We start from the raw sequence: 54899 nt of genomic DNA on the forward strand, positions 1-54899 counted from the left end.
GTGACCTGCTGGTCGGTGTCCATCAGCAGCTGGCAGGCGCGGCTGATGCGCACACGGTTGACGAAGTCGGTGAAGGTGTTGCCGGTGGCCTTGCGGAAGAAGCGGCTGAAGCGGCTCTCGCTCATGCCCAGCTCGGCCGCCAGCGCACCGGCCGAGTGGTCGTCGGCCAGGTGGTCGGTGATGCGGCTGACCACGGCGTGGATCTGGTCGATCGAGGCGTCGTCGTCGTCGCTCTGCAGCTGCACGCTGGAGAGCAGCCGGTAGTCGGTGCAGGCCGTGAGGTCGGCCATGTAGTCGCAGAAGGCGGTGAGCCGGCGCAGGCCGCGCGCGTTCTTGACGCGGTGCCAGTGCCGTTCGGCCGCTTCGGACAGACCGAAGAACTCGATGCCGTGTTTGGCGCGCTCCAGCAGCGGCAGCACCTCGCGCAGCTCGGGGATGGTTTCGGCGGCGCGGGTCAGCGGCTCGTGGGTGAACTGGATCACCAGGTCGCGCTGGGCGACGCCGCCCTCGGGCATGTCCATCGTGACCCAGTTGTGCGGCAGGCGCGGGCCAGTGAGCACCAGCTGGCCGGCCTGGAAGGGGCCGATCCAGTCGCCCACGAACACCTTGCCGCTGGTACTGGTGATCAGGTGCAGCTCGTACTCGTCGTGGTAGTGCCAGCGCGCCAGCGGCGTCGGGAAGCCGTGGGACAGGCAGCGCACAAAGCCCACGTCGGACGACAGCTCGTAGCCCAGGTCGGGCGAACGCACGAACTCGTGCTCCAGCTCGGGCTTGAGCTGGCGCGGGGCGGTGGGCGTCTTCACTGTCATGGCGGGCTCCGGCGTCAGGGCGCCTAAGTTACACCGGTTCAGGCCCCGGCGCGCTCTGCCACGAACGCCTGCACGCGGGCAAAGGCCTTGCGAAGGGCCTCGACCAGCTGCGGGTGGCCGGCCATCTCGCCCCAGAGCGTGGTGTCGGCCGCGTAGGCGACCACCGGGTCGGCCGCGTCGCAAATGGCGTGGGCCACAGCCGGGTCCATGGCCTGGTCCTGGTAGGTGTAGGGGATCTGGCCGGCGTGCCAGCGCTGCAGGTAGGCCAGGAACAGCGCGGGCAGCATCGCCACGCTGTTGAAGGAGCCGCCGCGCGCCAGCTGGTCGCGGATGGTGGGCGCGATCATGCCGGGGATCTTGGAGAAGGCGTCCATGGCCACGCGCTGGTTCGTGTCCTGGATGGCGGGGTTGCCGAAGCGGTCGAGCACCACGTCGCGGTAGCGCTCCAGGTTGATGGGGCATGGCAGCAACACCGGGATGGTGTCGTCGGTCACGTAGTCGTAGGCCATCTTCCGGATGGCGGCGTCGTGTGTGCCTTCGTGGATGTAGAGGTAGCCCGCCAGCGTGCCAGCCCAGGCGATGCAGCTGTGCGTGGCGTTGAGCAGACGGATCTTGGCTTCTTCGTGGGCCTGCACCGAGTCCACCATCTCGACGCCGACCTTCTCCCACTCGGGCCGGCCGGCGATGAAGTTCTCTTCGATCACCCACTGGATGAAGCTCTCGCCCATGATCGCGGCGCGGTCGTCCCAGCCGGTGGCGGCCTTGACGCGTTCGGCCACGTCGGGCGTGGGGCGCGGCGTGATGCGGTCGACCATGGCGTTGGGGCTGCTGGTGTTCGCTTCCACCCAGGCCTTGAGCGTGGTGTCGCCCAGCGCGTCGATGAACTGCAGCAGGCCGCCGCGCGAGCGCTCGCCGTTGTGGCGCAGGTTGTCGCAGTTCATCAGCGTCACCGAGCCGGCACTGGCCTTCATGCGCGCGCGCAGGATGCTGACGAGGCCGCCGTAGATCGTGTGGCCGGCCAGGCCCAGCTTGACCGCTTCGAGGTCGGCGCGCAGGTCGGGGAAGGTGGCCCAGTCGAGCTGGTTGTTGGCGTCGAGGTAGTAACCGGCTTCGGTGACGGTGAAGCTGATGATGCGCGTGGCCGGGTCGGCGCCGGTGGCGATCAGCGGCGCCAGGTCGTCCTGGTAGGGGATCACGCGCTGGATCGACTCGATGCGGGTGTAGCTGCGCTCGCCCTGGGGCGTGACGGTCTCCAGCGTGTAGCGGCCGCCCTGGGCCTGCAGGGCAGCGATGGTCTCGGCCATGTCGGGGCGCAGGTTGCCACCGGCGATGGCCCAGCGCAGGTCGCCCAACTGGCGCAGCTGCTGGATGTAGACGGCCTGGTGGGCGCGGTGGAACGAGCCCAGGCCCAGGTGCAGGATGAAGTTCATGGTGCGTCGGTGAAAAGTGGGCGGGTCAGAGGTCGAAATTCGTGGGCATGAGCACGACGTCGCGGATGGTCATGCCGCGCGGGCGGGTGAGCATGAACAGCAGCACCTCGGCCACCTCGGCCGCTTCGATCAGGCTGCCGCTGGCCTTGGCCTCGGCGAGTTTTTCGGCCGGCCAGTCGGACAGCAGCGAGGTGATGACCGGCCCCGGCGAGACCGAGCCGACGCGGATGCCGTGCTTGAACACCTGGCGGCGCACGGTCTGCACGAAACAGTTCACCGCCCACTTGGACGAGGCGTAGACCGGCTCCCAGGGCGTGGGGAAGTGCGCCGCGAGCGAGCTGGTGACGAGGATGTCGCCCGTGCCGCGCCCGATCATGTGCGGCAGCACGTTGTGCACGTTCTTCATCACCACGTTCACGTTCAGGTTCAACATGCGGTCGATTGCCTCGGGCGTGGCGTCGACCAGGTCGCCGCCGACGTAGAGGCCGGCGTTGGCGTGGAAGATGTCCAGCTGGCCCAGCAGCGCCAGCGTGTGTTGCAGCAGGCTGTTGCACTGGGCCGGGTCCAGCAGGTCCAGCACCAGGGGCAGGGCCGTTGCGCCGTTCTCGCCGATGGCGGCGCAGGCCTTGTCCAGCGCGGCGGCGTCGCGGTCGATGAGCACCACGCGGGCGCCGGCACCGGCCAGGGCCTGGGCGCTGGCGAAACCGATGCCTGAGGCCGCGCCGGTGACGGCGGCGCTCTTGCCTTGCAGGGGTTGTGAAGCGCTCATGGCGTCAGGCGGCGCGTGCGGCGACCACACGGCCGGCGGTGTCGAACCAGTGGGCCTGCGAGGCGTCGATGTCCAGGCTCACCGTGTCGCCCGCGTGCAGGCCGGTGCGTTCGTTCTGGCGCGCCACGAACTGCGCGCCGTTGGGCGTGCTCACGTAGATCAGGGTCTCGGCGCCCAGGGCCTCCACCAGGTCCACCTGGCCGCTCACCGGCGTGCTGCCGGTGCTGCGCACGCTCACGTTCTCCGGCCGCAGGCCGATGGCGCCGCCCACGGCGCCGGCGGGGGCCTGCTGGGCCACCACGGCGGGCACCTGCTGCAGCGGCACCACGTTCATCTGCGGCGTGCCGATGAACTGCGCCACGAACTGGTTGGCGGGCCGGTCGTACAGCTCCAGCGGCGTGCCCACCTGCTCGATGACGCCGTCGCGCAGCACGACCACCTTGTCGGCCAGCGTCATGGCTTCGACCTGGTCGTGCGTCACGTAGATGGTGGTGGCGCCCAGGTCGCGGTGCAGCTTGGCGATCTCCACCCGGGTCTGGCCGCGCAGGGCCGCGTCCAGGTTGGACAGCGGCTCGTCGAACAGGAACACCTTGGGCGAGCGCACGATGGCGCGGCCGATGGCCACGCGCTGGCGCTGGCCGCCCGAGAGTTCCTTGGGCGTGCGCTGCAGGTACTGCGTGAGGTTGAGGATGCGCGCGGCGTTCTGCACCTTCTCGTCGATCACCTTGGGGTCGACCTTGGCCAGCTTGAGCGCGAAGCACATGTTCTCGTACACGCTCATGTGCGGGTACAGCGCGTAGCTCTGGAACACCATGGCCAGGTCGCGCTTGGACGAGGGCGCGTGCGTGATGTCCTTGCCGTCGAGCACGAGACTGCCGCCGTCGATGTGTTCGAGCCCGGCGATCAGGCGCAGCAGCGTGGACTTGCCGCAGCCCGACGGCCCGACGAAGACGATGAACTCGCCTTTCTCGATGGACAGGTCGATGCCCTTGATGGCGCGGTTCTCGCCGAAGAACTTTTCAATGCCTTGGAGTTGCAGGTAGGCCATGGTGGTCTCTTGTCTCTCTTGAATGGGGTTACTTCACAGCCCCGAACGTGAGGCCCTGGACGAGCTGCTTCTGGCTGAACCAGCCGAAGACCACGATGGGGGCAATCGCCATGAGCGAGGCGGCGGACAGCTTGGCCCAGAACAGGCCTTCGGGGCTGGAGTAGCTGGCGATCAGCGTGGCCAGCGTGCCGGCCTTGGCGGAGCTGAGGTTGAGCGACCAGAAGGCCTCGTTCCAGCTCAGCACCAAGCACAGCAGACCGGTCGAAGCCAGGCCGCCCATGCCCAGCGGCAGCAGCACCTTGGTGGCCTCCTGCCAGAGGGTGGCGCCGTCCATGCGCGCGGCTTCCAGGATCTCGTGCGGGATCTCCTTGAAGGACGAATACAGCATCCAGACCATGATGGGCAGGTTGGACAGCGTGAACACGATGATCAGGCCCAGCTGCGTGTCCAGCAGCTGGCTCTTTTGCGCCATCACGTAGATGGGCACCAGGGCGCCCACGGCCGGCATCATCTTGGTGGAGAGCATCCACATCAGGATGTCCTTGTCGCGCTTGCCCTTGTGGAAGGCCATCGCGTAGGCGGCGGGGGCGGCGATGGCCAGTCCCAGCAAGGTGGACACCACGCTGGTGACCACCGAGTTCCAGGCGTAGTGCAGGTAGTCGCTGCGCTCCTGCACCTCGTGGAAGTTCTCCAGCGTGGGCGAGAAGAACAGTTCGGGCGGCACCGCGATGGCCTGCAGCTCGGTCTTGAACGCGGTCAGCAGCAGCCAGCCCAGCGGGAAGAACAGCAGCAGGGCCACCGCCCATGCGGCCACGGTGCGCACAAGATAGGCCGGTGTGTAGATGGAGGCTCTCATGCGAAGCAACCTTTGCGCGAAGTGTCTGGTCGAGGGGCGCCGCGGAACCGGCTTTGCCGGGCCGCAGGCGCCGCCCCCTTGAGGGGGACGAGCGGAGCGAGGCAGGGGTGGGCCATGTTCATTTGTCCAGGTTCTTGCCGACCATGCGGATCAGGAAGATCGCGGCGATGTTCGCCAGCAGCACGGCGAACAGGGCACCGGCCGAGGCCACGCCGGCATCGAAGTTCAGCAGCGCCTGCTTGAAGATCAGGAAGGCCACGTTGGTGCTGGCGTCGCCCGGGCCACCGCCGGTGGTGGTGTAGATCTCGGCGAAGACGCTGAGCAAAAAGATCAGTTCGATCATCACCACCACGGCCACCGAACGGCCCAGGTGCGGGATGTAGAGGTAACGCAGCTGTTGCCCGTAGGTGGCGCCGTCCATGCGCGCGGCTTCCAGCTGCTCGCGGTCCATGCTCTGCAGCGCGGTCATGAAGATCAGCGTGGCAAAGGGCAGCCACTGCCAGCTCACCATGACGATCACCGAGAACAGCGGGTGGTCGGTGAGCCAGTCCACCGGCGCGGCGCCGAAGAAGGCCCAGACCTGGGCCAGCACGCCGTAGATGGGGTTCATCATCATGTTCTTCCACATCAGCGCGTTGACCGTGGGCATGACGAAGAAGGGCGAGATCAGCAGCACGCGCACCAGGCCGCGGCCGGCGAAGGGCTCGTTGATCAGCAGGGCGATGGCCACGCCCAGGATCACGGTGATCAGGATCACGCTGCCCAGCAGCAGGATGGTGTTGATCACCGAGGTCGTGAACGACGGATCGGTCACGAAGTATTCGAAGTTCTCCAGCCCGACGAAGCCGCTCTGGTCGGGTTGCATCAGGTTGTAGCGGATGACGGAGAAATAGATCGTCATCACCAGCGGCACGATCATCCACAGGAAGAGCGTGGCCACCGCGGGCGTCAGCAGAAGACGCGGCAGGGTGCGCGATGTGGGGCGGTTCATGGCCATGGACGTGAGAGGGGAAAGCCCCTCCCCGCGGGCGGGAGAGGGGGCGGTCAGACCGTGTGGGGTCTGCAGTGGCTTACTTGTAGTAGCCGGCCTTCTTCATCTCGCGTTCGGCGGCGACCTGCGAGGCCTTCAGCGCGTCGTCCACGCTGGTCTTGCCGGCGAGCGCGGCGCTCATCTGCTGGCCCACGGCGATGCCGATGGACTGGAACTCCGGAATGGCGGCGAACTGCACGCCCACATACGGGCTCTTGGGCAGGGTCGAGTCGGTCGGGTTGGCCGATTCGATGGCCTTGAGCTCGGCGGCGGCGAAGCGGGCCGCCTTCTGGAATTCCGGCGAGGCGTAGGTGCTCTTGCGGGTGCCGGTGGGCACGTTGGCCCAGCCGTTGGTCTTGGCAACCAGCTGGATGTATTCCTTGCTGGTGGCCCAGGTCACGAACTTCTGGGCCGCGTCGACTTTCTTCGAGCCGGCGGGGATGGCCAGGTTCCAGGACCACAGCCAGTTCGCGCCCTTCGGGGTCACGGCGGTGGGCGCCTGGGCAAAAGCCATCTGGTCGGCCACCTTGGACTGCTTGGGGTCGCTCACGAACGAGGCGGCGATGGTGGCGTCGATCCACATGCCGCACTTGCCCGAGTTGGTCAGCGCCAGGATTTCGTTGAAGCTGTTGTTCGACGAGCCGGGCGGGCCGTAGTTCTTCAGCAGGTCGACGTAGAAGGTGATCGCGTCCTTCCAGGGCTTGCTCTCCAGCTGGGGCTTCCAGCTCATGTCGAACCACTGGCCGCCGTGGGTGTTGACCAGGGTGGACAGGAAGGCCATGTTGTCGCCCCAGCCCGGCTTGCCGCGCAGGCAGATGCCGTAGGTGTTGGGCGGGTTGTGGATCTTGGCGGCCAGGGCCTTGATGTCGGTCCAGGTCGGGTTGTCGGCGACCTTGATGCCGGCTTTGTCGGCCAGGTCCTTGCGGTACATCAGCATGGACGATTCGCCGTAGAACGGGGCGGCGAACAGCTTGCCGTCCACCGTCAGGCCACCGCGCACGGCGGGCAGCAGGTCGTTCACGTCGTAGGCGGCATCGGTCTTGAGCTCGGTGAGCCAGCCCTTCTTGCCCCAGATCGGCGCTTCGTACATGCCGATGGTCATGATGTCGAACTGGCCGCCCCTGGTGGCGATGTCGGTCGTCACGCGCTGGCGCAGCACGCCTTCTTCCAGCGTGACCCACTTGAGCTTGATGTCGGGGTTGGCGGCCTCGAAGTTCTTCGAGAGCTTCTGCATCTCGATCATGTGGCCGTTGTTCACGGTCGCGATCACGAGTTCGGTGGCGGCGTGGGCGCCCGCGGCGGCCAGCAGGCCAGCGGCGAACACAGTGGCAAGGCGGAATTTCACAGGTTGTCTCCTGAGGTGGGTGGTGGCGTTCGTCTGGGTTCAACGGTGTCTGAAACCGTGAGGCGGATTCTGGGCACCTTCTGGCCCGCGGTTTGTACAAAAACCGGCCAAATATGTACTTGCTTGCGCTATTGGGCTGGGATTAACCCTAGGTGCCGGCAAAAAGTATGTGCCACCCGCAAAAGGGTACTTCGCGGGTGCAGCAAGGTATCGAAAAGGCTCAGGTGGAGGCGCGCAGCTGCAACTCGAAACCCAGGTCCACCGAGTGCCGGGCGGGTGTGTCGCCGCGCATCAGGCTCAGCAGCATCTGCGCGCTGGCCTCGCCGATGGCGCCGCGCGGCGTCGCCACGGTGGTCAGCGGCGGCAGCATCTGGTCGCTGCCCGAGAGGTCGTTGAAGCCCGCCACCGCCAGCCGCTGCGGCACGGCCACGCCCAGGCGCAGCGCAGCCAGCAGCCCGCCCTGGGCCAGGTCGTCGTTGCAGAAGAAGACGGCGTCGCAGCCGGGCTGCTCTTGCAGCAGCCGTTCCAGCAGTTCGCCGCCCAGCGCCATCGACGAGGGCCGCGGGTCCAGCCGTTCCAGCGCCGGGTCGTACAGGCCCTCGGCCTGCAGTGCGCGGCGGTAGCCCTCGGCGCGCTGCAGGGTGCGCGGGTCCAGCTGGGCGGCCACGAAGGCGATGCGCCGGCGGCCGCGCGCCAGCAGGTGGCGGGTGATGGCCTCGCCCGCGTCGCGCTGCGAGAAACCCACGCAGTACTGCGCCGGGTCGGTGGACAGTTCCATCAGGTGCACGCAGGGCACGCCGCTGTGCGCCATCAGTTCGCGCGTGGCTGCGTTCTGGTCGATGCCGGTCACCAGCAGGCCGGCGGGCCGGTGCTGCAGCTGCTCGCGCAGCAGCTGTTCTTCTTCGTCGGGGCTGTAGTGGGTGATGCCGATCAGCGTCTGGTAGCCGGCGGGGCGCAGCGTGCGCTGCACCGCCTCCAGCAGGTCGACGAACAGGGCGTTGGAGAGCATCGGAATCAGCACCGCCACGTGCGAGCCGTGGCGCGAGGCGAGGGCGCGCGCCGCGGGGTCGGGCACGTAGCGCAGCTGCTGCGCCGCCTCCCGGACGCGCCCGGCCAGCACCGGGTCCACGGTGCGCTCGCCGCGCAGGGCGCGCGAGACGGTGATCGGGCTCACACCCGCCAGCGCCGCGACGTCGGCCAGGGTCACCCGGCCGGTGGCGCGGGGGCGGGAAGGGGGTGGGGGCGCGGGAGGCATCAGGGTTTTTACGGGTGTCGGCCAGGGATCATAGCCCTAAGATAGCGCTATCTCAACGCGGCAGACCCCCTCGGAAACCCGATCTGCCCCACGCCCGGCCTGGCCACAGGCCGTTTTTTCTTCCTACAAAAGATAGCGCTATCTCAAAAATGAACACGGTTCAAAATGCGTCGCTGGTGATCATGGGCGTGGCCGGTTGCGGCAAGTCCAGCCTGGGCGCCGGTCTGGCCCAGCGCCTCGGGCTGCCGCTGATCGAAGGCGACGACCACCACAGCCCCGCGAGCCGGCAGAAGATGCGCGAAGGCATCGCCCTGACCGACGTCGACCGCGCCGGCTGGCTGGCAACCCTGGCCGACTTGCTGGCGCGCTCGCCCGGCGGCGTGGTGCTGACCTGCTCGGCCCTGCGGCGCGCCTACCGTGACCAGTTGCGCGCCGCGGCCCCGGGTCTGCGCTTCGTCTTCATCGACATCACGCCGGCGCTGGCCAGCGAACGCGTGGCCACGCGCTCGGCGCACTTCTTCAACACCGCGCTGGTGGACAGCCAGTTCGCCACCCTGGAATCGCCGGTGGGCGAGCCCGGCGTGCTGCGCGTCGACGCGGCCGAACCCCTGCCGCAGCTGCTGGACCAGGCCGCCGCCTGGGCCGCCGCCCCGTCCCCGAGCCAGGAGGCCGCATGAACACGTCCGACCAACCCAAGGCGCATCCCCTGCAGCGCGCGGCCCAGACCCTGATGGCCGCCTGCCTGGCGGTGATGGCCTGCTCCGTCTTCCTCAACGTGGTGCTGCGCTACGGCTTCGGCAGCGGCGTGGCCGCCAGCGAAGAACTCTCGCGCCTGCTGTTCGTCTGGATGGTGTTCCTCGGCGCCGCCGCGGCCTACCCGGCCGGCGAACACATGGCTTTCACCAGCCTGGTGGGCCTGCTGCGCCGCCGCCCGCTGGCCTTCAAGGCGGCCACGCTGCTGATCCGTCTGCTGGTGCTGCTGGCCTGCGTGCTGCTGGCGCGCGGCGCCTGGCAGCAGGTGGTGGTGGGCATGGACAGCCAATCGGTGGTGCTGAAGGTGCCGGCCGCGCTGCTGCCGCTGCCGGCGCTGCTGTGCGCCATCGCCATCGGCGCCATGGTGGTGTGGGAAATCATCAAGGCCAAACCGCTGGACCTCGGTCACGGCGTCGACGTGGAGTGATGTGATGACCGTCGAAGCCCAAGCCTTCATCGTCTTCGTGGTCGGCATGCTGGTGCTCATGGGCATCGGCATGAACATGGCCTTTGCCCTCTTGCTCACCGGCGCCGGCATGGCCTGGGTGATGGACTTTTTCGATACCCAGCTGCTGGCGCAGAACATGGTGGCGGGTGTGGACAGCTTCCCGCTGCTGGCCGTGCCTTTCTTCATCCTGGCCGGCGAGCTGATGAACAGCGGCGGCATCAGCCGGCGCATCATCGAAATGGCCCAGACCTGGGTCGGCCACATCCGCGGCGGCTTGGGCTTCGTGGCCATCGGCGCGGCCGTGCTGATGGCGTCCATGAGCGGCTCGGCCCTGGCCGACACCGCGGCGCTGGCCACCATCCTGCTGCCCATGATGCGCGAGCACGGCTACCCCATGCACCGCTCGGCCGGGCTGATCGCCTCGGGCGGCATCATCGCGCCCATCATCCCGCCGTCCATGCCGTTCATCATCTACGGCGTCACCACCAACACCTCCATCTCGGCGCTGTTCCTCTCGGGCATCGTGCCTGGCCTGATGATGGGCGCCGCGCTCATCGTCACCTGGAAGATCGTGCTCAAGGGCATGAATCTGCAGGACAACCCGCCGGTGCCGATGGCCGGCCGGCTGCGCGCCACGGCGCGCGCGTTCTGGGCGCTGCTGATGCCACTGATCATCATCGGCGGCATGAAGACGGGGGTGTTCACGCCCACCGAGGCCGCCGTGGTGGCCGCGTTCTACGCGCTCGTGGTGTCGCTGTTCATCCACCGCGAAATGAAGATCGGCCAGCTGCACGGGGTGCTGGTGCGCGCCGCCAAAACCACGGCGGTGGTGATGTTCCTCTGCGCCGGTGCCCAGGTGGCCAGTTACATGATCACCCTGGCCGACCTGCCCGGTGTGCTGGGCGGCTGGCTCGGCCCGCTGGTGGAGAACCCGCGCCTTCTGATGGCTGTGATGATGATCGTGCTCGTGCTCATCGGCACCGCGCTGGACCTCACACCCACCATCCTGATCTTCGCGCCGGTGATGCTGCCCATCGCCGTCAAGGCTGGCATCGACCCGGTGTACTTCGGCCTGATGTTCGTGCTCAACGGCGCCATCGGCCTCATCACGCCGCCCGTGGGCACCGTGCTCAACGTGGTGGCCGGCGTGGGCCGCCTGCCCATGCACCAGGTCATCAAGGGCGTGAACCCCTTCCTACTCAGCTACACGCTGGTGCTGGCCTTGTTTGTTTTGTTCCCGCAGATCGTCACCGCCCCCGTGGCGTGGATGCGCTGATCGCCATTTGTCTGTTTTTTCACCCAAGGAGACTGTCATGTCCATGTTCCGCCGCACCCTGATCGCCGCCACCGCCGTGGCCGCCTTCGCCGCCCCGTTTGCCAGCTTCGCGCAGGACATCAAGCCGCGCCTGATCCGCTTCGGTTACGGCCTCAACGAAGACTCCAACCAGGGCCGCGCCGTCAAGCTGTTCGCACAGGAAGTCGAGAAGGCCTCCGGCGGCAAGATGAAGGTGCGCGCCATCGGCGCCGCCGCGCTGGGCTCCGACGTGCAGATGCAGCAGGCCCTGATCGGCGGCGCGCAGGAAATGATGGTCGGCTCCACCGCCACCCTGGTGGGCATCACCAAGGAAATGGCGATCTGGGACACGCCCTTCCTGTTCAACAACGCCAAGGAAGCCGACACCGTGCTCGACGGCCCGGTGGGTCAGAAGGTGATGGACAAGCTGCAGGAAAAAGGCCTGGTCGGCCTGGTGTACTGGGAGAACGGTTTCCGCAACCTCACCAACAACAAGCAGCCCGTGGCCAAGCTGGAAGACCTCAACGGCATCAAGCTGCGTGTGATGCAGAACGACGTGTTCCTCAACAGCTTCAAGACCCTGGGCGCCAACGCCATCCCGCTGCCGTTCTCCGAGCTGTTCACCGCGCTGGAAACCAAGACCGTCGACGGCCAGGAGAACCCCTACAACACCATCCTGTCGAGCAAGTTCTACGAGGTGCAGAAGTACCTGACCGTGACCAACCACGTCTACAGCCCCTGGATCGTCACCGTGAGCAAGAAGTGGTGGGACGGCCTCTCGAAAGACGAGCAGAAGGTGCTGGCCGACGCCGCGAAGAAGAGCCGCGACTTCGAGCGCCAGGACACCCGCGCCGAAGCCGCCAAGGCCCTGGGCGACCTCAAGGCCAAGGGCATGCAGGTCAACGAACTCAGCCCGGCCGAAGCCAACCGCATGCGCGAGAAGCTGGGCGCCGTCAACGCCAGCATCGCCGCCAACGTGGGCGAGGCGCTGTGGAAGGACACGCAGGCTGCTGTGGCCGCTGCGCGCAAGTGATCTGAGCCCGCTGCCCGCATCGGCGCGGGCGTGTTTTGCACAAGCCGGCCTTGCCCAAGGTCGGCTTTTTTGTTTTCATGGGCCTCTTTCACGAGCCCAGGCTCCGCAGGGACACGCCATGAACTTCCTCCACACGCTCACCGGCTCCTTCGCCCAGCCCGCCGCCGAGAACCCGACGGTCGCCATGATCGAGGCCGCCTACCGGCACCACGGCATGGAATGGCGCTACGTCAACTGCGAGGTGCCGCCCGAGAAGCTGGCCGACGCGGTGCGCGGCGCCCGCGCCATGGGCTGGGCCGGCTTCAACTGCTCGCTGCCGCACAAGGTGACCGTGATCGAGCACCTGGATGGCCTGGCGCCGTCGGCGCAGATCATCGGCGCGGTCAACACCGTGGTGCTGCGGGACGGCCTGCTGGTGGGCGAGAACACCGACGGCCAGGGCTTCGTCGAAGCGCTGCGCCCGGTCTGCACCATCGAAGGCCAGCTCGTGCTGCTGTTCGGCGCCGGTGGCGCGGCGCGGGCGGTGGCGGTGGAACTGGCGCTGGCCGGCGCGGCCCACATCACCGTGGTCAACCGGGGTCGGCTGCGCGGCCAGGAGCTGGCCGATCTGGTCGCCGAAAAGACCGGCGCCACCGCCGAATACCAGCACTGGCAGCCTGCCATGCCGGTGCCCGCCGGCACCGGCATCGTGGTCAACGCCACCTCCATCGGCCTTTTCCCAAATGTGGACGACCAGCTCGACATCGACTGGAGCACCCTGCGCCCCGGCATGGTGGTGGCCGACGCCATCCCCAACCCGCCGCGCACCCACCTCATCCGCACCGCCGAAGCCGCCGGCTGCACCGTGCTCGACGGCCTGGGCATGCTGGTCAATCAGGGCGCAGTGGCGATCCGGCTGTGGAGCGGGGTGGATGTGGACCGGGGGGTGATGCGCAGGGAGCTGGAATCCATCTTCAACACGGCCTGAGCGTCCCTGCTGACACCACGTTGTCAGTGGCCTGCCGTAGGCTTGCGGCTTCTTCCGCACATCCCTTTCACCATGAATCCGCCCCGAGTCCAGACCTTGCTCAATGACATCCGCTTCACCAGCGAGGCGCACTTCCTGCTCGTCTCGCGGTTGCGTGAGCTGATCCAGAAGACCGTGCCCGGCGCGACCGACGAAGTCAAATACGGCGGCTTCCTGTTCTCGGCCGATGTGCCGTTCTGCGGCGTGTTTGCTTACAGCGCCCACGTGTCGCTGGAGTTTGGGCACGGAGCCGCCATGCCCGACCCGCACAAGGTCCTTCAGGGCTCAGGCAAGCTGCGTCGCCACATCAAGCTCGGCAGTGTGGACGACATCTCGGCCATGCATGTGGCGTTCTATCTTCCGCTTGCGCTGGAAGCTGCTCGGGGTGCCTGATCCGCGCGTGGGTGTGCCTCGCACGAGGCCTATGATCGCGGGCTGACGCACTCACCTAGGCCCACATGGCGCACCGCATCCTGCTGCTGGAAGACGAACAGGCGATCGCCGACACACTGCTCTACGCGCTGCGCAGCGAGGGCTTCGAGGTCACCCACGTCACGCTCGCGCGCGACGCGCTGGCAGCATTCGCGCAACAGCCTCCGGATCTCGCCATCCTCGACGTCGGCGTGCCCGACGGCAACGGCTTTGACGTGTGCCGCGCCATCCGCAAGACCAGCGAGTTGCCCATCGTCTTCCTGACCGCGCGCAGCGAGGAGATCGACCGTGTGCTCGGGCTGGAGCTGGGAGCGGACGACTACGTGAGCAAGCCGTTCTCGCCGCGCGAGGTCTGCGCGCGGGTCAAGGCGATCCTGCGGCGCACGGCCAACGGCAAGGCGGCGGAGCATGGCGCCGCGCTGCCGACGGCCGGCTCGGCCTCGCTGCGGCTGGGCGAAACCGCGCAGCGCATCGCCTGCGGCGGCGGCTACCTCGCGCTCACGCGCTACGAGTACCTGCTGCTGGCGACGCTGCTGCGCCGGCCCGGTCGCATCTTCTCGCGCGCCGAGCTGATGGACCTGGTCTGGGCCGACGCGCCCGACACGCTGGACCGCACGGTCGACGCCCACATCAAGCTGCTGCGCGCCAAGCTGCGCGAACGCGGCCTCTCGCCCGACCTGATCCAGACGCACCGGAACATGGGCTATTCGCTGCAGCTTTCCCCATAGGCTGACGTCGCACACACATATATAGACCCACGATGCGCATCGGCCTGCGTCTGCTGTTCGCTTTCTTCCTGGTGCTCGGCCTGGCGCTGTTTGTCGTGCTGCGCGTGTTCATCGAGGAGGTCAAGCCCGGCACGCGGCTGGCGATGGAGGACAGTCTGGTGGACGCGGCGAACGCGCTGGCGCTGGTGGCGGCACCCGATCTGAAGGCCGGCACCATCGCCAGTGGGTCGTTTGCGCAGGCGCTGTCGGCGCTGCCCTCGGTGGACCCGGGCGCGACCATCTGGGGCTTTCGCAAGTCGCGCATCGACTACCGCATCACCGTCACCGACGCGCGCGGCATCGTGGTGTTCGACAGCCGCGGGCAGGACCTGGGCAAGGACCATTCGCAGTGGAACGACGTGCTGCGCACGCTGCGCGGCGAGTATGGCGCGCGCTCCAGCGGCGAAAGCGCCTACGACGCCGACCGCACCGTGATGCACGTGGCGGCGCCGGTGACGGATGGCGCGCGGATCATCGGCGTGCTCACAGTCTCTCGCCCGAACCAGACGCTGGAGCCCTACATCCAACGCAGCCGCGACCGCATCCTCAACTGGTCCTGGGTGCTGCTGGGCTTGTCCCTGGCAATCGGCCTGCTGTTCACCTGGTGGATCGCCAGCTCGCTCTCGCGCCTGCGTGGGTATGCCAACGCGGTGGCGCGTGGCGAACGGGCCGAGCTGCCGCGCATGGGTCGGCTCTCGGGCAACACCGAGTTCGCCGACCTGGCGCAGGCGGTCGAGCGCATGCGCCTGAAGCTCGAAGACAAGGCCTATGTCGAGAACTACGTGCACACGCTGACGCACGAGCTCAAGAGCCCGCTGGCGGCGATCCGCGGCGCGGCCGAGCTGCTGCAGGAGCCCATGCCCGAGGCCGACCGCGAGCGTTTCGCGGGCAACATCCAGCGCCAGACCGAGCGCCTGCAGCAGCTGATCGACCGGCTGCTGGCGCTGGCCGATGTGGAGCAGCTGCGGCAGCTGCGCACGGTGGAGCCGGTGGACCTGTCGGCGCTCACGCGCGAGCTGCTGCACACGGCCGAGCCGACGCTGCGGCGCAAGGGCCTGCGGCTGCAGACCACGCTGGACGAGGGCGCCACGGTGCGCGGCGACCGCTTCCTGATCGCGCAGGCGCTGCAGAACCTGCTGGACAACGCCATCGACTTTTCACCGCAGGGCGGCGCGCTGGTGGTGGTTGCCAGGCGCCTGGACGGGCAGGTGGAATGGTCGGTGCGCGACGAGGGGCCGGGCGTGCCCGACTACGCGGCCGACAAGATTTTTGACCGCTTCTATTCGCTGCCGCGCGCCGACACGCACGAGAAAAGTTCGGGCCTGGGCCTGTGCCTCGTGAAGGAGGTCAGCGAGCTGCACGGTGGCACGCTTCGCATTGACAACGTGGCCGACCCGCGCGGCTGCCGTGCGAGCTGGACGCTGCCAGCCTGAATCGCAGGAGACTCAGCCCTTCGCGCGCGACGCGTCGAAGATGAAACAGGTGGTGGTGGCGTGGGCGTAGAGCTTGCCGTCGGGGCCGACGATGCGGGCTTCGGCGGTGGCCATCTGCCGGCCGCTGTGGATCACCTTGCCGATGGCGCGCAGCGGGCCGGACTTGTCGCTGGCCGAGCGCACGATGTTCAGGCCGAGTTCGGCGGTGGTGTAGCCGGTGCCGGCGGGCAGCTTGGTCTGCACCGCGCAGCCCAGAGCCGAGTCCAGCAGCGTGGCGTACCAGCCGCCGTGCACCGTGCCCAGCGGGTTGTAGTGCTTGAACTGCGGCGCGCCCTGGAACACCGCGTGGCCGTCGCCCACCTCGATCAGGTAGAAGCCCAGGGTCTCGCTGATGGGCGGGTAGGGCAGTTCCCCGCACAGCAGCGCCTGCATGATTTCCAGCCCGGTCTTGCCGGCGATCTGTTCCGGCGTTGAAACGCCGGCCCGGCCGCCACCGGCTTCGATGCGCTGCCGCGCGGCGGCTTCTTCCTGTTCCCAGCGCAGGCGGATGTTCTCGGTGTCCATGGTGTGTCCTCAAGACGGTTGCATATGCAATCATTGTAGATACAATCAAATCATGGCCGCAAGCACCTCCACCCAATCCCTGCCGCAAGGCTGCACCAACCTGAAGTTGCGTCAGTTCATGCGCCGCGTGGCCCAGTTCTACGACGCCGAGATGGCGCAGGTGGGGCTCAAGACCACGCAGTACTCGCTGCTGTCCTACGTCGACAAGCTGGGTCCGGTGCGTCCTGGCGAGCTGGCCGAGGGGCTGAAGATGGACGCGTCCACGCTCACGCGCAACCTGCGGCCGCTGGTCGACGCGGGCTGGGTGGTGGTGTCGGCGGGCGAGGACGCGCGCAGCCGCCTGGTGAACCTCACGCCCGCTGGCCGCGAGAAGCGCGCCGAGGCCAAGCGGCGCTGGAAGGTGGCCCAGCTGGGCATCAACCGGCGGCTCGGCGAGGACCAGGTGGTGGCGCTGCACGCGCTGATCGACGCGTCGATGGACAAGCTCGCTCCCGTGGCGGCCGGGGGCGAGGGCGATGAGTGAGCCCGGCGCCAAAGCGCCCAACCCCCTGCTGACCGCGCCCATCCTGCCGCTGCTGCTGAAGTTTGCGCTGCCCAACATGGTGGCGATGCTGGCGACCGCGCTGGCGGCGATCGCCGAGACCGCCTACGTCGGCCGCTTCGGCTCGCCCGCGCTGGCCGGCATGGCGCTGGTGTTTCCCTTCGTGATGTTCCAGATGATGCTGTCGGGCGGCGCCATGGGTGGCGGCGTCTCCTCGGCGGTGAGCCGCGCGCTGGGCGCGGGCGACGCCGTGCGGGCCAACGCGCTGGCGGTGCACGCGGTGTGGATCGCGCTGGCGGCCGGCGGGGTGTACATGGTGGCCATGCTCACGCTGGGTGAGGCCGTGCTGTCAGCGCTGGGCGGGCAGGGCGAGGCGCTGGCGCAGGCCATGGCCTATGGCAACGTCGCCTTCCTGGGCTCGGTGTTTGTCTGGCTGGTGAACACCCTGGCCTCGGTGAGCCGCGGCGCCGGCAACATGGCCGCGCCCTCGCTGACGCTGTTCGTGGTGGCGCTGCTGCAGGTGGCGCTGGGCGGCGCGCTCGGGCTGGGCTGGGGGCCGTGGCCGCCGCTGGGCATGGCGGGCGTCGCCGCGGGCGGTGTGATCGCCTACGGGGCGGGCGCGGCCTGGCTGTGGTGGACTCTCGCCTCAGGGCGGGCGCGCATATCGCTGAACATGCGCGGCACGCGTTTCGAGCGTGCTTTGTTCGCCGACATCCTGCGCGTCGGCGCGGTGGCCTGCATCTCGCCGCTGCAGACGGTGCTGACCATCCTCATCCTCACGCGGCTGGTGGCGCAGTTCGGCACCGACGCGCTGGCCGGCTACGGCATCGGCACGCGGCTCGAATTCCTGCTGGTACCGGTGGCGTTCGCCATCGGCGTGGCCTCGGTGCCGCTGGTGGGCATGGCGATTGGCGCCGGGCTGGTGGCCCGGGCGCGGCGCGCGGCCTGGACGGCGGCGGCTCTGGCCACCGCCGTGCTCGGCGGGCTGGGCCTGATCGTGACGCTGGCGCCCGACCTCTGGACCGGCCTGTTCTCGCAGGACCCGGCGGTGCTGGACGCCGCCGCGGGCTACTTCCGCTGGGCCGGCCCGGTCTATGGCCTGTTCGGTCTGGGCCTGTCGCTGTACTTCTCGTCGCTGGGCGCGGGCAAGGCCATTGGCCCGGTGCTGGCGGGCACGCTGCGGCTGGTGATGGTGGCCGGCGGCGGCCTGCTGCTGGCGCTGTGGCAGACGCCCACCTGGACCATCTTCGCGCTGCTGTCGGCGGGCATGGCGGTGTACGGCCTCAGCTCGGTGCTGTTCGTGCGCCTCACCCCGTGGGGAGTGGGGAAGGCCTGATCCGTTTCACATTCACTTCACACAGGCTGCGTGGGCGCCGCACAGCCGCTTTGAAGAATCGCTCCGTCCCAACACAAGGAGCGAGAAGTGAACCGATTTCCCCTGCTGAGCAAGACCGCCGTCATCGGCTTGCTGATGGTCCTGCTGCTGATTCCGCTGGCCATGGTGAGCGACCTGGTCCGCGAGCGCACCGAGCACCGCGAACACGCGCGCAGCGAGGTAGCCCGTGCCCACGCCGGCACCCAGACCCTCACCGGCCCCGTGCTGCACGTGCCCTACACCGAGACGTTCACCCGCAAGGTGGTGGTCGACGTGGCGCGCAACATCGAGCGCGAAGAGACGGTTAAGGAACACCGCGTGGCCACGGTGTTTCCGCAGACGATGGACACGCGCAGTCGCCTGACGACCGAGGTGCGCTGGCGCGGCGTGTTTCCGGTCACGGTCTACAACAGCCGCCACGACAGCGCCGGGCGTTTCGTCTGGAAGGACGTGGCGCCGCGCGAGAAGGGTGGCAAGATCGCGCTGGGCCAGCCCTGGCTGAACTTCGGCGTGAGCGACCTGCGCGGCCTGCAAGGCCAGCCCGAACTGAAGCTCGCGGGCCAGGCCCTGACCGTCACCGCAGCGCCCGCCGATGCGGACCTGCCTCTGCCCCTGGCCGCCGCCCTCGGCGCCGAGCTGCTGCAGCCCGGTGCGACGCTGGACTTCACGCTGGGCATGGACCTGGCCGGCACAGGGCAGATCGGCTTCGTGCCGCTGGCCGATGACAACAGACTCAGCCTGGTCTCGGCCTGGCCGCATCCCACCTTCGGCGGCGACTTCCTGCCGCGCCAGCGCACGGTGAACGCCGACGGCTTCGAGGCGCACTGGAGCGTGCCCGCGCTCTCCACCCAGGCGCAGCAGCAGTTCCTGTCGCAAGGCAAGGAGCGCGTGGCGCTGGACAGTTTCTCGGTCTCGCTGGGCAACCCGGTCGACGTCTACCGCCTGACCGAGCGCGCCACCAAGTACGGCCTGATGTTCATCGTGCTCACCTTCGCGGCCTTCTTCGTGCTGGAGATGGTCAAACGCTGGCGCATCCACCCCATGCAGTACCTGATGATCGGCGCGGCCCTGGTGCTGTTCTTCCTGCTGCTGCTCTCGCTGTCGGAACAGCTGGGCTTCTTCACCGCCTACCTGGCCGCCAGCGCTGGCTGCATCGCGCTGCTGACGCGCTACCTGCGCCACGTGCTGGGCGGCTGGCGGCCGGCGCTGGGCATCAGCGGCCTGCTGGTGGCGCTCTATGGCGTGCTCTACGGCATCCTGCAGTCGGAGGACAACGCGCTGGTGATGGGCTCGCTGCTGCTGTTCGGTGTGCTGGCCGCGGTGATGGTCGCCACCCGCAAGATCGACTGGTACAACGTGATGGGTTCTGGGCCGGCGCGGACAGGCCCGGAGCTTGAATCCGCCCCCACCTGAGGCCCGGGCTCCCATGGCAACGTATCTGCACTTTGCCCCCGCGGTCGCGCTGGCCGTGGCGTTGGGGCCGCGCCGGGTGGGCTGGCGGCTGATGGTCGCGGGCGCCTTGTGTGGCGTCATGCCCGACCTCGACTTTGTCTCGGTCACGATGGGTTTTGACCGCTACAGCGGCACCTATGGCCACCGGGGCTTCACCCATTCGCTGGGCTTCGCGCTGCTGATTGGCCTGCTGGGTGCGCTGTGGCCTGCGGACGGCTGGCGACGTCGGGTCGGGCGCGGCGCCTTCCTCGCGCTGTGCACCGCGTCGCACCCGCTGCTCGACAGCCTGTTCGACGTGGGTATCTGCAGTGCCTGGCTCTGGCCGCTGGACGGCGCGCGGCATTGCCTGGACTGGCGGCCCGTACCGATGCAAGGCGTCGCGCTGTTCGGTGAGGAGCGCTTCCTGCTGGAGCTGCAGTGGATCGGCGTGCCGCTGCTGGTGCTGGCGAACGTGGGCATGCTGCTGCGGCACCTCGGGGCGCGCTGGACCGGATGGGCCAGGCGCAGCACCCCGCGCCCGGTCCCTGTCCCGGCGCCGCTGACGACCACCGCAGAAGCCCAGGGGCCGCGCGCGCGCCGCCGGCAGCGGGTGCGCTACATGAATGCCGTGGCGCTGGCCTGGATGGGGCGGCGGGCACAACGGCTCTGAGCAGACCCCGGCTCACTCCAGCGGCAGCGCGCCGGTGCACTTGAGCTCGTTCAGGCAGATGCTGGAGCGCACGCCGCTGACGCCGGGCTGCTGCGCCAGCGTGCCGAGCAGGAAGTCGGACAGGCCCTTGAGATCGTGTGCGACCACCTTGCAGACGTAGTCGAAATCGCCGGTCACCGCGTAGCACTCCAGCACCTGCGGCATCTTGCCGACGGTGCGCTGGAATTTCAGCACCTCCTTGTGCTGTCCGCGCTCCATCGAGATGTGCACGAAGGCGGTCACGCCCAGGCCCAGCCGGTCGGCGTCCAGCCGCGCCTCGTAGCGGCGGATCACGCCCATGGCCTCTAGCCGCCGGTGGCGCCGGTTGCACTGCGCCGGTGACAGGTGCACCAGGCCGGCCAGTTCCTGGTTGCTGATGCGGCCGTTGGCCTGCAGCGCGGCCAGGATGCGCCGGTCCAGACGGTCGAGGCTGGCGGCGTGCAAGGAATCCTTGCCGATGTCTTCGTTCATGAAAGGGTCTCTCGTGAAAGCGGGTGATCGTGGTCGCAAACGAGAGCAAATTGTCCGCCACACGGCGCAAACTGCACAGCCTGTGGGCCCCCAGAGCCCCATCACAAGGAGACACCATGACACCGCTGGACGCCGAGTCCCTGAAGCACCACCTCGCCGGCCTGCCCGGCTGGACCCACCACCCCGAGCGCGGCGCGATCTCGCGCAGCTTCCGCTTCGCCAACTTCGCTGAGGCCTTCGGTTTCATGGCCCAGATGGCAGCCGTCTCGGAGCGGCTGGACCACCACCCCGAGTGGTTCAACGTCTACAACCGCGTCGACGTCACGCTCACCACACACGACGCCGACGGCCTGTCCGAGCGCGACATCACCTGGGCCAAGGCCGCCGACGGCGCCTTTGCCGCGTTCCAGCGCAACGGGGGCTGACATGCTGGCCGAACCTGTTGCCGCCAAACACGGCCTGGCCGCTGGCGAGGCCGGCCGCCCCGCCAACGCCGACTGGACCATCGACCAGGGCTGGGACCACTACAGCGCCGCCGAACACGCGACCTGGAAGACCCTGTTCGAGCGCCAGACCAAGCTGCTGCCGGGACGCGCCTGCGATGCGTTCGTGCAGGGCATGAAGGACCTGCCCATCGGCGCGGACCAGATCCCGGATTTCCGGCGCCTGTCGGACGTGCTCATGCAGCGCACCGGCTGGCAGGTGGTGGCGGTGCCGGGCCTGGTGCCCGACGACGTGTTCTTCGAGCACTTGGCCAACCGCCGCTTTCCCGCGGGCCACTTCATCCGCAAGCCGCACGAGCTGGACTACCTCGAAGAACCCGATGTGTTCCACGACGTGTTCGGCCATGTGCCGATGCTGATGAACCCGGCCATTGCCGATTTCATCCAGGCCTACGGGCAGGGCGGCCTGCGCGCGCAGCAACTAGGCTGCCTGCCACAGCTGGCACGGGTCTACTGGTACACCATCGAGTTCGGACTGGTGCAGCAGCGCGATGGCCTGCGCATCTACGGCGCGGGCATCGCCTCGTCGTTCACCGAATCGGTGTTCTGCCTCGACAGCCCCTCGCCCAACCGCGTGCGCTTCGATCTGGAGCGCGTGATGCGCACGCACTACCGCATCGACGATTTCCAGGAGAGCTACTTCGTGATCCGCGATCTCGACGAACTGCTGGACTTCACGCGCGTCGACTTTGCGCCGCTGTACCAGCGCGCCCTGAACGCCCGCGAACTGCAGCCCGGCGAACTGCTGCCGGACGACGTGCTGTTCCAGCGCGGCGATGGCAGCTACCACCGCGGCCAGAGCTGATTCCCTGCAGCCACCCGGCTGCATCCAGCCACTTCATCGACGGCGCCCGAGGGCGCCGTTTTTGTTTCCTAGGGGAAACCCCGATGACTCTCCGGTGGTGTGCGGCATACACTTTTGATCATTGAGTCACATGTGAATAAATATGCAAATCACTTCTGAATCTCCTTCCGGCGCGGCAGCCCCCCTGTCTGTCGACGCTGCGGCGGTGGCGCGCTGGAGAGAGCGCCGGCAAGCCGTTAGTGCCGCTCCCGCCGCCCACAAGCCCATGCTGCTGCAGGCCAGCAGCACCCATGTGCGCCGCCAGGTGTTGCAGACCATCCAGGGTGCAGGCCTCGGCCACGTGGGCGGCGATCTGTCGGTGACCGACGTGCTGGTGACCTTGTTCGACGCCGTGCTGTCCATCGACCCGGCGCAGCCCCAGTGGCCCGATCGCGACCGCTTCATCCTCAGCAAGGGCCACTGCGCCGCCGCCCTGTATTCGGTGCTGGCGCACAGCGGCTTCTTCCCGGAAGCGCGGCTGCAGCACTTCGCGGCGGCGCTGTCGCCCCTCAACGGCCATCCGAACCGCCGCAAGGTGCCTGGCGTGGAAACCAACACCGGTCCGCTGGGGCACGGGCTTCCCGTGGCGGTGGGCTGTGCCACCGGAGCGCGGCTGGCCGGCAAAGCCTGGCGCACCTATGTCGTGCTGGGCGACGGCGAACTGCAGGAAGGCAGCAACTGGGAGGCGGCCATGTACGCGGCGCAACGCGGGCTGGGCGGCCTGACGGCCATCGTCGACCGCAACCGCCTGCAGCAGGGGGCCACGACCGCGGACACCAACGATCTGGAGCCCCTGGCCGACAAGTGGACTTCGTTCGGCTGGGAAACCCATGTGGTCGACGGTCATTCGCACGCCGCGCTGCTGGAGGTGCTGCAGGCGGCGCCCGGCAGCCGCCCGCGCGCCGTGATCGCCAACACCGTCAAAGGCAAAGGCATTTCGTTCATGGAGAACGGCGTCGAGTGGCACCACAAGGTGCCGAGCGCCGAACAGCACGAAGCCGCATTGAAGGAGCTTGCAGCGTGAGCAAGGTAGACCACAGCAGCGGCTTCGATTGCCGCGTGGCGTTCGCCGACGAGCTGGCCTCGCTGGCGCGGGCAGATGCGCGTGTCGTCGCGGTGTGCAACGACTCGGTGGGGTCCAGCAACCTGGGCGCCTTCCGCAAGGAGTTTCCCGACCGCCTGATCAACGTCGGCATCGCCGAGCAGAACATGGTGGGCGTGGCGGCCGGGCTGGCCAACGCCGGCTTCCGTCCCTTTGTGTGCGCGGCCTCACCCTTTCTCACCGGTCGCGCCACCGAACAGATCAAGGCCGACGTGGCGTACTCCGACTTCCCGGTGGTGCTGTGCGGCATGAGCCCCGGCATGGCCTACGGCGAGCTAGGACCGACCCACCACTCGATCGAGGACCTGGCCTGGATGCGGGCCATCGACGACCTGCCCGTGATCGTGCCGGCCGACCCGGACGAGACCCGTGCGGTCATGCGCTGGGCCCTGGCGGCGGGGCGCCCCTGCTTCCTGCGCGTGGGCCGCACCAAGGTGCCGGCGGTCTCGCCCGACGGCGTCGTGTTCGAGCCGGGGCGTTCGGTCACGCTGCGGCAGGGCGAAGACGTGACCATTGTCGCCATCGGCACCATGGTGTCGCGGGCGCTGGAGGCGGCGCAGTTCCTGTCGGAGGGCGGCATCCGTGCCCGCGTGATCAACGCGGCCTCGGTCAAGCCCCTGGACGAGGAAACCCTTCTGGCGGCGGCGCGTGAAACGCACGGCATCGTGACGGTCGAAGAAGCCATCGTGCACGGCGGCCTGGGTTCGGCGGTGGCCGAACTGACCGCGCAGAGGCACCCGGTGCGCATGCGCATCCTGGGCGTGACGGGGTTCGCGCCCACCGGGTCGGCCCAGATGCTGTTTGAACACTTCGGTCTCACGGCACCGCACATCGCGCGCGCCGCCATGGACCTGCTTGAGGCGCGCTGAGCGGCGGTGATGGACATGAACCACGTCCTGGCGATCGATCAAGGCACCAGCGCCACGAAGTGCGTGCTCGTGGATGCGCAAGGCCGCATCGTGGCCAAGGCCTCGGCGCCGCTGGGTGAACACTATCCGGCGCCGGGCTGGGTGGAGCAGGACCCGCTGGCGATCCGCGACAGTGTGTGCCGCGCCATCGGGCTCTGCCTGGACCAGGCACCACAGGCCCAGGTGTGTGCGGTGGGGCTGTCGACCCAGCGCGAGTCGGCGCTGCTCTGGGAGCGCGCCGGCCATTCGCCGGTGTCGCCCCTGCTGAGCTGGCAGGACCAGCGCACGGTCGATCTGCGGGACCGGCTGCACCGGTCCCAGGGCGATGCCCTGGTGCGTGAGCGTTCCGGCCTGCCGCTCGACCCGATGTTCTCGGCCCTGAAGATCCTCTGGTTGCTGGAACAGGATCCGTCGCTGGCGGCGCGTGCGGCCCGCGGCGAGCTGCTGGCCGGCACCGTGGACGCCTGGCTGATCGGCGATCTGGGGGGCGAAGCCACCATCGAGGTGGGCAACGCCTCGCGCACCCAGTTGCTGGATGTCCGCACCGGGACGTGGGACACCGACCTGCTGGCCTATTTCTCCATTCCTTCCGCCCTCATGCCCACGGTGGTGCCTTCGCTGCACCGGCGGCCGACGGCGGGGCGCTGGCACCCGCGGCTGGCCCAGGCGCCCGTGTGGGCGGTGATGGCCGATTCGCACGCCGCGCTGTACGCCCACGGCGTGCGCGCCCCCGGTGACGTCAAGGCCACCATGGGCACGGGCTCGTCGGTGATGGGCCTGGCCGCGTCGGCCGATGTGCGCAGCACCGAGGTGTGCCAGACCATCGCCTGGGACGAGGGCGACGGGCACCGGATGGCCCTCGAAGGCAACATCCGTTCGGCCGGCGCCACGCTCAAGTGGGCGGCCGAGCTGTTCGGCATCGACGTGGCGCAGGCGGCTGCGGAAGCGTCGGCCGCCTCCTGCGACGGGCTCTGGCTCGTACCCGGGTTCAGCGGCCTGGGCGCACCCTACTGGGACGCGCGGGCCGTGGGCCTGATCAGTGGCCTGACCCATTCGACCGGGCGCGCCCAGCTGCTGGCGGCGGCGCTCGATTCGATGGCGCACCAGGTCAGCGACGTGCTCGAAGCCATGGACCGCAGCGCCACACCGGTGCGCCGTCTCCTGCTGGACGGGGGCCCCTCTGCCAACCCGGTGTTGCGCAAACGCATTGCCGCCTACATCGAACGCCCTGTGCTGCACTGCACCGATCCCGAACTCTCGGCCCTCGGTGTCGCGCACATGGCCGGACTGGGCGCCGGTCTCTGGGACCGCGGGACGCTGGCGCAGCTGCCCAGGGCACAGATCCTGACCGACGCCCCGGCCAGCGCGGCTGACCATGTGCGCGCTGCGCGGGAAGGCTGGGCGCTGTCGGTGGCCCGCGCCCGGTTGCAGCCGTCCCCCCGCACCGCCTGAACGCCCTCCATTTCCTACCATGACCGAGCTCACCCTGTCCCGCGACACGGCCGCCATGAACAAGTCCTCCGACGCCTCCGCACCCGCCGACCGCCCCAACCAGGTCTCCTGGCAGGAGCGCCTGTCCGACTACATGCCCTTGCTCAGCCTGATCGTGCTGTGCCTGGTGTTCTCGATCACCACCGACACCTTCCTGACGGTGCGCAACCTGCTCAACGTGATCGACCAGCTCACCGTGCTGGGCATCATGGCGCTGGGCATGACGGCGGTCATCGTGATCGGCGGCATCGACCTGTCGGTCGGCTCCGTGCTGGCCATTTCCATGATGGTGATGGGCGCCCTGGCCAATGTGCTGGGGGTGCCGATGCCGCTGGCGATCGTCGCGGCCCTGGTGGTCGGTGCCGCCTGCGGCGCCTGCTCCGGCCTGCTGATCACCCGGGCCAACCTGCCGCCGTTCATCGCCACGCTGGCCGTGATGTCGATTGCCCGTGGCCTGGCCAACATGGTGACCGACGGCAGCCAGATCGTGGGCTACCCCGAGTGGTTCTCGGCGCTGTCGATCGAGCGCCACTTCGGGTTCATGTCGGTCACGGTGGCGCTGTTCCTGTTGCTCACGGCCGCGGCCGCGCTGTTCATGAAGTACCGGGCCGGTGGTCGCGCCCTGTACGCCATCGGAGGCGGGCACGAGGTGGCGCGGCTGGCCGGTATTCCGGTGCGGCGGATGACGCTGATGGTCTACACCGTGTGTGGCCTGCTGTCCGGGCTGGCCGGGGTCGTGATGTCGACCCGGCTGGACTCCTCGCAGCCCAGCGGCGGAATGGGATATGAGCTCGACACGATTGCGGCCGTGGTGATAGGCGGTGCCAGTCTGGCGGGCGGTGTGGGATCGATCTTCGGCACGCTGATGGGTGTGTTGACGATCGGTGTGTTGCGCAACGGGCTGAACCTGATGGGAACGTCTCCGTTCGTGCAGCAGATCGTGATTGGTGTCGTGATCGTGCTGGCCGTGATGGTCGACGCCAACAAGCGAAGGTCCCGTTGATTCCGCGTTCGTTTTTCATCAACCCCTGAAAACAGGAGACAAACCCATGTTCAAGTTCAACAAGATCGCAATGGCTGTCGTGGCCGGTGTGGCGCTGACCGCCTCCAGCGGCGCGTTTGCCCAGCAAAAGAAGATCGGTCTGGCGGTGGCCAACCTGCAGGCCGAGTTCTTCAACATGATCAAGCAGTCGGTCGAGGCCTACGGCAAGGAAAAGGGCTACACCATCGTCACGGTGGACGCCAAGGGCGACGCCACGACCCAGGTCAACCAGATCCAGGATCTGATCGCCCAGAAGATCGACGCCCTGATCTACATCCCCGCCGGCGCCACCGCCGCGGCCGTGCCGGTCAAGGCCGCGCGCGCCGCCAAGATTCCGGTGATCAACGTCGACCGCAATGCCGAAGGCGCACCTGGCGACACCTTCATCTATGGTCAGTCCGTGCCGGCCACCACCGCGCTGGGCAAGTGGATCTGCGAACAGACCAAGGGCCAGGGCAAGGCTGTGATGATCCATGGCCAGAAGGGCACCACGCCCGAGGTCGAGCGCACCAAGGGCTTCACCGAAGGCCTGGCCAGCTGCGGCATCAAGATCACGCAGAACCAGTGGACCGAGCGCTGGGCCGCTGACGAGGGCAACAAGATCGCCCAGGACATGCTGCAGCGCGATCCGTCGGTCAACATCATCATCGGCCAGGCCGACGGCATCGCCCTGGGCGCAGCGCAGGCCGTGAAGCTGGCCAAGCCGGCGAACAAGGTCTGGGTGGTCGGCTTCGATGGCGACGTTGGCGGCCTCAAGGCCGTGGAGTCGGGCACGCTGGACGCCACCGCCACACAGCAGACCTTCACCATGGGTCGCATGGCCGTGGACGCTGCCACCGCACTGATGGCCGGCAAGCCGGTGCCCAAGGACCAGCCGACCGACGCCAAGGTGACCACCAAGGAGAACGTGGCCCAGTTCCTCAAGGCCCATCCTTGAACCGAGTCCCCTTCTGACGCCGCGAGACATCCGATGACCGTGCAAGATTCATCCCCTGCCCACGATGGCCTGGTCGTGCGCAATGCAGGCAAGAGCTATGGCAACAACGTCGTGCTGCAAGGGGTGAATCTGGACGTTCGACCGGGTGAGTGCGTGGCGTTGCTGGGTGAGAACGGCGCAGGCAAGTCCACGCTGTCGTCGTTGGTCGCGGGGCTGATCGCCCCCGATCCCGGCACCCGGATGTGGTGGCGCGGCCAGGCCTATGCGCCCGTCTCGCCGGCCGACGCCCTGCACGCCGGCATTGGCCTGATCCACCAGGAAATGCGGCTGCTGCCGCACCTGACGATTGCCGAGAACGTCTTTGTCGGGCGCCTGCTGATGAAGAACGGGCGCATCGACATGCAGACCATGGTCGAACGCGCACAGGCCCAGCTGCACCGGCTGGGGCTGGACGTGCCGGCCACACGCAAGGTGGGCTCGCTGCGCGTGGCCGCGCAGCAGCAGGTCGAGATTGCCAAGGCGCTGACGCTGAATGCGCGACTGCTGATCCTGGACGAGCCGACGGCGGCGCTCGGCGACGAGGAAACCGACCGCCTGTTCGAGCAGGTGATGCGCCTGAAGGCCGAAGGCGTGTCGTTCATCTACGTGAGCCACCGGCTGGCGGAAATCGCACGCATCTGCGACCGTGTGGTCGTGTTGCGCGACGGCAGGTATGTGGCCAGCCACGACCATGCCCAGGTGCCGCCGCCGCTGCTGGTGCGCGACATGGTGGGCCGGAGCGTGGAGCGCCTGTTTCCGGCCATTCCCGAACCGGCGCCCACGGCCCCGGTGGCGCTGGCGGTGCGCGGGCTGACCGCGCCCGACGCCAGCTTCCGCAACCTGTCGTTCGAGGTGCGTGAAGGCGAGGTTCTGGGGTTTGCGGGCATCTCGGGTGCAGGCCGCACCGAGGCCATGCGCGCCATCGCCGGTGTCGACCCCATCGCGTCGGGCGAGATCACGATCGGTGGCAAGACGCTGGTGCCCCGTTCACCCATCGACGCCATCCGCGAACGGCTGGTGATGGTGCCCGATGACCGCAAGGCCCTGGGTGTGGTGCTGCAGCACAGCCTGTGGGAGAACATGGCCTACAGCAACTTCGACCAGATCGCCCCACGGGGCTGGTTGCGTCCCGCGCGCGCCGTGCAGTTTGCCCAGGAGCTGATCCGCAAGCTCACGGTCAAGGGGCATCCGCAGCAGACCGCGGGGTCGCTCTCGGGCGGGAACCAGCAGAAGGTGGTGATCGCCAAGTGGATTGCCCGCAACCCGCGGGTCATCATCCTGGACGAACCCACCCGTGGTGTCGATGTGGGGGCGAGAGCCCAGATATACGAAGTGATCGCCGGCCTGGCCCGCGAAGGCATGGCCGTGATCGTGGTGAGCTCGGATCTTGAAGAGGTGCTGGGCCTGTCCCACCGGGTCATCGTGCTCTCGCGCGGCGAGATCCGGGGGGAGCTGTCCCGGGCCGAGGCCAGTGGCGACCGCGTGATGGAGCTGGCGGTGGCCTGAGCGCTGTCTGCACCCAGCCCCAGCGACAATCCGCCCATGGCCACCCGACGCTCTGCGACCCCCGACCTGTTGCGCCTGACCACCCGTGTGGCCAGCATGTACCACGAACGCGGCCTGCCCCAGGCCCAGATTGCCGAGCAGCTCGGTCTGTCGCAGGCGCGTGTGTCGCGGCTGCTCAAGCAGGCCGAGGAACTGGGCATCGTCAAGATCACCGTGCATGTGCCCGAAGGTGTCCACGCCGAGGTCGAGACCCGGCTGGAGACCGTCTACAAGCTGGACGAGGTGATCGTGGTCGAGGTGGACGAGGCGGCCCTGACCAGCGACGAGCTGCTGCCCCTTTCGATGGCGTCCACGGTGGCCAGCTACCTGGAGCTGATGGCGCCCACGCTGCAGAGCATCGGCGTCTCGTCCTGGAGTTCCACGCTGCTGGCGGCGGTCAACGCCATGCGTCCGATCAGCGGCAGCGGTCCCCGGTCCATCGTGCAGATCCTGGGCGGCGCCGGCCAGCCGGAAGCCCAGCGCTTTGCCACCCGCCTGACCGAGCGCCTGGCCCAGCTGTGCCACGCCGACCCTGTGTTCATGTTGGCGCCTGGCGTGGTCGCCACGCAGGACGCCAAACGGGCGCTGCTGGCCGATCCGTCCTGCCGCCAGGCCATCGAGCGCTTTGACGACCTGTCGGCGGTGCTGCTGGGCATCGGCGCGATTCCTCCCTCTCGCATGTTGCGCGAGAGCGGCAACGTGTTTTCCGACCAGGACTTGCTGGACCTCAAGAACGCTGGTGCCGTGGGCGATGTCTGCATGCGCTTCTACGACGAACGCGGGAGGCCAGTCCACACCCGTTTTGACGAGCGCGTGATCGGTATCGCACCCGACCAGATCAAACGCACCCGCCGGCGCATCGGCATCGCGGGGGGGCGACGCAAATTCGAAGCGATCCGCGGCGCGCTGCGGGGCGGCTGGATCAGCACCCTGATCACCGACCTCGACACAGCCGAGCGCCTGCTGGAACAACCCTGAGACGGCCCGATAGGGTCACATTGACTGGAGACATTCATGAATCTTTTTTCCCTTCAAGGCGAGGTGGCCATGGTTACCGGTGCCGGCAGCGGCATTGGTCAGCGCATCGCGGTGGGCCTGGCGGAGGCGGGCGCGGACGTGGCCTGTTTTGATCTGCCCAGCCAGTCCGGTGGCATGGAAGAGACCGCCGCGCGCGTGCGGGCGCTCGGCCGCAAGGCCCTGATCGCCAGCGGCGACGTGACCCGTGCGGACGACCTGGCAAAGGCCGTTCAGGCGGTCGAGACGCAGCTGGGGGCCCTGACCATCGGCATGAACTGCGCCGGCATCGCGAACGCGGCGCCGGCCGAGGAGATGTCGGAGGAGCAATGGCGCCGCGTGCATTCGATCAACGTCGATGGCGTGTTCCTGAGCTGCCAGGCCCAGGCGCGTGTGATGCTGGCGCGCAAGAAGGGGGCGATCGTCAACATCGCCTCCATGTCCGGCTCCATCGTCAACCGGGGTCTGCTGCAGGCGCACTACAACAGCTCCAAGGCCGCGGTCATTCACATGAGCAAGAGCCTGGCGATGGAGTGGGCCGAGCGCGGTGTGCGTGTCAACAGCATCAGCCCCGGCTACACCGCCACGCCGATGAACCTGCGCCCCGAGGTGGCCGATCAGGTCAAGATCTTCGAGCGGGACACGCCGCTGGGCCGCATGGCAACGGTCGACGAGATGGTCGGCCCGGCCGTGTTCCTGGTGGGGCGCGGGGCTTCGTTCGTGACCGGTGTCGACCTCATCGTCGACGGCGGTTTCGTGTGCTGGTGAGCGGCGCGCGCGCCCGGGAGCACCCCATGAGATTTGCAGGCAAGGTCGTCGTCATCACGGGCGGCAGTCGCGGCATCGGTCTGGGCATTGCGAGCCGCTTTCTGCGCGAAGGCGCGTCGGTCTGCCTCGCCGCCAACGAGGACCGGGTGATGGAAGCCGCCGAGGCGCTCGCGGCGCAGGCGCCGGCCGGTGCGAAGGTGATCGGCGCCCAGGTCGACGTCACCGACCGCTCGCAGGTCAAGGCGCTGTATGCGCGCGTGGCGGCCGAGCTGGGCGAGGTCGATGTGTCGGTGCAGAACGCCGGCGTCATCACCATCGCCAGGCTCGAAGACCTCAGCGAGGCCGAGTGGGACAAGGTGATGGACGTCAACACCAAAGGCGTCTTCCTGTGCTGCCAGGAAGCGGCGGTGCGCATGCGCGCGGCCGGCAAGAAGGGGCGCCTGATCAACACCGCCAGCGGGCAGGCGCGCCAGGGCTTTGTCTACACGCCGCACTACGCGGCCAGCAAGTTCGGGGTGGTCGGCATCACGCAAAGCCTGGCCAAGGAACTGGCCAGGACCGGCATCACGGTCAACGCGTTCTGCCCCGGCATCATCACCACCGACATGTGGGCCTACAACGACGAGGCCTGGGGCAAGCTGCTGGGCAACTACCAGCCCGGCGAACTCATGGCCGAATGGGTGGAGGCCATTCCCATGGGCCGCGCGGGGACCGGTGAAGACGTCGCCGGCCTCGTGACGTTCCTGGCATCGGACGACGCCGCCTACATCACCGGTCAGACCATCAACGTCGACGGCGGCATGTTCATGTCCTGAAACACGCCGCCGCTCCGGTCACTGGGGCGAGACGAACGACTCGGCCACCAGGCCGTAGGCGCCCATGCTCGGGAAGCGGCGCGGATTGCCCAGCACCTTCATGCGCGAGATGCCCAGGTCGCGCAGGATCTGGGCACCCAGGCCGTAGGTGCGCAGGTCGGCGTCGTGGCCGGTTTCAGGCTTCGCGGGTTTGGACGTGCGGGGTGCGCTGGCGGCGAGCAGCAGGTCTTCCGACGACTCCGAGGGGTTGAGCAGCAGCGCTGCGCCCTTGCCCTCGGCCTTGATCGCGCCCAGGGCGGCCGACAGCGGCCAGGAGTGCGGGCTGTTGGCGGTATCGAGCCAGTCCATCAGCGACAGCGGTTCGTGCACACGCACCATCACCTGCTCGTCGGCGCTCCACTGGCCCAGCGTCAGCGCAAGGTGCGCACCGCCGAACTCGTCCTGGTAGGTGTGCAGGTCGAACTCGCCAAAGGGCGTGCTCACCGGCCGCGCCGCCACCTGGCGAACCAGGCGCTCGTTCTGGCTGCGGTAGCGGATCAGGTCGGCAATCGACCCGAGCTTGATGCCGTGCTGCTTGGCGAACTCGACCAGGTCCGGCAGGCGGGCCATGGTGCCATCGTCCTTCATGATTTCGCAGATCACCGAGGCGGGCTGCAGGCCAGCCATCTGGGCCAGGTCGCAACCGGCTTCGGTGTGACCGGCGCGCATCAGCACGCCACCCGCGGCGGCGCGCAGCGGGAACACATGGCCCGGCTGCACCAGGTCGCTGGGTTGCGTGTCGGCGGCCACGGCCACCTGCACGGTGCGTGCGCGGTCTGCCGCAGAGATGCCGGTGTCGATGCCGGTGGCGGCCTCGATCGAGACAGTGAATGCAGTGCCGTGCTTGGTGCCGTTGCGCGAGACCATGGGCTGCAGGCCCAGGAAATCGCAGCGCTCAGGGCTCAGCGTGAGGCAGATCAGGCCGCGGCAGAAGCGGGCCATGAAGTTGATGGCCTCAGGCGTGATCTTGTCGGCGGCGATGATCACATCGCCTTCGTTTTCGCGGTTCTCGTCGTCGACGAGCACGACCATGCGGCCGGCCGCGATGTCGGCCACGAGTTCGGGGATGGGGGCGAGCTGGAATTCGGACATGGCTTCGGGCGTCAGGGTTGAACGGGTTGAACAAACACCGCTCGCAGGGCGCGACGAAGCCAAAACAGCCACGGCGCTGCACGAGCGCGTGGCTGGATTGGGTTGCGTGTCTCTTTTATCCGGACTGTGACCGTCGGCCATGGCTTCGACTTTGCGCGGGGCATTGCCTTCCATGTCTGCTGACCCTGCTGGCATGAGCCACCAGGCGCTCGCGGGCTCCCTCGGCCGAAGCCTCGGACACCGCCGGTGGGGAGTTTCACCCCGCCCTGAGAACGTCGGGGTGAATTATGCCCGCGGCTACCATTGCCCGCATGAACCGACTCGACACCGAACGCCAGCGACTTTTTGCCACCGACCCCGAAGCGGCCGCGGACGGCCGGCTGCGCCACCTGGTGATCGCCCTCAGTGGCCCCGCCGACTGGGCGCCGCTGTCGGCCGTCTGGCGCGGTGTGCAGGCCGATCTGGACCTGCCAGCGCCCGCCATCGCGGTCAACGGTGTGGACGCTTTTGAACTCTGGTTCTCGCTCGCCGACCCGGTGCCGGCACACACCGCGGCCGCGTTCCTGGACGGCCTGTGCGCGCGCTACCTGGGCGATGTGGCGCCGGCACGCCGCCGATGCTGGCCGTCGTCCGACCCCGGGTTGCAGGTCGAGCCGGCGCGTGTGCCGCAGCTGCAGGCCGAAACCGGCCGCTGGTCGGCCTTTGTCGCGCCGGACCTGGCCGCCGTGTTCGGCGACGACCCCTCGCTCGACCTTCCGCCGGGGGACGAGGCCCAGGCCGATCTGCTTTCACGCCTGAAGTCCGTCACCCGCGCCGAGTTCCAGATCGCGCTGGCTCGGCTGACACCCGAGCCCTCGCCCTTCCTGCCGGCGGTGCAGGCGCCCGTGCCCGCGGTCGTGACCCCGTCGGCGGCACCGGCCAGCACCGTCCGCCACCACGACGACCCGCGCCAGTTCCTGCTGGACGTGATGAACGACCCGTCGGTGGCGATGGAGCTGCGCATCAAGGCGGCGAAGGCGCTGCTGTGAGGTGCCCGCGATGACGCTGGCCATCGACCACCTTTTCCTGTTCGTCGAGCCCGAAGGCCCCGAGATCGAGGCCCTCAAGCGCCTGGGCCTGAGCGAAACCTACCGCCGCGCGCACCCTGGGCAGGGCACGGCCAACGCCTGTTTCGCGTTCGACAACCTCTACCTCGAACTGCTCTGGCTCACCAGCGAAGCCGAGGCCCGCAGCGCGCCCATCGCCCGCACGCGCCTGTGGGAGCGCAGCCGGTGGTGCGAGCAGGGCGCCAGCCCGTTCGGCATTGCGGTGCGTGGCGACCTGGCGGGCGTGGGCGTGCCGACCAGGGACTACCGGCCTCCTTATCTGCCCGAGGGCATGGCCATTCCGGTGGCCTGCGCCAGCGACGACCCGGCGCTGCCGATGGTGTTCGTCTCGCCGGGACATCAGCAACCCTCCGACTGGCCGGAAGCACAGCGGGGTCACCTGCAACGATCCGCCGGTTTCGGTAAGGTCTTGTCGGTTGAAATGGGCCTGCCTGCATCCACGGCGTCGGCGCCGCTGCTGCGCGCCCTGAGCGGCGCTCATCCGTCCACTAGCGTGGTGGCGCGCAGCGACGACCGCCACCACCTGCGGCTCACGCTGGCCGATACACAGGGGCGGCACACCCACACCCTGGATCTGGGTTCCACCAAGCTGGGTTCGTGGCGCATCTCGCTCATCGACGAGCGCCTGCCCGAACGCTCCTGGCAGCGCGCCTGGGCCGCCCTGGGCCTGCGCGCGCCCGAGGGCCTGATGCAGCGCCTGCTGGACGCCTGGGCCGAGCCGCAGCGCCACTACCACTCGCAGCAGCACCTGCACGAATGCCTGGCCCTGCTGGAGCCGGCGCTGGACCTGGCGCAACACCCTGGCGAAGTCGAGCTGGCCCTCTGGTTCCACGACGCCGTCTACGACCCGCAGGGCAAGGGCAACGAAGCCCGCAGCGCCGACTGGGCCATCGACGCGCTCGCACAGGCCGGTGCCAGCCAGGAGGTGCAGCAGCGTGTGCGCGCGCTGATCATGGCCACCTGCCACGACGCCGAGCCCGAGGGCGGCGACGCGCGGCTGCTGGTCGACATCGACCTCGCCATCCTGGGCGCCGACCCGGCGCGCTTCGCCGAGTACGACGCGCAGGTGCGTGCCGAATACCGCTGGGTGCCGGGCTGGCTGTACCGGCGCAAGCGCAAGGAGGTGCTGGCGGGGTTCCTGAACCGCCAGGCGATCTACGGCACCGGGCGGTTCAGGGACCGCCTTGAGGGACGGGCGCGTGACAATCTTCGGGCTGCCGTTGCGCGACCAACAGGTAGATGAGCCGACCCCAACCGACCCCTTCACACGCTTTTCTGTCGTGATGGACTACCTACAACGCATGCTGGACCTGGCGCTGCACAAGGAGCAGCAAGGGATTCATTTCTGGGCCACGGTCTACGTCGTGGTGGTGCTAGCAGGCTCCCTGTGGCACGTCTTTTGGGTGCGCACTTGGCCCAGCACAGAGGGCCAGTTGTTGCACCTGGGCTTGCGCCCCCTGGGCACGCCCGATGTGGGCACCCGCGATCAGGACTACGTGCCATCTGCGCTGTACCGCTACCGGGTCAACGGCATTGAGCACCTTGGGCGGGAGATCTCTGTCTGGAAGGTGTCTGCGTCGGGGCTTCTCCGAAACACGCCCGTGCTCTTGTCGCGTCGGGTGAAGTCCGACGCGTCAGGCAGGGTTAGGGTGTTCTACCACCCCAGACGCCCTCACAGGAGCCTGCTGTTGCGTCCAGGCTGGCAAAGCATTCTCCTTCTGTCCGCGGCAATAGCGGTCACCGTAGGCTTCTACCTCTTGCAGTGGTGAGTCAGCCGACGGATTAACGAAGGAGCCGGCTCAGCGCCCGAGGCTGTCAAGCAATACCCGCGCCGTCGCCACATTCGTTGCGCACGGCACGTTGTGCACGTCACACGCACGCACCAGCGCGTTGATGTCCGGCTCGTGCGGCTGCGCCGTCATCGGGTCGCGCAGGAAGATCACCGCGTCGACCTCGCCGACCGACAGCCGCGCACCGATCTGCAGGTCGCCGCCCAGCGGGCCGCTGAGCAGGCGCTCCACCGTCAGGCCCACCTCGTTCTGCAGCCGGCCGCCGGTGGTGCCGGTGGCCATGAGGGTGTGTTGGCGCAGCAGCGGCGCGAACTCGGTGGCCAGGGCCACCATGTCGTCCTTCTTGCGGTCGTGGGCGACGAGGGCGATGCGCATCAGGCCTGCTTTTCCATTTGTTTGGCCATCGTCTTGCCCAGCTCCACGCCCCACTGGTCGTAGGCATTGATGCCCCAGACGGCGGCCTGCACGAAGACCTTGTGTTCGTACAGCGCGATCAGCGCGCCCAGGCGGTGCGGGGTGAGCTGGTCGATCCAGAGCACGCTGTTCGGCACATCACCGGCAAAGCTGCGCTGGGTCACGAAGGGCTCGGCCTGCTCCAGGGTCTGGCCTTCGGCCATCAGGGCCTTGAGCGTGTCGGCGGCGTTGCGGCCCACGGCCATGGCCTGCGACTGCGCGCGCAGGTTGAGGTTGACCACGCGGTGGTGTTCTGCGGCCAGCGGCAGGGCGGTGTCTTCGGTCTCCACGCCGACGAACTCCACCGGCACGCGGTGCGTGCCTTGGTGCAGCAGCTGGAAGTACGCGTGTTGCCCGTCGATGCCCAGGCCGCCCCAGAGGATGGGGCCGGTGCCGGTGTCGGCGGGCTGGCCGTCTTTGCGCACCCGCTTGCCGTTGCTTTCCATGTCCATCTGCTGCACGAAGGGCGCGAAGCGCACCAGGCGGCTGGGGTAGCAGCTCAGCAGCTGGGTGGGGCAGTTGAGGAAGTTGCGGTTCCACACGCCACTCATCGCGAGGATGACGGGCAGGTTCTGCTCCAGCGGGGCCGAGCGGAAGTGCGCGTCCATGGCCTGGCCGCCGGCCAGGAACTCGCGGAAGGCTTTGGAGCCGATGGCCATGGCCAGCGGCATGCCCAGCGCGGACCAGACGGAGTAGCGGCCACCGACCCAGTCCCAGAAGGTGAAGGTGTGTTCGGCGGGGTAGCCGGCGGCGCCGGACTTCTGCGGCGCGGCGGTGATGGCGACCAGGTGCGCGCTCTGCGCCGCGCCGGTGATGCCGCCGTCTTCCAGCCAGCGGCGGGCGCTGGCGGCGTTGGTCATGGTTTCCTGCGTGGTGAAGGTCTTGCTGGCGACGATGACCATCGTGGTCTTCGGGTCCAGGTTGCGCAGCGTGCTGTGCAGCGCCCATGCGTCGGGGTTGCTGACGAAGTGCACGCGCAGGCCAGTCTTGCCGTCGCTGCACAGCGGGGCCAGGGCGTCGGCGGCCATGCGCGGGCCGAGGTCGGAGCCGCCGATGCCGATGTTCACCACGTCGGTGAACGCGGCGCCGGTGCTGCTCTTGACCTCACCCGCACGCACGCGCTCGGCGAAGGCGCAGACGCGGTCGAGTTCGTTCTGCACCAGCTGCTGGATCTGTGCGCCCCAGGGTGCCTCGTTGCCAGTGGCGCCGGGCGTGCCGCGCAGGGCAACGTGCAGCACGGCGCGCTGTTCGCTGGTGTTGATGGCCTCGCCCTTGAACATGGCGTCGCGCTGGGCTTCGACCTGCGCTTCGCGGGCCAGCTGCAGCAGGGCCGCCAGAATGGCGCCGTCGAAGGCCTGGCGGGTGAAGTCGAGCCGGATGCCGGTGCCGTCGGCGGCGGCCTGCATGGCCTCGCGGCCGGGCTGGGCCAGGCGCTCGCGCAGGTGCGGTTGCGGCAGGGCGGCGAACTGGGTGAGCGTCTGCCAGGCGGGCAGGGTGGTGGGGCTGGTCATGGTGGTGGTTCCTCTTCCCTTCTTCAGATGCGCCTGTTTATACCTGCGCCGCGAGCGCGCTCGCCTCGCGGGCCAGCTTCGTGATGCGCGCCCAGTCGCCGGCGGCCAGCGCGTCGGCCGGGGTCAGCCAGCTGCCGCCGGCCATGGACACGTTGGACAGCTTGAGGAAATCCTTCAGGTTCTCGGGGCTGACGCCGCCAGTGGGGCAGAACTGCACGTCGGGGATGGGCGCGCCCAGCGCCTTGAGCATGCCCATGCCGCCGGCCTGCTGCGCGGGGAATAGCTTCATCAGCGTGAAACCCTGTTCGCGGCGGTGCATCACCTCGCCGGGCGTCATCACGCCGGGGATGAAGGGCAGGTTGGCGGCCTTGACGGCGCTCACCAGCGCGTCGGTGGCGCCGGGCGAGAGCGCGAAGCTCGCGCCCGCGTCGATCACCTGCTGCACCTCGGCCACGCGGGTCACAGTGCCGGCGCCGGTGTGCATCTGCGGCACCGCTTTGGCGACCGCTTCGATGGATTTCAGGGCCGCGTCGGAACGCAGGGTGATCTCCATCACGTCGATGCCGCCTTCGAGCAGGGCGTGCGCCAGCGGCACGGCGTGCGCCGGGTCCTGCAGCACGATGACGGGGACGACGCGGGAGGTGAAGGCGGGGCGGGTGAAGCAGTTGGTCATGGTGTGTCCTGGTTCAGCCGAACAGCGGCGAAGCGCCGTTCTCGGGCGTGGATGCGTGGGTGCGGAACAGGCCGAAGAGTTCGCGGCCGGTGCCGTGGCCGTTGTGGGCCAGATCGGGGTGGTTCACCGGGCGCGCGGCGAAGGCGGCGGCGTCGACCTCCACCTCCAGCACGCCACGTTCGCAGTCGAGCGTGATCATGTCGCCGTCCTGCACCCGCGCGATGGGGCCGTCGGCCAGCGCCTCGGGGCTCAGGTGGATGGCAGCCGGCACCTTGCCGGACGCGCCGCTCATGCGGCCGTCGGTGACGAGGGCGACCTTGAAGCCCTTGTCCTGCAGCACCGCCAGTGGTGGCGTGAGCTTGTGCAGCTCGGGCATGCCGTTGGCGCGCGGACCCTGGTAGCGCACCACGGCGATCAGGTCCTTCTCCAGCTGGCCGGCGTTGAACAGGGCCAGCAGGTCCTGCTGGTCGCTCACCACCACGGCGGGCGCGCGCACCACGCGGTGTTCGGGCGCCACAGCCGAGACCTTGACCACGCTGCGGCCCAGGTTGCCCTGCAGCAGGCGCAGGCCGCCGTCGGCGCTGAAGGGTTCGCTCACCGGGCGCAGCACGGCGGTGTCGGCGCTGGCCGCGGGCACCGGGCGCCACGCCAGTGCGCCATCGTTCAGCCAGGGTTCTTGCGTGTACGCGGCCAGGCCGTCGCCCATGACGGTCTTCACGTCGCCGTGCAGCAGGCCGGCGGCCAGCAGTTCCTGCATCAGGAAGCCCATGCCGCCAGCGGCGTGGAAGTGGTTCACGTCGGCCTTGCCGTTGGGGTAGACGCGGGCCAGCAGCGGGATGACGCCCGAGAGCTCGGCGAAGTCGTCCCAGTCGATCAGGATGCCGGCGGCGCGCGCCATCGCGATCAGGTGGATGGTGTGGTTGGTTGAACCGCCCGTGGCCAGCAGGCCGACGATGCCGTTGACTATGGTCTTTTCGGTCACGATGTCCGCCAGGCGGATGCGCGCCGCGCCGGTGCGGCCGGTGTTGGAGAAGGCGCGGTCCACGGCGGCCTTGGTCAGTGCCTCGCGCAGTTCCGTGCCCGGGTTGACGAAGGACGAGCCCGGCAGGTGCAGGCCCATGATTTCCATCAGCATCTGGTTGCTGTTGGCGGTGCCGTAGAAGGTGCAGGTGCCGGGCGAGTGGTAGGCGGCGGCCTCGCTCTCCAGCAGCGCGTCGCGACCGACCAGACCCTGCGCGTACTGCTGGCGCACCTTGGCCTTGGCGTCGTTGGACAGGCCGCTGGTCATCGGGCCGGCGGGCACGAACACGGTGGACAGGTGGCCGAACTGCAGCGCACCCATGAACAGGCCGGGCACGATCTTGTCGCAGACGCCGAGCATCAGCGCGGCGTCGAACACGTTGTGCGAGAGCGCGACGGCGGTGGAGAGCGCGATCACGTCGCGCGAGAACAGCGAGAGCTCCATGCCGGCTGCGCCCTGCGTGACACCGTCGCACATGGCGGGCACGCCACCGGCCACCTGGGCCGAGAAGCCGAGCGAGCGGGCGTGCGCGCGCAGCAGCTCGGGGTAGTGCTCGTAGGGCTGGTGGGCCGAGAGCATGTCGTTGTAGGCGGTGACCACGCCCAGGTGCGGCGCCTTCTCGGCGTGGATCTTGAGCTTGTCGCTGGCCGGCAGGGCGGCCGTGGTGTGGGCCATGTTGGCGCAGCCCATGCCGGCGCGCTGCATGCCGGCCTTGGCTGAGGTCTCGACCGTGTGCAGGTACTGGCCGCGCAGGTCGGACGAGCGGTCGGTGATGCGTTGCGTGACGCGGGCGAGGGTGGTGTGCAGGGGGGTGTTCATGGTGGTCATCCCTTCCAGACGCTCACGGGCGTCTGTGTTTGGTTCAGGATCAGCGAGACGGGCAGGGCCTCGTCGGCCTTTTGCGAGGCGCGGTCGTAGACGGCGAGCTTGGACGCGCCGGCGATGGAGAGCGACAGTTCCCGCGATGCCAGCAGGGCGTGCAGCGTGAACGTGAGGCGGGCGTGCGGCGCGGGAATCGGCGCCTGTTCGGGTACCACCCAGGCCAGGCGCTCGTCGGTGGCAATGGCGCGGGCGTAGCCGGGCGCACCGGGGAACAGCGAGGCGGTGTGGGCGTCCTCGCCCATGCCGAGCACGGCCAGGTCCAGCGGCCAGGGCAGGGGGGCGATGCGCGCGGTCGCGTCCTCGACCAGCGCGTCCAGCACCGCGGCGTTGAACTGCGGCGCCAGTTCGCGGAAGAACGGCAGGAAGCGGGCTGCGGCGGCTTGGCCCTGCAGCAGGTGCTGGGCCACGAGCGCGGTGTTGCTGGCCTCGTGGTCGCGCGGGACGATGCGCTCGTCCACCAGCACCACGGTGACCTTGGCCCAGTCCAGGTCCTGCTCGCGCAGGGCTTCAAACATGGGGATCGGCGACTTGCCGCCCGAAACCGCCAGGCTGGCCTGGCCGCGTGCGGCGATGGCGGCGCGCAGCGCGTCGGCGATGTGCGCCGCGATGGCTGCGGGCGTGGCGCCGGTGTGTTCGGTCACGGCCATGTTCAGGATTCCTCGACCCAGGAACTGCCTTCTCGCGCCATCAGCGCCGACGAGGCGGCGGGGCCCCAGCTGCCGGCGGTGTAGGCCTTGGGCTTCTCGCCCAGCTGCTGCCAGCCGTCGATGATGGGTTCGACCCAGGCCCAGGCGGCTTCCAGTTCGTCGCGGCGCATGAAGTGCGTCAGGCGGCCCTTGGTGACGTCGATCAGCAGGCGTTCGTAGGCCTCGGCGCGGCGCTCGGTGAAGGCCGATTCGAGGTCCAGGTTCAGGCTCACCGGGCGCAGCTTCATGCCGCTGCCGGGCTCCTTGGCCATCATCTGCAGCTGGATGTGTTCCTCGGGCTGCAGGCGGATCATCAGGCGGTTCACCGACTGGTGGGCCGAGTCGCTGAAGATGGTGAAGGGCAGGTCGGCGAACTCGATCACGATCTCGGACTGGCGCGCCGCCAGGCGCTTGCCGGTGCGCAGGAAGATCGGCACGTTGGCCCAGCGCCAGTTGTTGATGTGGGCCTTGAGCGCGACAAAAGTTTCTGTGGTGCTGTCGGCCGGAATGTTGGCCTCCTGCAGGTAGCCCACGGCGGCCTCGCCGTTGGAGGCGCCAGCGGTGTACTGGCCGCGCACCGTGTCCTTGGCCACGTCGGCCACCGTCATCGGGCGCAGCGAGCGCAGCACCTTGAGCTTCTCGTCGCGCACCGCGTCGGGGTCGAGCGAGACCGGCGGCTCCATGGCCACGATGCACAGCAGCTGCAGCAGGTGGTTCTGGATCATGTCGCGCATGGCGCCGGTGCCGTCGTAGAAGCCAGCGCGGCTGCCCACGCCCACGCTCTCGGCCACGGTGATCTGCACGCTCTTGATGTAGGGGCTGCGCCAGAGCGGCTCGAAGATGCTGTTGCCAAAGCGCAGCACCATCAGGTTCTGCACCGTTTCCTTGCCCAGGTAGTGGTCGATGCGGAAGATCTGCTGTTCCTGGAAGTAGCGGCCCACGTCGTCGTTGATCTGGCGCGCCGAGGCCAGGTCGTGGCCCAGGGGTTTTTCCAGCACCACGCGGGCGCGCTCATCGATCAGGCCCGCGTTGTGCAGGTTCGCGCAGATGCCCACGAACAGGCTGGGCGCGGTGGCAAGGTAATAGACCCGGTCGGAGCCCGCCTGCATGGCCGCGGCCAGCGAGCCGAAGTCCTCGGCCCTGGTGGCGTCGACGCTGGTGAACTGCAGGCGGTTGAGGAAGCCGGCCCAGACGCCGTCGTCGAAGTGTTTGGCCTCGATGAAGCCGGGCACCTTCTCGCCGATGAAGGCCAGAAAGCCGGCGCGGTCCCAGGTCTGGCGTCCCAGGGCGTGGATGCGGGTGGCGGCCGGCAGGTTGTTGTGCAGGTGGGCCATGTAGAGCGCAGGCAGCAGCTTGCGCACCGAGAGGTCGCCCACGCCACCAAAGATGACGAGGTCCAGCGGGGCGGAGGAGGGGGACGGGGAAGTGGCCATGGCTTTACCGGGTTACCGTTGATGGATGGAGTTTATGGTAATTAAGTTACATGCAGGGTACTTTTTTGCAGCAGCCCCTGCAAGGGCTGCGCGCATTGCCGCGAGCCGGTCAGGCCAGGGCCTTGAAGTGTGGCCGGCCCTGGGCCAGGCGCTGCAGCACCTGTTCGCGCGTCGGCGGCACACAGCCGGTCTCCATCACGCACAGGCTGGCGCAGGCGATGGCGTTGGCCAGCAGGTCTTCCACATCGTCGGCGCCCAGCGCCAGCTCGGCAGCGGTCTTCGCGGCGCGCATGGCGGGGCGGTCCAGCAGCGCGACCAGCATGCCGGCCAGGAAGCTGTCGCCCGCACCCACGGTGTCGGCCACCTGCACGGGCTGTGATTCCGAAGCCTGCCAGGCCCCACCGTCGCGCGCCAGGATGACCGCGCCTTTGGCGCCCAGCGTCAAGGCCAGCCAGCGCGCCGGTGTTTTCGCGAGCAGCTCGCGCGCGGCCACCAGCGGGTCGGGGTTCGTGAAGCCGAGGATGCCCAGGTCGTCGTCGCTGACCTTGACGATGTCGGCCTCGCCCAGCGCCGCCATCACGCTGGCCTGGTAGGCCGCCATGTCCGGCACGATGGCCGGGCGCAGGTTGGCGTCCACCACGACCAGCTTGCCGGCCGCGCGCTGCGCCTGCAGCCAGGGCAGGTACTTGTGCGTGTCGTCGGCCACCAGGGCCAGGCAGCCGGTGACCACCATCTTCAGCGCCGGCTGGGCCGCGCACTGCGCATTCATGGTGGCGGCGTCGACGCGGCGGTCGGCCACACCCTCGCGGTAGAAGCTGTAGCTGGCCTTGCCCGCCTCGTCCAGGCTGACGACGGCGAGCGAGGTGGGCTCGTGCGCCGGCTCGGCGTGGGCCAGCGTCACGCGGGCCTGCGCGATGGCGTGCGCCAGGCCGCGGCCGAAGCGGTCCTGTGAGAGCGGGTTCAGGTAGAGCGTGCCCACGCCCTGCAGTCCGAGCGCGCGGGTGAGGTTGTAGACCGCGCCGCCGTCGCAGGGGCGCAGCCGGCCGTCGGCCTCCTGGATCATGTCCATCAGGGCCTCGCCGGCGGTGGCAACGGTGATCGGGGTGTTGGGCTGCATTTGGTCGGAAGTAGGGAAAACCATAACTAAATCCAGTTGATTTATTTAACGTGCAACAACTATAGTTCAGTCACTCCGCAGCCGGATTCGGGCTAACCCGAAGGCCCGGCGGCAGAGAAAACCTGGTTCAACAACGTCTGATCCCATCCATCCTCCTCAGGAGACATCTGTGAAAAAAGTCGCTTTCGCCTTCACCGCCCTGGCCCTGGCCGCTGGTTCCACCTTCGCTGCCGAGCCCGTGATCGGCCTGATCACCAAGACCGAAACCAACCCCTTCTTCGTGAAGATGAAGGAAGGTGCGCAGGCGGAAGCCAAGAAGCTGGGTGCCAAGCTGATGACCGCCGCCGGCAAGAAGGATGGCGACACCGCCGCCCAGATCACCGCCATCGAGAACATGGTCACCGCCGGTGCCAAGACCATTCTGATCACTGCCAGCGGCGACGCCATCATCCCCGCTGTCAAGAAGGCCCAGGCCAAGGGCGTGCAGGTGATCGCGCTGGACAGCCCGTTTGACGGCGCCGACGCCCTGTTCGCCACCGACAACTACAAGGCCGGCATCCTGATCGGCCAGTACGCCAAGGCCGCGCAGGGTGGCAAGCCCGCCAAGATCGCCATGCTCGACCTGTTCCCCGGCCATCCCGTGGGTGCCCAGCGCCACAACGGCTTCATGACCGGTTTCGGCCTGAAGGCCAACGACGCCAAGTCCAACGAACTGTCGTCCACGCCTGAGACCGTCTGCGCCGCCGACACCGACGGCAACCAGGCCAAGGGCCAGACCGCGATGGAAAACTGCCTGCAGAAGGACCCGGCCATCAACGTGGTCTACACCATCAACGAACCCGCTGCCGCCGGCGCCTACAACGCGCTGAAGAAGGCTGGCAAGGAGAAGGACGTGATCATCGTGTCCGTCGACGGCGGCTGCGCCGGTGTGGCCGATGTGGGCAAGGGCGTGATCGCCGCCACCAGCCAGCAGTACCCGCTGAAGATGGCCGCCATGGGCGTGGCCGCGGGCGTCGAGTACGCCAAGGGTGGCAAGAAGGCCACGGGCTACGTCGACACCGGCGTGACCCTGATCGCCGCCAAGGCTGTGCCGGGCGTGGAAAGCAAGGACGTGAAGGTCGGTACCGAGCTGTGCTGGGGCGACAAAAAGTAATTTGAGCCCCCACGCTCCGCCGCTTCACGGGTCGCTGCCCCCCAGGGGGTCTGACCCGGCCTGGGGCGGCCCGGCGCAGGGTCTTCATCTTCGCCACCAAGGCGCCAGGGGCGCCCCTTTGAACCGGGAACCATGAATCCCGGCGAAGCAAGGGCGCCCTTTTCTTTTCTCTGTTTGCTCTCTACCGGAGATCTCGTCATGAGCTCTTTCAAGGACAGGCTGCCTCCCATCAGCCAGATGGGGCCCTTCATTGCCCTCGCGATCGCCTGTGCCATCTTCGGCATGACGACCGACAACTTCTTCACCGGCGCGAACTTCGCGCTGATCCTCCAGCAGGTCATGGTGGTCGGCGTGATCGCCATCGGCCAGACCCTGGTCATCCTGACCGCCGGCATCGACCTCTCGTGCGGCATGGTGATGGCCCTGGGCAGCATCGTGATGACCAAGTTCGCGGTCGAGCTGGGCGTGCCCGCGCCGCTGGCCATCCTCTGCGGCATTGGCGTGACCGCCGGTTTCGGCCTGATCAACGGGCTGCTGGTCACCCGCATCAAGCTGCCGTCTTTCATCGTGACCCTGGGCACGATGAACATCGCCTTCGCGATCACCCAGCTGTATTCCGGTGCGCAGACCGTTTCCGACCTGCCGCCCTTCATGACCGCGCTGGGCGGTACCTTCGACATCGCTGGCGCACCGGTCGCCTACGGCACCGTGGTGATGATGTTGCTGTACCTGGGCGCCTGGTTCTGGCTGCGCGAGACCGCCTCGGGCCGCCACGTCTACGCCGTGGGCAACAGCCCCGAAGCGACCCGCCTGGTCGGCATCCCCACAGACCGCGTGTTGCTGGGTGTCTATGTGCTGGCCGGCGTGTTCTACGGCATCGCCTCGCTGCTGCTGGTGGCCCGCACCGAAGTGGGCGACCCGAACGCCGGACAGACCGAGAACCTGGACGCCATCACCGCCGTGGTGCTGGGCGGCACCAGCCTGTTCGGCGGCCGCGGCATGATCCTCGGCTCGCTGGTCGGGGCCATCGTGGTCGGCGTGCTGCGCAACGGACTGACGCTGATGGGTGTTTCGTCGGTGTACCAGGTGCTGATCACCGGCATCCTGGTGATCATCGCCGTGACTGTGGACCAACTCTCCCGCAAAGGAGCCCGGTAATGAGCACTTCCCACAAACTCGTGATGCAGGCCAAGGGCCTGGTCAAGCGCTACGGCCAGGTCACCGCCCTCGACGGCGCCGACTTCGAGCTGCGCGCCGGTGAAATCCTGGCGGTGATCGGCGACAACGGCGCCGGCAAGTCCAGCCTGATCAAGGCGCTGTCCGGTGCCACGATCCCCGACGAGGGCGAGATCTTCCTGGACGGCCAGAAGATCCACTTCAACACCCCGATCGACGCGCGCCGCGCCGGCATCGAGTGCTGCTACCAGGACCTGGCCGTGGCCCCCGCCATGACCATCACCGAGAACCTGTTCCTGGGCCGCGAGATCCGTCGCGAAGGCTTCCTGGGCAGCACGCTGCGCATGCTGGACAAGAAAAAGATGCTGGAGACGGCCATCCAGCGCATGGCCGACCTCAAGGTGGGCATCCGCTCCATGACGCAGGCGGTGGAGACGCTCTCGGGCGGCCAGCGCCAGTGCGTGGCGGTGGCGCGCGCCGCGGCCTTCGCGCAGCACGTGGTCATCCTGGACGAGCCGACCGCTGCGCTGGGCGTGAAGGAAGGCAACATGGTGCTGGAACTGATCCGCCGCGTGCGCGACAAGGGCCTGCCCGTGATTCTGATCTCGCACAACATGCCGCACGTGTTCGAGATCGCCGACCGCATCCACATCGCCCGCCTGGGCAAACGCGCCTGCGTGGTCAACCCCAAGACGATCAGCATGAGCGACACGGTGGCGGTGATGACGGGCGCGCGCGACCCGGCGACGCTGCCTGCGGAATGTCTGGCCTGAGGACGCACCATGCTCAAAGGAATTGATCCCCTGCTCAGCCCGGAGCTGCTCAAGCTGCTGGCCGAGATGGGGCACGACGACGCGGTGGTGCTGGCGGATGCCAACTTCACCGCCATGAGCCTGGGCGCTGGCAAGCCGGTGCTGCGCCTGCCGGGTGTCGGCATGCTTCGAACATTGGAGGCGGTGGTGAGCGTGTTTCCCCTGGCCGAGGATGTGACCCATCCCGTGGCCTACATGCAGGTGAGCGACACGCCGGAAGGCTACCGGTCGGCCCTGCAACGCGAGGCTGTGGCCCTGCTGGCATCGGCCGGTCTGCCGCCCGAACGCGTGCAGGCGGTGGAGCGCTACGAGTTCTACGAGCGTGTGAAGAAGGCCTACGCCATCGTCGTCACCGGCGAGCTGGAGCCCTGGGGCAACTTCCTGCTGCGCAAGGGTGTGCTGGGACAGGCCCTGCGGCCCTGAGGCGTGTCACACTCGCCGGCTGTGAGCGAAGACAAGCACCCCCAAGAGCCGATCGATCCGCCGGCGCCGGACGGTGGCGCCGACGCGGGCGACGCCCCGCGCCTGCGCCAGCGCGGCTCGAACCAGATTGGCATGCGCCAGTTCAACGACCGCGTCGTGCTGCAGGCGCTGCGGGTGCACGGCAGCATGCCCAAGGCAGAACTGGCACGGCTGACCGGGCTGACGGCACAGACCATCGGCCTGATCACCGCTCGTCTGGACGAAGACCAGCTGCTGGTGCGCGAGGCACCGGTGCGTGGCCGGGTCGGCCAGCCCTCGGTGCCGCTGGGCCTGAACCCCGACGGTGCGTTCGCGGTCGGCATCAAGATTGGCCGGCGCAGCGCCGACTGGCTGCTGGTCGACTTTCTCGGGCGGGTGCGTCAGCGCCTGTCGATCGCCTATCCGTTTCCGGATGCGGCATCGCTGCTGCCGGAGATCGAGAAGAACCTCAACCGCCTGCTCGACGACCTGGGTGGTCTGCGCAGCCGGGTGGTCGGCGTGGGTGTGGCGGCGCCTTTCCAGCTGGGCGGCTGGCACCGCATGCTGGGCCTGACCGAGGCGCAGTCCGACGCCTGGACCCACCTCGACCTCGCCGCCGAGGTGCAGGCCATGACCGAGCTGCCGGTCAGCTTCGCCAAGGACACCTCGGCCGCCTGCGTGGCCGAGCTGCTGCAGGGGCGCGGGCGCGACCTGCACAGCTTCCTGTATCTCTTCATGGACACCTTCGTCGGCGGCGGGCTGGTGATCGACTCGCACCTGCACCGCGGCGTGAACGGCAACGCGGGTGCGGTGGCCTCGCTGCCGCTGCAGGTGGCCGCGTCGGCGAGCCCGCGGGAGCTGCCGCCGCAGCTGATCAGCCAAGCCTCGCTGTGGGACCTGGAGCAGCGCTTCCGCGAACACGGGCTGGACCCGATGGCCGCCTACGATGCGCGCGCGCTGGCCGGCCACTGGCTGCCCTACACGCGCGAGTGGATTGATCGCGCGGCGCTGGCGCTGGCGCACTGCGTGGTGGCGGGCACGGCCTTCCTCGACGTGGAGGCGGTGGTGATCGACGGCGTGGTGGTACCCGACCTGCTGCGCGAACTCTGGCAGCGCACCGGCGAGGCACTCAAGGCCTACAACCCCGAAGGTCTGCTCGCGATGCCCCGGCTCGAACTCGGCACCATCGGCTCCGACGCGCGTGCGCTTGGCGGGGCGCTGCTGCCGCTGCACGCGAGCTTCGCGCCGGATCGGGATCTGTTCCTGAAGGTCTAGGCGCCGGGTACCAGGCCCTAGGCGGTCAGGTGCAGTGTGCAACCGCCCCGCGCGCACTTCACCGGTGCAAGAATCGCGGCTGACTTTCAGGGGGGTGTGAATGCACAAGGATCTGTGGAAGGGGGCTCTTGGCTCCCTTGCGTTTGCCCTTGCCGGCGCGCTGTGTCTGGCCTTCGCCGATCTGTCCTGGCCCGAAGCCATCATCGCTTGGGCGACCGTTCTCTTTTTCGGGGGTGGCTTCGTCGTCCTTGTGACTCGCCTGTGGCGGCAGGCGTCGCGTCAACCAACATTCCATGCCCGCATTCCTGCGGACATCCGCATCGAGCAGCTCGACCCCGACGACGAAATCGAAGAGTCCTGGTCGCACACTTCCGCGGCGCAACCGCTGCTGCGTGTGACCGCCCAGAAGTGGAAGGAAGGGGCCAGGTTCCGCTGGCAGGTGTACGCCTACCTTCCGACGCTGGTTCACGATCCCGTATGGTCCGAGCAACTGGGCTTGCGCCTGCATGAAGCCCTCAGGAAAACCTGCAACGTCGTGGAAGTCGGGCGAGACGACGTCGAGGTCTGGGTGGTCGACGGTGAGCCGGAGGGCAGGGATCTGGTGGCCAATGCCGGCGCGGCACTGGCGTCGTGCATACCCGCGATCCTCCCGACGCTCCAGCGTGGGCGACAAGGCCCGTGAGGCGGGTACGGGTGGACAATCGCCTCTGAGGTACGCCGCGAGCGCGTGACACCTGTGGCGCTTGCACCTTTGTGAAGATTCTTGCCTGGGGAGGCGATGATGAAACCGGTACTTTTCCGATCGTCAGCATGCTTGTGTGTCGCAGCAGCCTTGTGGTGCAGCGCGGGAAGCTCTCTCGCTTTTGACATCCCGCCACCCCCGCCACCGGTGTACGAGGGGCTGATCCTGCCGCTGTTCCCGAACGCAACGACGGTTCCTTTCACCGGGCAATCGGGTTCCGGAACTGGGAAAAGACCGGGCGCGATCGGTAGCACCCAGGTTCAGGGCGGGTCCAGAGTGGAAGAAAGCGCCCGTCAGCTGGCTCAAGCGGTGCCTGTCGAGCAACGGGAGCGCACACGGCAGGCCTACGTTCAGGCCTTCGAGGTCTACCGTCAGCTCGAACGCAAACTGGGTCTGCCGGCGGGCGATGCGGCCGGGGCGGTGGCTGCCTACATCGCGGGCAACTACATGGCGCTGCACGGAGTCGAGGTGCCGGATCCGCACTTCCTGCAACTGGCCCGGCAGATGCGGGTGGCATTGGACAAGAGCCCGGACTTCCGGCGGCTCTCACCGTCGGGCCGGCGGCGCCTCTACGAACAGTCGGCCATGGTCGGGACCTTCATGGCGGTGACCCACCTGTCGCTGCAGAAAAACCCGCAACCAGCGGTCGAGCAGAACTTCCGCAACGCAGCCCGGGCTCATCTGCAGGCGGCGCTGAACACCGCACCCGATCGGGTTCTGATCGATGGTTCCGGGCTTCATCTGCAGGAGCAGAGCCGCTGACATCCGTCGCAGTTTTGAATGCGCCAGCGTGGGTGACAGGAGGCAGCGTGGGCGGGTGCGCCAATCTGCTGTCAGTCCGGGAGTTTTGCCGTCAACCCATTCGCCGTCAGATGCAGCACCCGGTCCGCCCGCGCTGCGGCGTGGGCCGAGTGCGTGACCAGGATCAGCGAGGCGCCGTTCTCCCGCGTCTGCGCCTTCAGCAGGTCCATCACCTGCGCGGCGGTGGACGGGTCGAGGTTGCCGGTGGGCTCGTCGGCCAGGATCAGCCGCGGCAGGTGCACCAGTGCCCGTGCAATCGCCACGCGCTGCAGCTGTCCGCCCGACAGCTGCGCGGGCAACCGCTCACCCAGTCCCGCCAGCCCGACCGCCTCCAGCACCTGCGCGACCCGAGCCGGATCGGGGCGTTTGAGCAGCAGCAGCGGCAGGCCGACGTTCTGCCCCACGTCCAGGTGCGGCAGCACATGGAAGGCCTGGAACACGAAACCCAGCGCCTCGCGCCGCCAGTGCGCCCGCTGGGTCTCGTCCAGTTGGCCAAGGTCGGTGCCGTCGAGGGTGATCGACCCCTCTTGCCAGTCGTCCAGCGCCGCCATGCAGTTGAGCAGGCTGGACTTGCCCACCCCCGACTCGCCAACGATGGCGACGAACTCGCCGGGGGCGACGGTGAGGGTGACGTTGGAAAACACGGGCGTGCTGCCGTAGCGTTTTGCGAGTTTTTGAAGGACCAAGCCCATCCCGGCATTGTCCTTGACGAACCAGAGCGAGGCTCGGAATAGATTTGATACAAATGAATACAATTCAGATCGTTTGGCTGCGTGCCACCCAACAGGGAGTGTTCATGAGCTTTTTTAGATCATTGGCCGGGGTGTTCCTGGTCAGTGCCTTGGCCGCCTGCGGCGGTGGCACCGGAGGACAGGTGCAGGATGCAGACACGCAGAGGGCCTCTGCGAGCTCTGCGACGGAAACCGACCTGACGAGAGGCCACGCAAAGGGTCTGGAAGATTCCTCATACGGCAAGCCGGTCATTGGCCTTGATCTGACAGAAATGAAGCAGCGCTTGGCCAAACGGTTCAATGGCCGCTTCGCCGGTCAGCCGGAAGAACTCATGGGTGAGCGCCAGAAGTACGCGGGTACGAAGGCCTTTCAGTCGGTCGCCAAGGCATATGGGGGTGCCCCTGCATCGGTTCACCGCTTCCTGAACACGCTGACCGGTGCGCACTTCTACACCATGTCTGCTGAGGAGAAGGCTTCCATCGAACGGAATCTGCCCCAGTTCAGCTACGAAGGACAGGCCTTCTTTGCATTGACGTCTTCGGATGTCCCGCTCAGCCCGGTCTATCGCTTCTACAGCATCTACACCGGGACCCACTTTTATACGATCGACCCGGAAGAGCGGGACTTCGTGCGCACCTATTACTGGGAGTACTTCAACTATGAAGGCATCTCCTGGTACGCGACAACCTTTGCAGGTTCCGGGTGGACGCCGATGCACCGGTTCTTCAACAATGCGGCAGGCACGCACTTCTACACTGCCAGCGAAGCGGAGCGCCTGAACGTGATCGCGACGGCACCGCACATGGAGTATGAAGGCATCGGGTACTACGTCCGAACCAGCGGTTCTGCGCTGCCTGTTTCGCCCGTTTCGCGCAGCGATGGTGGGCGTGGTTGCATCTCCCCGGACGGCAGCGACGAATACAGTCCCTGTGAAACTGCCACACAGATGCCGCCGAGGGAGCATGTGGATGGCAACCGGGCGGTGCCCAATGACACGACCCGCTTTGCTCAGGTGGAGGGTCGGCCGGAAACGGACTGCAAGCTCGACAGGACGACGGGACTGATGTGGGAGGTCAAGACAAGCGATGGCATGAGGAGTTCGTCTCGATCGTTCCTGCATATTGACCGGACAGACCGTCCGCAGGTGGCAGTCGAGGTCGAGGAGTTTTTCCCCAACAACGTTTTCTATGTTTCTCGTGCTCCGACGCAGGCCGAGATCGATTCTCCGGACGCCAGCCGTGCCTATGTGGATTACATCAATAACATCCAGTTGTGCGGCTACTCCGACTGGCGCATTCCCACCGCGTCTGAGCTGGTCAACGTCATGAATGTCCAAGGAGGTTTCTTCCAGCCTCCGATTGGCGGTGTGGGCCCCTACATCTCCGCCGACTCGGCCACCTGGGACTACGACGTGACCTACAACTCGGGCGGCGTAGTGAGGCAGAGGGTGGACGGTGTGGTGACTGTGCGGGCGCGCGAGGGGTGGTTGGCCGGCAATCCTGGTGCGGCAGGTCACTTCGTGGACTTCGATTTCCGTGCCAAGGAAGATTTGGGTTACGTCGCTACCTCCCACAATCGCCTGTATCTGCATCTGGTGCGCGGATCCTCTGTGCCCACGACATCGCGCTATTCGGCGGTGACCGTTCCATATGGACGGGACGCTGCGAACAACGTGCTCGTGGACAACTGGAGCAAGCTCCAATGGCGGCGTTGCGCCGAGGGGCAAGTCTGGACCGGAACCAATTGCAACGGCCAACCCTTGTCCTTGAATCTGTATGACGCCTTGTCGAGGGCGGCGTCGCTGCCGGGCTGGCGCCTGCCTGGGATCAAGGAGCTTGATTCTCTGTATCTCCGCGACCCGGACACAACGAAGACGCAGATGGACGTCTCGGCGTTCCCGATGAGCGGGTTCGGACCAGGCGCGCTGCCGTTCTGGTCCATGACGATACATTCGCAGACCATCTACGATCCCGTGCACCAGAAACTGGGTCTACCGGGTTTCCAGGCCTCTTTTGAGGGCACAGCGGTCGGCTCTCCCACTGCGAATGTGAGTCAGGTTTCCCGTTACCGGAACGGGTACGTCCGTTTGGTTAGGGTGCACCCCTGAGTCAAGGGGTCAACTCAAAAGGGTACTGACCGCGGCGAGCAACTGCGCCAGCGCATCGGGCGCATCGCACGCGATCACCCGCCGCTGCGGCATCGAGCGTAGCCAGGTGATCTGGCGCTTGGCGAGCTGGCGCGTGGCGAAGATGCCGCGGTCGCGCAGTTCGGCCTGTTGAGCGGATGTCAGTGGCGCATCGCCGGCCGCGTCCAGCGCCTCCCAGGCCTGGCGGTAGCCGACGCAGCGCATCGAGGGCAGGTCCGGGTGCAGGTCGCCGCGCGCGCGCAGGCGTCGCACCTCGTCCACGAAGCCTTCGGCCAGCATGGCGTCGAAGCGTTGGGCGATGCGCTCGTGCAGCCACCCGCGGTCGGCGGGTTCCAGGCTGAGGAAGGCGCCTTCCGGCACCGGGTTGTCCGCTTCGCGTTGCCCGCCGGTCTGGAACGAGGAGATCGGCCGGCCCGAAACCTCGAACACTTCAAGCGCGCGCTGGATGCGCTGGGCATCGTTGGGCGCGAGTCGGGCGGCGGTGACCGGGTCGACCTTCGCCAGTTCGGCGTGCATCGCGGGCCAGCCGTGCGCCGCGGCGGCGGCTTCGATGCGTGCGCGCGCGTCGGCGTCGGCGCGGGGCATGTCGTCCAGACCCTGCATAAGCGCCTTGAAATACAGCATGGTGCCGCCCACGAGCAGCGGCGTGCGACCGCGGGACCGGATTTGCTGGATCAGCCGCTGCGCGTCGCGCACGAATTCGGCCGCGCTGTAGGCGTGCAGCGGGTCGGTGATGTCGATCAGGTGGTGCGGCACCAGTGCCTGTTCCTCACGCGAAGGTTTGGCGGTGCCGATGTCCATGCCCCGGTAGACCAGGGCGGAGTCGACGCTGATGATCTCGACCGGCCAGCGCTGGGCGATGGCGAGCGCGGCAGCGCTTTTGCCGCTGGCGGTCGGTCCGGCGATGGCGATGCAGCGCACCGGGTCAGCGGGCATCGGCCGCTCCCGGGGTGACGCGCTGCGGAGGCGTCTTCACCTCGCCGTGGCGCTGCACCAGCGTCCAGGCGGTCAGCGCGATCAACACGCTCCAGAACCACAGGCCATCGGTCAGCGGCCGCACGCTGCCGGGGTTCTCGGCCAGGCTCTTGCCGAGCCAGCCGCCCATGAAGAAGGCGGTGACCATCATCAGGAAGCCGCTCATGGCGGAGGCCGCGCCGGCCGCCTGCGGGAATGGGGCGACGGCGCCGCTCTGGCCGCAGGGCTGGTGCACGCCGTGGCCGAGCATGAAGAGGATGAAGGGCCCGAGGATGGCAGCCGGGTGCTGGATGCCCGCCAGTGCCAGCAGCCCCATGGTGCTGCCCGCGAGCAGGGTACATCCGCCCGCGATGACGACGGTGCGCCGCACGCCCAGGCTCTGCAGCAGGCGGCGGCAGATGAAGGTGCCCACGATGTAGGACAGCGACATCACCAGCATCAGCAGACCGTAGGCGGTCTTGCTCAGGCCCAGCACGCCAATGAACACAAACGACGAGGCGGCCAGGAAGGTGAACAGGCCGCCGTAGGACGTGGCCGAGAGCAGGGTGAAGGCCCAGAAGGTCGGGTGGCGCAGGATGCGGCCCCAGGTGCGCAGCAGGGTCAGCGGCTCCAGCGCGCGCGGGTTTTTCTGCGGCAGGGTCTCATCGAAGCGCCAAATGAGCAGCGCCAGCGCCCCGGCGCCGAACACCGCCTGGGCCATCAGGGCCATGCGCCAGCCCGCGAGGTCGGCCAGCAGGCCGCCGACCGGCGCGCTCGCGCAGGCGATCACGCCCAGGCCGGTCAGTCCCTTGGACATCACCCGCGCGCCATCCACCGGCGCGTAGAGGTCGCGCACCACGGCGCGCGCGCACATCACGCCTGCGCCCATGGCAATACCCTGCAGGATGCGCCAGACGATGAGCTGCTCCATCGACGCTGAAAACGTGCTGCCCACCGCGGCCAGCACATACAGGCCGGTCCCGATCATCAGGACCGGGCGGCGGCCAAAGCGGTCGGACAGCGGTCCCCAGACCAGCTGGGAGAGACCGAAGGCCAG

Annotated in this window: 55 protein-coding genes, 1 pseudogene and 1 riboswitch (2 of these 57 cut by a window edge); of the genes and pseudogenes, 35 read left to right on the forward strand and 21 right to left on the reverse strand. The window is 68.1% G+C overall.

Going from position 1 to position 54899, the window contains the following annotated elements:
- The 8 genes from HFL01S_RS08045 to gntR form a co-directional block, all read right to left on the reverse strand.
- Nucleotides 1–809, reverse strand: the 5' portion of a protein-coding gene (locus HFL01S_RS08045; protein ID WP_066257140.1) for an AraC family transcriptional regulator. Its footprint begins 127 nt before the window's first position; only the first 809 of its 936 coding nucleotides appear in the window; it begins with the start codon at nt 807–809; its stop codon lies beyond the left edge, outside the window.
- A 38-nt stretch (nt 810–847) separates the two neighbouring features.
- Nucleotides 848–2239, reverse strand: a complete 1392-nt coding sequence (dalD, locus tag HFL01S_RS08050; protein ID WP_066257142.1) for a D-arabinitol 4-dehydrogenase — start codon at nt 2237–2239, stop codon at nt 848–850.
- 25 nt (nt 2240–2264) lie between these two features.
- Entirely contained in the window at nt 2265–3008 is a 744-nt protein-coding gene (locus HFL01S_RS08055; protein ID WP_066257397.1) for an SDR family oxidoreductase, read from the reverse strand.
- Nucleotides 3009–3012: 4 nt separating this feature from the next.
- Complete coding sequence (locus HFL01S_RS08060; RefSeq protein ID WP_066257145.1) at nt 3013–4056, reverse strand: ABC transporter ATP-binding protein; 1044 nt, start codon at nt 4054–4056, stop codon at nt 3013–3015.
- A 28-nt stretch (nt 4057–4084) separates the two neighbouring features.
- On the reverse strand, nt 4085–4912 hold the full coding sequence (locus HFL01S_RS08065) for a carbohydrate ABC transporter permease (RefSeq protein ID WP_066257147.1): 828 nt from the start codon (nt 4910–4912) through the stop codon (nt 4085–4087).
- A 118-nt stretch (nt 4913–5030) separates the two neighbouring features.
- On the reverse strand, nt 5031–5903 hold the full coding sequence (locus HFL01S_RS08070; RefSeq protein WP_084383161.1) for a carbohydrate ABC transporter permease: 873 nt from the start codon (nt 5901–5903) through the stop codon (nt 5031–5033).
- A gap of 79 nt (nt 5904–5982) precedes the next feature.
- Complete coding sequence (locus HFL01S_RS08075; RefSeq protein ID WP_245644763.1) at nt 5983–7185, reverse strand: ABC transporter substrate-binding protein; 1203 nt, start codon at nt 7183–7185, stop codon at nt 5983–5985.
- A 322-nt stretch (nt 7186–7507) separates the two neighbouring features.
- The gene (gene gntR / locus HFL01S_RS08080; RefSeq protein ID WP_066257157.1) at nt 7508–8542 is read right to left on the reverse strand and encodes an HTH-type transcriptional regulator GntR; all 1035 of its coding nucleotides are present in this window, start codon (nt 8540–8542) and stop codon (nt 7508–7510) included.
- 149 nt (nt 8543–8691) lie between these two features.
- Here gntR and HFL01S_RS08085 point away from each other — a divergent pair, with 149 nt between their 5' ends.
- The 8 genes from HFL01S_RS08085 (at nt 8692) to creC (ending at nt 15708) form a co-directional block, all read left to right on the forward strand.
- A complete protein-coding gene (locus HFL01S_RS08085; RefSeq protein WP_245644757.1) occupies nt 8692–9219 on the forward strand; it encodes a gluconokinase in 528 nt (175 codons plus the stop codon).
- The gene (locus HFL01S_RS08090) at nt 9216–9722 is read left to right on the forward strand and encodes a TRAP transporter small permease (RefSeq protein ID WP_066257159.1); all 507 of its coding nucleotides are present in this window, start codon (nt 9216–9218) and stop codon (nt 9720–9722) included. Before HFL01S_RS08085 ends, HFL01S_RS08090 begins: the two co-directional genes overlap by 4 nt.
- 4 nt (nt 9723–9726) lie before the next feature.
- Nucleotides 9727–11019, forward strand: a complete 1293-nt coding sequence (locus tag HFL01S_RS08095) for a TRAP transporter large permease (RefSeq protein ID WP_066257163.1) — start codon at nt 9727–9729, stop codon at nt 11017–11019.
- Between the two features lie 37 nt (nt 11020–11056).
- Complete coding sequence (locus HFL01S_RS08100) at nt 11057–12070, forward strand: TRAP transporter substrate-binding protein (protein WP_066150652.1); 1014 nt, start codon at nt 11057–11059, stop codon at nt 12068–12070.
- A 118-nt stretch (nt 12071–12188) separates the two neighbouring features.
- A complete protein-coding gene (gene aroE, locus HFL01S_RS08105; protein ID WP_066257165.1) occupies nt 12189–13037 on the forward strand; it encodes a shikimate dehydrogenase in 849 nt (282 codons plus the stop codon).
- A 72-nt stretch (nt 13038–13109) separates the two neighbouring features.
- Nucleotides 13110–13469: a DUF1801 domain-containing protein gene (locus HFL01S_RS08110; RefSeq protein ID WP_066257401.1), complete on the forward strand. Its 360-nt coding sequence runs from the start codon at nt 13110–13112 to the stop codon at nt 13467–13469.
- Between the two features lie 65 nt (nt 13470–13534).
- On the forward strand, nt 13535–14236 hold the full coding sequence (gene creB, locus HFL01S_RS08115; protein ID WP_066257166.1) for a two-component system response regulator CreB: 702 nt from the start codon (nt 13535–13537) through the stop codon (nt 14234–14236).
- 32 nt (nt 14237–14268) lie between these two features.
- Nucleotides 14269–15708: a two-component system sensor histidine kinase CreC gene (gene creC / locus HFL01S_RS08120; RefSeq protein WP_066257169.1), complete on the forward strand. Its 1440-nt coding sequence runs from the start codon at nt 14269–14271 to the stop codon at nt 15706–15708.
- A gap of 12 nt (nt 15709–15720) precedes the next feature.
- On the opposite strand, the gene HFL01S_RS08125 is transcribed toward creC, so the two are convergent.
- Nucleotides 15721–16272, reverse strand: coding sequence for a PaaI family thioesterase (locus tag HFL01S_RS08125; RefSeq protein WP_066257171.1), 552 nt, complete (start codon nt 16270–16272; stop codon nt 15721–15723).
- A 52-nt stretch (nt 16273–16324) separates the two neighbouring features.
- Here HFL01S_RS08125 and HFL01S_RS08130 point away from each other — a divergent pair, with 52 nt between their 5' ends.
- The 4 genes from HFL01S_RS08130 (at nt 16325) to HFL01S_RS08145 (ending at nt 20289) form a co-directional block, all read left to right on the forward strand.
- Entirely contained in the window at nt 16325–16795 is a 471-nt protein-coding gene (locus HFL01S_RS08130; protein ID WP_066257175.1) for a MarR family winged helix-turn-helix transcriptional regulator, read from the forward strand.
- Nucleotides 16788–18149: an MATE family efflux transporter gene (locus tag HFL01S_RS08135; RefSeq protein ID WP_066257178.1), complete on the forward strand. Its 1362-nt coding sequence runs from the start codon at nt 16788–16790 to the stop codon at nt 18147–18149. Before HFL01S_RS08130 ends, HFL01S_RS08135 begins: the two co-directional genes overlap by 8 nt.
- A gap of 87 nt (nt 18150–18236) precedes the next feature.
- Nucleotides 18237–19601: a cell envelope integrity protein CreD gene (creD, locus tag HFL01S_RS08140; protein ID WP_066257180.1), complete on the forward strand. Its 1365-nt coding sequence runs from the start codon at nt 18237–18239 to the stop codon at nt 19599–19601.
- Nucleotides 19602–19614: 13 nt separating this feature from the next.
- Nucleotides 19615–20289 (forward strand): metal-dependent hydrolase, encoded by a 675-nt coding sequence (locus tag HFL01S_RS08145; RefSeq protein WP_066257184.1) that lies wholly within the window; start codon nt 19615–19617, stop codon nt 20287–20289.
- A 12-nt stretch (nt 20290–20301) separates the two neighbouring features.
- On the opposite strand, the gene HFL01S_RS08150 is transcribed toward HFL01S_RS08145, so the two are convergent.
- Complete coding sequence (locus HFL01S_RS08150; protein ID WP_066257186.1) at nt 20302–20799, reverse strand: Lrp/AsnC family transcriptional regulator; 498 nt, start codon at nt 20797–20799, stop codon at nt 20302–20304.
- Nucleotides 20800–20915: 116 nt separating this feature from the next.
- Here HFL01S_RS08150 and HFL01S_RS08155 point away from each other — a divergent pair, with 116 nt between their 5' ends.
- The 11 genes from HFL01S_RS08155 to HFL01S_RS08205 all read left to right on the forward strand — a co-directional run bounded on the left by HFL01S_RS08155 (nt 20916) and on the right by HFL01S_RS08205 (nt 31807).
- Nucleotides 20916–21224 carry a 4a-hydroxytetrahydrobiopterin dehydratase gene (locus HFL01S_RS08155; RefSeq protein WP_066257189.1) on the forward strand — a complete coding sequence of 103 codons (309 nt, stop codon included), beginning with the start codon at nt 20916–20918 and terminating at the stop codon, nt 21222–21224.
- Between the two features lies 1 nt (nt 21225).
- Nucleotides 21226–22107: a phenylalanine 4-monooxygenase gene (gene phhA / locus HFL01S_RS08160; RefSeq protein ID WP_066257191.1), complete on the forward strand. Its 882-nt coding sequence runs from the start codon at nt 21226–21228 to the stop codon at nt 22105–22107.
- 142 nt (nt 22108–22249) lie between these two features.
- A complete protein-coding gene (locus HFL01S_RS08165) occupies nt 22250–23170 on the forward strand; it encodes a transketolase (protein WP_084383156.1) in 921 nt (306 codons plus the stop codon).
- Complete coding sequence (locus HFL01S_RS08170) at nt 23167–24117, forward strand: transketolase family protein (protein ID WP_066257195.1); 951 nt, start codon at nt 23167–23169, stop codon at nt 24115–24117. Before HFL01S_RS08165 ends, HFL01S_RS08170 begins: the two co-directional genes overlap by 4 nt.
- Nucleotides 24118–24132: 15 nt before the next feature.
- Nucleotides 24133–25608 (forward strand): FGGY family carbohydrate kinase, encoded by a 1476-nt coding sequence (locus tag HFL01S_RS08175; protein WP_218008616.1) that lies wholly within the window; start codon nt 24133–24135, stop codon nt 25606–25608.
- A 19-nt stretch (nt 25609–25627) separates the two neighbouring features.
- Nucleotides 25628–26650 (forward strand): ABC transporter permease, encoded by a 1023-nt coding sequence (locus HFL01S_RS08180; RefSeq protein ID WP_245644758.1) that lies wholly within the window; start codon nt 25628–25630, stop codon nt 26648–26650.
- A 46-nt stretch (nt 26651–26696) separates the two neighbouring features.
- The gene (locus tag HFL01S_RS08185; protein WP_066257201.1) at nt 26697–27626 is read left to right on the forward strand and encodes a sugar ABC transporter substrate-binding protein; all 930 of its coding nucleotides are present in this window, start codon (nt 26697–26699) and stop codon (nt 27624–27626) included.
- Nucleotides 27627–27659: 33 nt separating this feature from the next.
- Nucleotides 27660–29171, forward strand: coding sequence for a sugar ABC transporter ATP-binding protein (locus tag HFL01S_RS08190; RefSeq protein WP_066257204.1), 1512 nt, complete (start codon nt 27660–27662; stop codon nt 29169–29171).
- A gap of 36 nt (nt 29172–29207) precedes the next feature.
- Nucleotides 29208–30188, forward strand: a complete 981-nt coding sequence (locus HFL01S_RS08195) for a sugar-binding transcriptional regulator (RefSeq protein ID WP_066257206.1) — start codon at nt 29208–29210, stop codon at nt 30186–30188.
- Between the two features lie 36 nt (nt 30189–30224).
- Entirely contained in the window at nt 30225–30992 is a 768-nt protein-coding gene (locus tag HFL01S_RS08200) for an SDR family oxidoreductase (RefSeq protein ID WP_066257209.1), read from the forward strand.
- A 26-nt stretch (nt 30993–31018) separates the two neighbouring features.
- Nucleotides 31019–31807, forward strand: a complete 789-nt coding sequence (locus tag HFL01S_RS08205; protein ID WP_066257404.1) for an SDR family oxidoreductase — start codon at nt 31019–31021, stop codon at nt 31805–31807.
- 18 nt (nt 31808–31825) lie between these two features.
- Here HFL01S_RS08205 and ribBA read toward each other — a convergent pair whose 3' ends face one another.
- The gene (gene ribBA / locus HFL01S_RS08210) at nt 31826–32938 is read right to left on the reverse strand and encodes a bifunctional 3,4-dihydroxy-2-butanone-4-phosphate synthase/GTP cyclohydrolase II (RefSeq protein ID WP_066257212.1); all 1113 of its coding nucleotides are present in this window, start codon (nt 32936–32938) and stop codon (nt 31826–31828) included.
- A 102-nt stretch (nt 32939–33040) separates the two neighbouring features.
- A riboswitch (FMN riboswitch) is annotated at nt 33041–33216 on the reverse strand.
- Nucleotides 33217–33249: 33 nt separating this feature from the next.
- Here ribBA and HFL01S_RS08215 point away from each other — a divergent pair.
- The 4 genes and pseudogenes from HFL01S_RS08215 (at nt 33250) to HFL01S_RS08225 (ending at nt 35813) form a co-directional block, all read left to right on the forward strand.
- Complete coding sequence (locus HFL01S_RS08215; RefSeq protein WP_157538809.1) at nt 33250–33966, forward strand: hypothetical protein; 717 nt, start codon at nt 33250–33252, stop codon at nt 33964–33966.
- Nucleotides 33967–33976: 10 nt separating this feature from the next.
- Nucleotides 33977–34243, forward strand: a pseudogene (locus tag HFL01S_RS25645) (VOC family protein); the annotation flags it as partial.
- A 414-nt stretch (nt 34244–34657) separates the two neighbouring features.
- A complete protein-coding gene (locus tag HFL01S_RS25650; RefSeq protein ID WP_066257407.1) occupies nt 34658–35287 on the forward strand; it encodes an HD domain-containing protein in 630 nt (209 codons plus the stop codon).
- Between the two features lie 58 nt (nt 35288–35345).
- Nucleotides 35346–35813: a DUF3592 domain-containing protein gene (locus HFL01S_RS08225; RefSeq protein WP_169802322.1), complete on the forward strand. Its 468-nt coding sequence runs from the start codon at nt 35346–35348 to the stop codon at nt 35811–35813.
- A 30-nt stretch (nt 35814–35843) separates the two neighbouring features.
- Here the strand turns inward: HFL01S_RS08225 and HFL01S_RS08230 are convergent, their stop codons facing one another.
- From HFL01S_RS08230 to HFL01S_RS08260, 7 genes are all read right to left on the reverse strand, one after another.
- Nucleotides 35844–36209 (reverse strand): methylglyoxal synthase, encoded by a 366-nt coding sequence (locus HFL01S_RS08230; RefSeq protein WP_066257219.1) that lies wholly within the window; start codon nt 36207–36209, stop codon nt 35844–35846.
- Nucleotides 36209–37798, reverse strand: coding sequence for a glucose-6-phosphate isomerase (gene pgi / locus HFL01S_RS08235; RefSeq protein WP_066257221.1), 1590 nt, complete (start codon nt 37796–37798; stop codon nt 36209–36211). Before pgi ends, HFL01S_RS08230 begins: the two co-directional genes overlap by 1 nt.
- A 37-nt stretch (nt 37799–37835) precedes the next feature.
- Nucleotides 37836–38471, reverse strand: a complete 636-nt coding sequence (gene eda / locus HFL01S_RS08240; protein ID WP_066257223.1) for a bifunctional 4-hydroxy-2-oxoglutarate aldolase/2-dehydro-3-deoxy-phosphogluconate aldolase — start codon at nt 38469–38471, stop codon at nt 37836–37838.
- A 13-nt stretch (nt 38472–38484) separates the two neighbouring features.
- Nucleotides 38485–40311, reverse strand: a complete 1827-nt coding sequence (gene edd / locus HFL01S_RS08245) for a phosphogluconate dehydratase (RefSeq protein WP_066257409.1) — start codon at nt 40309–40311, stop codon at nt 38485–38487.
- Between the two features lie 5 nt (nt 40312–40316).
- Nucleotides 40317–41021, reverse strand: coding sequence for a 6-phosphogluconolactonase (gene pgl / locus HFL01S_RS08250; protein WP_066257225.1), 705 nt, complete (start codon nt 41019–41021; stop codon nt 40317–40319).
- Between the two features lie 2 nt (nt 41022–41023).
- Nucleotides 41024–42493, reverse strand: a complete 1470-nt coding sequence (gene zwf, locus HFL01S_RS08255; RefSeq protein ID WP_066257227.1) for a glucose-6-phosphate dehydrogenase — start codon at nt 42491–42493, stop codon at nt 41024–41026.
- Between the two features lie 109 nt (nt 42494–42602).
- Nucleotides 42603–43610, reverse strand: a complete 1008-nt coding sequence (locus HFL01S_RS08260; protein WP_245644759.1) for a PfkB family carbohydrate kinase — start codon at nt 43608–43610, stop codon at nt 42603–42605.
- A gap of 169 nt (nt 43611–43779) precedes the next feature.
- On the opposite strand from HFL01S_RS08260, the gene HFL01S_RS08265 reads away from it, so the two are divergent.
- From HFL01S_RS08265 to HFL01S_RS08295, 7 genes are all read left to right on the forward strand, one after another.
- Nucleotides 43780–44763, forward strand: a complete 984-nt coding sequence (locus HFL01S_RS08265) for a sugar ABC transporter substrate-binding protein (protein WP_066257236.1) — start codon at nt 43780–43782, stop codon at nt 44761–44763.
- Nucleotides 44764–44961: 198 nt separating this feature from the next.
- Nucleotides 44962–45921: an ABC transporter permease gene (locus HFL01S_RS08270; protein ID WP_066257238.1), complete on the forward strand. Its 960-nt coding sequence runs from the start codon at nt 44962–44964 to the stop codon at nt 45919–45921.
- Nucleotides 45921–46712, forward strand: coding sequence for an ATP-binding cassette domain-containing protein (locus HFL01S_RS08275; protein WP_066257240.1), 792 nt, complete (start codon nt 45921–45923; stop codon nt 46710–46712). Before HFL01S_RS08270 ends, HFL01S_RS08275 begins: the two co-directional genes overlap by 1 nt.
- A 9-nt stretch (nt 46713–46721) precedes the next feature.
- The gene (locus tag HFL01S_RS08280) at nt 46722–47174 is read left to right on the forward strand and encodes an RbsD/FucU family protein (RefSeq protein ID WP_066257243.1); all 453 of its coding nucleotides are present in this window, start codon (nt 46722–46724) and stop codon (nt 47172–47174) included.
- Between the two features lie 132 nt (nt 47175–47306).
- A complete protein-coding gene (locus HFL01S_RS08285) occupies nt 47307–48467 on the forward strand; it encodes an ROK family transcriptional regulator (protein WP_084383163.1) in 1161 nt (386 codons plus the stop codon).
- A gap of 100 nt (nt 48468–48567) precedes the next feature.
- On the forward strand, nt 48568–49149 hold the full coding sequence (locus tag HFL01S_RS08290; protein ID WP_066257247.1) for a hypothetical protein: 582 nt from the start codon (nt 48568–48570) through the stop codon (nt 49147–49149).
- Nucleotides 49150–49356: 207 nt separating this feature from the next.
- The gene (locus HFL01S_RS08295) at nt 49357–49971 is read left to right on the forward strand and encodes a DUF6683 family protein (RefSeq protein ID WP_157538810.1); all 615 of its coding nucleotides are present in this window, start codon (nt 49357–49359) and stop codon (nt 49969–49971) included.
- A gap of 71 nt (nt 49972–50042) precedes the next feature.
- Here the strand turns inward: HFL01S_RS08295 and HFL01S_RS08300 are convergent, their stop codons facing one another.
- Complete coding sequence (locus tag HFL01S_RS08300) at nt 50043–50702, reverse strand: ABC transporter ATP-binding protein (RefSeq protein ID WP_066257252.1); 660 nt, start codon at nt 50700–50702, stop codon at nt 50043–50045.
- 53 nt (nt 50703–50755) lie between these two features.
- Here HFL01S_RS08300 and HFL01S_RS08305 point away from each other — a divergent pair, with 53 nt between their 5' ends.
- Nucleotides 50756–52849: a DUF1566 domain-containing protein gene (locus HFL01S_RS08305; RefSeq protein ID WP_066257254.1), complete on the forward strand. Its 2094-nt coding sequence runs from the start codon at nt 50756–50758 to the stop codon at nt 52847–52849.
- Nucleotides 52850–52858: 9 nt separating this feature from the next.
- On the opposite strand, the gene miaA is transcribed toward HFL01S_RS08305, so the two are convergent.
- Both miaA and HFL01S_RS08315 read right to left on the reverse strand, forming a co-directional pair.
- Nucleotides 52859–53824 (reverse strand): tRNA (adenosine(37)-N6)-dimethylallyltransferase MiaA, encoded by a 966-nt coding sequence (gene miaA, locus HFL01S_RS08310; protein ID WP_066257257.1) that lies wholly within the window; start codon nt 53822–53824, stop codon nt 52859–52861.
- Nucleotides 53814–54899, reverse strand: the 3' portion of a protein-coding gene (locus HFL01S_RS08315; protein ID WP_218008617.1) for a multidrug effflux MFS transporter. The gene runs 171 nt beyond the window's last position; 1086 of the gene's 1257 nt are visible here — the last part of the coding sequence; its start codon lies beyond the right edge, outside the window — the gene reads right to left on this strand; it ends in the stop codon at nt 53814–53816. Before HFL01S_RS08315 ends, miaA begins: the two co-directional genes overlap by 11 nt.

The sequence above is a fragment of the Hydrogenophaga flava NBRC 102514 genome (assembly GCF_001571145.1).
Classification (GTDB): domain Bacteria; phylum Pseudomonadota; class Gammaproteobacteria; order Burkholderiales; family Burkholderiaceae_C; genus Hydrogenophaga; species Hydrogenophaga flava.

Coding starts and splice junctions, on each gene's coding strand:
- miaA (WP_066257257.1), bottom strand. CDS start 53,824: ATGCCCGCTGACCCGGTGCGCTGCATCGCCATCGCCGGACCGACCGCC.
- HFL01S_RS08165 (WP_084383156.1), top strand. CDS start 22,250: ATGCAAATCACTTCTGAATCTCCTTCCGGCGCGGCAGCCCCCCTGTCT.
- HFL01S_RS08150 (WP_066257186.1), bottom strand. CDS start 20,799: ATGAACGAAGACATCGGCAAGGATTCCTTGCACGCCGCCAGCCTCGAC.
- HFL01S_RS08280 (WP_066257243.1), top strand. CDS start 46,722: ATGCTCAAAGGAATTGATCCCCTGCTCAGCCCGGAGCTGCTCAAGCTG.
- HFL01S_RS08225 (WP_169802322.1), top strand. CDS start 35,346: ATGCTGGACCTGGCGCTGCACAAGGAGCAGCAAGGGATTCATTTCTGG.
- HFL01S_RS08075 (WP_245644763.1), bottom strand. CDS start 7,185: ATGATCGAGATGCAGAAGCTCTCGAAGAACTTCGAGGCCGCCAACCCC.
- dalD (WP_066257142.1), bottom strand. CDS start 2,239: ATGAACTTCATCCTGCACCTGGGCCTGGGCTCGTTCCACCGCGCCCAC.
- HFL01S_RS08275 (WP_066257240.1), top strand. CDS start 45,921: ATGAGCACTTCCCACAAACTCGTGATGCAGGCCAAGGGCCTGGTCAAG.
- HFL01S_RS08155 (WP_066257189.1), top strand. CDS start 20,916: ATGACACCGCTGGACGCCGAGTCCCTGAAGCACCACCTCGCCGGCCTG.
- creB (WP_066257166.1), top strand. CDS start 13,535: ATGGCGCACCGCATCCTGCTGCTGGAAGACGAACAGGCGATCGCCGAC.
- HFL01S_RS08130 (WP_066257175.1), top strand. CDS start 16,325: ATGGCCGCAAGCACCTCCACCCAATCCCTGCCGCAAGGCTGCACCAAC.
- zwf (WP_066257227.1), bottom strand. CDS start 42,493: ATGGCCACTTCCCCGTCCCCCTCCTCCGCCCCGCTGGACCTCGTCATC.
- pgi (WP_066257221.1), bottom strand. CDS start 37,798: ATGACCAGCCCCACCACCCTGCCCGCCTGGCAGACGCTCACCCAGTTC.
- pgl (WP_066257225.1), bottom strand. CDS start 41,021: ATGGCCGTGACCGAACACACCGGCGCCACGCCCGCAGCCATCGCGGCG.
- HFL01S_RS08100 (WP_066150652.1), top strand. CDS start 11,057: ATGTCCATGTTCCGCCGCACCCTGATCGCCGCCACCGCCGTGGCCGCC.
- edd (WP_066257409.1), bottom strand. CDS start 40,311: ATGAACACCCCCCTGCACACCACCCTCGCCCGCGTCACGCAACGCATC.
- ribBA (WP_066257212.1), bottom strand. CDS start 32,938: ATGTCCGAATTCCAGCTCGCCCCCATCCCCGAACTCGTGGCCGACATC.
- HFL01S_RS08260 (WP_245644759.1), bottom strand. CDS start 43,610: ATGCAGCCCAACACCCCGATCACCGTTGCCACCGCCGGCGAGGCCCTG.
- HFL01S_RS08145 (WP_066257184.1), top strand. CDS start 19,615: ATGGCAACGTATCTGCACTTTGCCCCCGCGGTCGCGCTGGCCGTGGCG.
- HFL01S_RS08065 (WP_066257147.1), bottom strand. CDS start 4,912: ATGAGAGCCTCCATCTACACACCGGCCTATCTTGTGCGCACCGTGGCC.
- gntR (WP_066257157.1), bottom strand. CDS start 8,542: ATGCCTCCCGCGCCCCCACCCCCTTCCCGCCCCCGCGCCACCGGCCGG.
- aroE (WP_066257165.1), top strand. CDS start 12,189: ATGAACTTCCTCCACACGCTCACCGGCTCCTTCGCCCAGCCCGCCGCC.
- HFL01S_RS08190 (WP_066257204.1), top strand. CDS start 27,660: ATGACCGTGCAAGATTCATCCCCTGCCCACGATGGCCTGGTCGTGCGC.
- HFL01S_RS08290 (WP_066257247.1), top strand. CDS start 48,568: ATGCACAAGGATCTGTGGAAGGGGGCTCTTGGCTCCCTTGCGTTTGCC.
- HFL01S_RS08215 (WP_157538809.1), top strand. CDS start 33,250: ATGAACCGACTCGACACCGAACGCCAGCGACTTTTTGCCACCGACCCC.
- HFL01S_RS08055 (WP_066257397.1), bottom strand. CDS start 3,008: ATGAGCGCTTCACAACCCCTGCAAGGCAAGAGCGCCGCCGTCACCGGC.
- HFL01S_RS08180 (WP_245644758.1), top strand. CDS start 25,628: ATGACCGAGCTCACCCTGTCCCGCGACACGGCCGCCATGAACAAGTCC.
- HFL01S_RS08195 (WP_066257206.1), top strand. CDS start 29,208: ATGGCCACCCGACGCTCTGCGACCCCCGACCTGTTGCGCCTGACCACC.
- HFL01S_RS08090 (WP_066257159.1), top strand. CDS start 9,216: ATGAACACGTCCGACCAACCCAAGGCGCATCCCCTGCAGCGCGCGGCC.
- phhA (WP_066257191.1), top strand. CDS start 21,226: ATGCTGGCCGAACCTGTTGCCGCCAAACACGGCCTGGCCGCTGGCGAG.
- HFL01S_RS08135 (WP_066257178.1), top strand. CDS start 16,788: ATGAGTGAGCCCGGCGCCAAAGCGCCCAACCCCCTGCTGACCGCGCCC.
- HFL01S_RS08270 (WP_066257238.1), top strand. CDS start 44,962: ATGAGCTCTTTCAAGGACAGGCTGCCTCCCATCAGCCAGATGGGGCCC.
- HFL01S_RS08205 (WP_066257404.1), top strand. CDS start 31,019: ATGAGATTTGCAGGCAAGGTCGTCGTCATCACGGGCGGCAGTCGCGGC.
- HFL01S_RS08110 (WP_066257401.1), top strand. CDS start 13,110: ATGAATCCGCCCCGAGTCCAGACCTTGCTCAATGACATCCGCTTCACC.
- HFL01S_RS08060 (WP_066257145.1), bottom strand. CDS start 4,056: ATGGCCTACCTGCAACTCCAAGGCATTGAAAAGTTCTTCGGCGAGAAC.
- HFL01S_RS08175 (WP_218008616.1), top strand. CDS start 24,133: ATGAACCACGTCCTGGCGATCGATCAAGGCACCAGCGCCACGAAGTGC.
- creC (WP_066257169.1), top strand. CDS start 14,269: ATGCGCATCGGCCTGCGTCTGCTGTTCGCTTTCTTCCTGGTGCTCGGC.
- HFL01S_RS08085 (WP_245644757.1), top strand. CDS start 8,692: ATGAACACGGTTCAAAATGCGTCGCTGGTGATCATGGGCGTGGCCGGT.
- HFL01S_RS08185 (WP_066257201.1), top strand. CDS start 26,697: ATGTTCAAGTTCAACAAGATCGCAATGGCTGTCGTGGCCGGTGTGGCG.
- HFL01S_RS08305 (WP_066257254.1), top strand. CDS start 50,756: ATGAATACAATTCAGATCGTTTGGCTGCGTGCCACCCAACAGGGAGTG.
- HFL01S_RS08095 (WP_066257163.1), top strand. CDS start 9,727: ATGACCGTCGAAGCCCAAGCCTTCATCGTCTTCGTGGTCGGCATGCTG.
- HFL01S_RS08285 (WP_084383163.1), top strand. CDS start 47,307: ATGCGCCAGTTCAACGACCGCGTCGTGCTGCAGGCGCTGCGGGTGCAC.
- HFL01S_RS08300 (WP_066257252.1), bottom strand. CDS start 50,702: ATGGGCTTGGTCCTTCAAAAACTCGCAAAACGCTACGGCAGCACGCCC.
- HFL01S_RS08070 (WP_084383161.1), bottom strand. CDS start 5,903: ATGAACCGCCCCACATCGCGCACCCTGCCGCGTCTTCTGCTGACGCCC.
- HFL01S_RS08230 (WP_066257219.1), bottom strand. CDS start 36,209: ATGCGCATCGCCCTCGTCGCCCACGACCGCAAGAAGGACGACATGGTG.
- HFL01S_RS08200 (WP_066257209.1), top strand. CDS start 30,225: ATGAATCTTTTTTCCCTTCAAGGCGAGGTGGCCATGGTTACCGGTGCC.
- HFL01S_RS08125 (WP_066257171.1), bottom strand. CDS start 16,272: ATGGACACCGAGAACATCCGCCTGCGCTGGGAACAGGAAGAAGCCGCC.
- eda (WP_066257223.1), bottom strand. CDS start 38,471: ATGACCAACTGCTTCACCCGCCCCGCCTTCACCTCCCGCGTCGTCCCC.